Here is a 56,270-nt window from a genome sequence, read left to right on the forward strand (position 1 = left end):
GTTGGTGGGTGGGGCACCGGCCGAATTAATAACGACGAAACAAGCTCTACCAGCAGACTACGGCAGCCTCGCGTGCGGCTGCACCACGACGCCAACCCCACCCAGCGACCTCATCCTCGGGCTCGTCCCGAGGATCTAAGCACGCCGCCGCGAGTGCAACGGTTATGGACCGCTCACCGGCGTTAAAATCCATGCACGTCCAGCCCAGACCAACCCTCGGCAGATCCTCGGGACGAGCCCGAGGATGACGTTGGTGGGTGGGGTATCGCTCCCGTAATAAGCGATCTTGTGACGGACACTCCCCGGCAAGATCACCCTCAACCCGCAGATCGCGCCTCATCGCCAATCCGCTTCGTCTCTCCCGCCCTGACACCAACACGCACATCCGCGGTGGCCGGAACGGCAATCGCCCGCCACTCGCTTTCATGCTTCATGGTCAGGTCAACGGGCACGGTATTTACGGTCATATATCTCTCGCTGTCTGCTGGAATTCAGTTCTTCGTGTCGCCCTTGTCGTCGCTGGTGATCGGCCCCTCGCGCGACAAATCTCCGCCCGTCACATGCGCGGGCACATGAATGTCGTGGTGAACACCTGGCGTCAGCGTCAGGTCCACCTGATGCGGCGGCATCACCTGGGCGGTCTTCATCCGGTTCGGCTTCGCCCGTTTCATGCGGTCGGCCGCTTGCGTGCGCTTGTCGGGAATATGGGTGTCTGGAACGTGGCTGTGGGTCGGCATGGTCGTCCTCTCCCTTATCGTTGCACTCTTCGCTTTACACTGGCTCCGTTTCCCGACCGCGCACCGAGCGCGCCGCGACTGAAGTCGGCGGCCCATCGGCGACACATCTGTCGGGCAACTGAGGACCTAACGACCGGAGCGGCGGATGGTTCCCGATAAAAGCGATCACGCGCCCCAGCCCGATCTTGACTGAGCCGCGAACTTGACTATCTCTGTGGACATCCCGCGGCCTCAGACATCGGCCGGCGGGCAACCTGGTGCCGGGCCCCTCTGGCGAGAGTTTTTACGGCGCTCTCGTGATGTCGGTACCGCCTGCAGATAAGCCGGCGGATTTTCATTCGATGAAAAAGCACACCATGCCTCATGCGCATGCCCGTTGTGGTATGTCGCATTCTCTTTGCGTATCCACGCCCTTGAACACCGCGATCAGTGGGGAGGTTCGCTCATGAGCACCCCCACCAAGACGAAATCGACACTCAGCTACTTCACCTGGTCCTTCATCGTCACCGCCGTCGGCCTTGCGCTAGGCGCTGCCCTTGGCTGGCAGACGACCGGCACGATCGGCGGCATGGCGACCGTCTTCTTCATTTGTACGGTGCTTGCCGTGCTCGAGATCTCGCTCTCCTTCGACAACGCCATCGTCAACGCCAACAAGCTGAAGGAGATGACGCCGGAATGGCAGCATCGCTTTCTGACCTGGGGCATCGTCATTGCCGTCTTCGGCATGCGCATCGTCTTCCCGCTGGCGATCGTCGCCATCGCAGCCCAGATCGGCCCCTGGGAAGCCCTGGTTCTCGCCGCCCGCGAGCCTGCCGAATATGCCCGCATCATGAACGACGCACATCTGCCGATCGCAGCCTTCGGCGGCACCTTCCTGATGATGGTCGGCCTCAACTACTTCTTCAACCACGAGAAGGAGGTGCACTGGATCGCGGGCCTCGAACGCATGATGGCCCGCTCGGCCACCATCAAGGGCATCGAGATCGCCTTCGTGCTGGCCCTCATCCTCGTCTTCTCCTCCTTCCTGCCGGAAGAAGAAGCCAGCACCTTCGTCCATAGCGCCATCTATGGCCTTCTGACCTTCCTCGCGGTCGAGGTGGTGGGCGGCCTGCTGGATGCCTCGCAAAAGACGATGAGCGCTGCTGCCAAGGGTGGCCTCGGCGCCTTCATCTATCTCGAGGTGCTCGATGCCAGCTTCTCCTTCGACGGCGTCATCGGCGCCTTCGCGCTGACGCAGAATCTCTTCGTCATCGCCATCGGTCTCGGCATCGGCGCCATGTATGTGCGCTCCATGACGATCATGCTGGTGGAAAAGGGAACGCTCGCCGAATACCGCTATCTCGAGCACGGCGCCTTCTACGCCATCCTGATCCTCTCGGTGATCATGTACGTGCAGACGCTGTATCATATACCCGAAGTCATCACCGGGCTGGGCGGCGCAACCCTGATCGGCATCTCGCTCTGGTCCTCCATCCGCTACAACAGGAAGGAACAGGCCGAAGAGCAGGCGCATGGCGAGACGCATGCGCAAAAGGAACAGCAGGTTCAGCCTCAGACCTGAGCTGAGCGCTCCTGACGACTGGCACGCGGCGACCTCGTCCTCACCCCTCATCCCGGCCTTGTGCCGGGATCCAGCAGCGTCGCGTCCGCGACGCTAGGAGGAGAATGCGGCGGCGGCTCATTCGCCTCCAACGTCAGACAAAAACAAAGCCCGCGACCGAGAGGTGGCGGGCTGTTTCATTTCAGGCGGCCAAAGACCGCATCTTGATTCCAGGCTTAGTGATTGATGCGGCCGAACAGGCTCGGATCGATCCCAAGCTTGTTGAGATCGCGTTCCCGGGGGCGGCGGCCGGACTGGACGGCGGCGCTGGCGGCATTCGCGGCACCGATCATCGCAAAGGCGCGGCCAAGCAAGCCATCACGAATGGACTGACGGAAGGACATTGTCTTTCTTTCTCTAGCATATGATTGACTGCTTACATATGGGCGCGCGAGGCGGGAACCACAACCGCCGGGATTTCAACCCAGCCATGCGGGAATGGGCGGGGTGGGCGTCGATAGCTCCTAGAAGCGAGACCGAGCGTGTGGCCCCCTCACCCTACCCTCTCCCCGAGGGGAGAGGCGAAGAGACCGCAGAGGGTGCCGCTTTTCCCTTCTCCCCAGCGGGGGTCCGAAGGACGGGTCGAGACCGGTGGCTCGACCCTGGGGTGGCCCAAAGGGCGGATGAGGGGGCTCCGGGCGCGGAGGCCCGCGCTACTTCAAGAGCCCGTCAACGACCAGCATCATGACAAAGGAGCAGACAGATAGCCCAATGCTGCATGTCATCACCAGTCGCAGCCGCTTGAACCGACTGTCGATAAAGAACGGCGTTAAACGTGAAAATTGCCTTCCCTTCCGCTCTCCCCAGCGAAGGCCTCTCTCCTCCTGAAGCGAAAACATCGATTTGGTACGCCAGAGTATGACTGCATTGGTGATGAAGCCGCCGACAAAGCCGAGCATGAAAAGCGACATCAGAACATATTTGGCAGCTTGCACAACTGCGGTTGGCTCTTCTGCGTGCATGACAACACCACCTCAACGGTTTCTCAATTCATCTGAACGATATGATCGCCGCGATCAGCAATACCCATGGCAACAAGCCCACCGATCCCGCCATCGAGGACTCGCAGAGGACAGAGCCATCCGGGCCGCGCTTGAAACCAAGCCAGTTAAATCCGCCCTCGCCTGATGAGACACTCTGGACACGGATTTTACCCAGCGATGCAAGCGGCAACAGCGTTCTGGCTGTGGTGTAGCCTATGACTTCCAATAGAAAATCGACAACAAGCAAGTCCACCTCCCCCGATCGCACGAAAAACGCGCCGCGATATTCTGATCATGTAGGGAGCATGTTATAAAACTTTAAGTCGCAATCAGAAAACGTGCAAGCACCGCACTCGTCTTGCCGGGTCAATAAGGAAGCCAAATGTCGATAAACGAACAGCAGGTCGAATGGGGCCCCTGTTGCCTTTGCGGCAAGGGCATTGAGCCCACGTTTCCCGACCCGCTGCGCCTGACCGCTGAAACCGCCGATGGCAACTGGCAGGCTTGGTTTGCGCATGCCGCTTGCTTCAAAAGCAGGCTGGTCGATCCACCTGACGCGCCGCCCGGATTTTTTGCTCCGGCATATTTCTAGATAGCCTTGCCGTTGCCTCTGGCGGCGACGAAACCTCTCCCCCATGGACTTCCCCCGCCCCCGCCATACCTACCCCTCCCGGAGGTAACCCATGGCCGAAGTCCTGCTCTTCCATCACGCCCAGGGGCTGACGCCTGGCATCCATATCTTCGCCGATCACCTGCGCGATGCAGGCCATGTCGTCCATACGCCCGATCTCTTCGATGGCCATGTCTTTTCAAGCATCGATGAAGGCATGGCCTATATCCAGGCGACCGGGTTTGACGCGCTGCGCGAGCGCGGCGTCAGGCTGGCGGACGACCTGCCGGCCGAGCTCGTCTATGCCGGCTTCTCCTTCGGTGTCGTGCCGGCGCAGCAGCTGGCGCAGACGCGGCCCGGCGCACGCGGCGCGCTTCTGTTCCACGCCTGCCTGCCGATATCAGGCGAGTGGTCCTTCGGCCCGTGGCCTGAGGGTGTGCCAGTGCAGATCCATGCCATGGATGCCGATCCGATCTTCATGCGCGAGGGCGATATCGATGCCGCCCGCGAGATCCTGGAGCACGTGAAGGACGCGAGCCTCTTCCTCTACCCCGGCGACCAGCATTATTTCGCCGACAGTTCGCTCCCCTCCTGGGATTCCGACGCCGCCGAAGTGCTCACCCGCCGCGTCCTCGATTTCCTCAGACACGTCAACGGCGCCGGCGATGGGCTACCGTAAACAGAAACGGCCGGCGGATGTCTCCATCGCCGGCCGTGAAAGATAGGGGTTTGGGCAGTCTTTTTCTTTGTCTGAAGGCGCCTCAGTCTTCGCTGGCCGCCATCTGTGTCAGCACATCGCCGCGTCCGCGCAGGCGAAGGATGAGCGGCAGGATCAGCGCCAAGACCGCGAGGCCGAGCAGCACGGCGGCGATCGGCGACTGCACGAGCGTCGTCACATCGCCCTGGCTGATGGCGAGCGCCCGGCGCAGCTGCTGCTCCGCCAGCGGTCCGAGGATCAGACCGACGATGACGGGCGCGATCGGATAGTCGAAGACGCGCATGACATAGGCGATCAGCCCGAACACCAAAAGCATGCCGAGTTCGAACACCGAGGGATTGGCGCCGATCGTACCCAGCGTCGCAAAGACCAGGATGCCGGCATAGAGCCAGGGTTTCGGGATCGTCAGCAGCCGCACCCACAGCCCGACCAGCGGCAGGTTGAGGACGAGCAGCATCAGGTTGGCGATGAGCAGCGAGGCGATCAGGCCCCAGACGAGCTGCGGATTGGTGGCAAACAACAGCGGCCCCGGTTGCAGGCCATATTGCTGGAAGCCGGCCAGCATGATCGCGGCCGTTGCCGAAGTCGGCAGGCCGAGCGTCAAGAGCGGCACCAGCGTGCCGGCGGCGGACGCGTTGTTGGCGGCTTCCGGGCCGGCGACGCCTTCGATCGCGCCATTGCCGAATTCTTCCGGATGCTTGGAGAGCTTCTTTTCGGTCGCATATGAGAGGAACGTGCCGATCTCGGCGCCGCCGGCCGGCATGGCGCCGATCGGGAAGCCGATGACGGTGCCGCGCAGCCACGCCTTCCAGGAGCGTGCCCAGTCCTGCGCCGTCATCCAGACCGAACCCTTGATCGCCTCGATCTTGTCGGGCGCGGATGCGCCCTGTGCTGCGATGAACAGCGTCTCGCCAATCGCAAACATCGCCACCGCCATCGTCGTCACCTCGATGCCGTCGAGGAGATCCGGAACGCCGAAGGACAGCCGGTTCTGGCCGGTCAGCTGGTCGATGCCGACAAGCGACAGCGCAAGACCGATGAACAGCGAGGTGAGGCCGCGAAGCGACGAATTGCCGAAAGCCGAGGACACGGTGACGAAGGCGAGGATCATCAGCGCGAAATATTCACGCGGACCGAAGACGAGGGCGATCTTGACGATCAGCGGCGCGATGAAGGCAAGCGCCAGCGTGGCGATGAGGCCGGCGACGAAGGAGCCGATCGCCGCGGTGGCGAGAGCCGGCCCGCCGCGTCCGGCGCGCGCCATCTTGTTGCCCTCGAGTGCCGTGACGATCGAGGCGCTTTCGCCGGGCGTGTTCAGGAGGATCGATGTCGTGGAGCCGCCATACATGCCGCCGTAATAGATGCCGGCGAACATGATCAACGAGCCGGTCGCGTCGAGCTGGTAGGTGACGGGCAGAAGAAGCGCCACTGTTGTGGCCGGGCCGATGCCGGGCAGCACGCCGACCATGGTGCCGAGCGTGACGCCGATCAGTGCATAGAGCAGGTTCATCGGCTCCATCGCCGAGACCAGGCCCTGTAGAAGAAATTCGAATGTGCTCATGATGCTACTCTCAGGGCTCCCGTCAATGGATCAGGTGTTCCAGCGGTCCCGCCGGAAGCGAAAGCTGAAGCACAACGGCAAAAAGCCAGTAGATGCCGAGACAGATGACGATGCCGACAGGAATGCTGATCCAGATCCTGCGGGCGCCGAAGCCGGCGGCGGCAAGACCGAACAGGGCGCCGGTGGCGATCGAAAAGCCGAGCGGCCGGATCAGCACCATCTGCACGACGAGACCGGCAACGACCCAGACCACCGGGCCGAATTCCTGGCGCTCGCGCTCGGGGAAATCGCGACGGAACGCGGCAAAGACGGTCCAGATCCCCAGGCCGACGAGGACGTAGGCGATCCAGTGCGGCACCGTCGCCGGCCCGACCTGCGAATAGCCCGTCGTCTCGTTGAGGCGCGCCACGTCGAAGAAGATGACGGCCGCCATGGCGACCAGCACGGCGGCAATAACAAGCGCCGCCCAATCAGGGCGGCGCTGTTGCGATGTCACTTGGTTTTCGGGGTTCATTTAACCAGTCCGATGTCTTTCAGGATCGTTTCCGTCGCGGAAATGTCCTGCGCGAGCTGTGCTTCGAATTCCGGACCGGAGAGATAGGTGTCCATCCAGCCCTTGGTCTTCAGGTTGTCCTGCCAGGTCTTCGACTTGGCGAGCTTCTCGACATCGTCGGTCACGGCCTTCTTCTGCTCGTCGGTAAGACCGGGAGCGGCGGCCACCATGCGCCAGTTCTGCAGCACGACGTCGAAGCCGGATTCCTTCAGCGTCGGCGCGTCGATGCCTTCAACCTTCTTGTCGGCAGAGATGGCGAGCAGGCGCAGTGCACCGGCCTTGATCTGGCCTTCGAACTCGCCATAGGACGAAACGCCGGCCGTCACCTGACCGCCGAGGATGGCGGCCAGAGCCTCACCACCGCCGGAAAACGCGATGTAGTTGATCTTGGTCGGATCGGCACCAGCCGCCTTGGCGAGCAGGCCGACGAGAATGTGGTCCGTGCCGCCGGCAGAACCGCCGCCCCAGGAAACCGCACCCGGATTTTCCTTCAGCTTGGCGACGAGATCGGCGACCGTCTTGATATCGGAATTCGCCGGCACGACGATGGCCTCGTATTCGCCGGTCAGGCGGGCGATCGGGGTAACGTCCTTGAGGGTCACCGGCGACTTGTTGGTCAGGATGGCGCCAACCATGACATAGCCGCCAACGAGAAGGGCGTTCGGATTGCCCTTCTGCTGGCTGGCGAACTGGGCGATGCCGATCGTGCCGCCGGCGCCCGGAACGTTCATGACCTGAACCTTGCCGGAAATCTTCTCGCTCTGCAGCGAGGTCTGCATGGTGCGGGCCGTCTGGTCCCAGCCGCCGCCGGGGGCCGCAGGCGCCATGATCGAATACTCGGCGGCATAGGCCGGCAGCGCGATGGCGGCCGCGAAAATGCTGGTCAGGAAAATATGCTTCAAGAGACTGTCCTCCATGAGCGCGGTCTGTGACCACGCGTTGTTCTCGATCGGATCGGGAAGGACAGCGCACATGGATGCGAAAAGGCATCCGAAATATCTGGCGAAACTCCTCCCGAAACTTCCCCTATCCGCCTCCACGGAGTTGAAGTTCGACAAAAGGGACCACAACAAGCTGTCATTTAGCTGACACCCCGCGCTTATCCAGTCAGGACGGACACTTTTTTGCCGCAATTCGAATTCTTGGCCGAAGCAGCGGATTTTTGATCCACGGTGGGAACCCTTGTCGCCCTTCGACGTTAGACGAAAGTAATAGGGGAATTTGCGCCATGAGCACGCACATCGACATCAACCAGATCAATGACGACCGCCAGAATGACCGCTTGCGGGAAGTGTGGAGCGTCGCCGATTTTTCGCGCCGTCACCGGCTGGAAAAGGAAGAGGAGCAGCGCCTTTTCAAGCTGTTCGGCTCCTTCGCGACCAAGCAGGAACTGCTCTCGAACGCCCAGCGCCCTTGCCGCTTCCGCTGAAAAGCGGAGCGTCGCGCAAATAGGTCAAAACACCCATCCCCGGTGAATACCGCGGGCACTCTATCGAGCGGCCCGCCCATACGGCATCATCGCGATGCCGAGGCTGACTTAGTTTCACATCAGACAAATGAGAATTTAGAAAACCGCCCGGCGGCTTACGACGCCAGCGGCATCAGGAAGCGCGGCGAGATCAGCGATTTGCCGAAGCGGATCGCGGCCGCATAATCCAGCGCTTCCGATACCTTCTCCGGCCAATGCGGCTTGGAGACCACGCCGACAGCACTGCGGCTGTTGCGCACCATCTCGGGATTGCCGGTAACGAAGACGACGGTCACGCCATGCTCGCTGGAAAGACGCTCGGCGATCGCGGGGCCGGTCACGCCATCGGCGAGCTGAACATCCACCAGCGCCACTTCTGCCTGCTCGGCAAGCTCCAGCGCTTCGTCCAGCGTTCGGGCCGGGCCGATGACGGTGTGACCGAGATCCTCGACGATGGATTCGAGATCGAGCGCGATCAACAATTCGTCTTCGACAATAAGAATATTCATGCGGTAGTGCCCATATCTGTGGAATGCATGCCAGCCTGAAACTCGAAAACGCGTGACGACGCGATTGGTTCCCGACCTTTCCAATTTCCTAATATGGAGCCCGAGGGTTAAAAGAATAGTAGCCGCGCCATACCAATTTTGGGCTTTAAATGTTCAATACAAATGCTGCATTTCCTGGGAAAACCGACGAAATCGGGCGAAAATATACTTATGCAACCCATCCGATATAAATGCACCAAAACAACACGCTCAGCGCTCATGCGGCCCTGATCTAGCATCTACTGCGTGCGCAGCACCTCGTTCCAATGCGCGATCAGCCGCGCCCGCTTCACCTGGTCGAGATAGACCATCAGGCCGGGGCTCACAGGCACGGGCCTCAGCTGCGCCCCGAGCAGCGCCTGCATGGTGTTGGCGGTGTTTTCGCCTGTTACTTCGGGGCTGACGGCGGGGATCTGCAGCTCGCGCGCCATGATCGTCTGCCCCTCCTTCGACATGAAGAAGGAGAGGTAGCGCCGCCCAAGCTCCGGATTTGCCGCAGCCTGCGGCACCAGCCCGATCCGGGACATCACGACCGTATAGTCCTTCGGCAACACGATGCCGACCTCTGGATGGCGCTTGGCCCAATCGGCGGCGTAGGAGCCCAGAATATTGTAGCCGAGCACGAAGCGCCCGTCCGACACACGCTCCAGGATCGCCGAGCTCGTCGAATAAAGCTTCACTCCCGCCGCCCCCATGGCGCCGATGACCGACCAGATATCGCCGAACTGCTCCTGGTCACGCGCCATGAACAGGAAGCCGACGCCGGAGCGCTCGATGTCATAGGTGCCGATCCGCCCGTGCACCGCATCGCCCTTGCGCTTCAGATAATCGACGAACTCGGCGCGCGAGCTCGGCGGCTCCTCATTGACGAAGCTCGGCTTGTGATAGACGAAGACGGCGGGCTCGAAGGTCAGCGCATAGGCCGTGTTGCGCCAGTTCGCCCATTTCGGCCAGATCCCGCTCATCGGCAGGTTGCTTGGCTGCGCATAGCCGTCGTTGGAAAGCTTCACCTGCAGGTCCATGGCCGACGAAAAGGCGAAATCCGCCGTCGGCTTCCCCGCGTCCGTCTCCTGCACGATGCGATCGTAGATCTCCCCCGTCAGCATGTCCTCGTAGGTGACGGCAACGTCGGGGTTCGCCTCCTGAAATCCGCGGATCATCGGCTGCGCCAGCGGCTCGTCGAGCGACGAATAGACGACGAGCACGGGTGCCCCGGCATTGCCCGACACAGCCGGATAGAAAATCGGCTCCGCCAGGGCCAGGCCCGGACAGAGCAACATCAACGCAAGTAGTGGCAGTCTCCTCATGCGATGAGAATGCATGACTGCTCGATCAGGCACAAGGGAGCAGCGCCCGCGCTATCCGGCGGCGCGTGATGCTGCACATGCTCCATGCCCGTCCAAAGGCGTAACCGTGGCGCGCGACAATCAGCGCCAAAGACGTTAGACTTCCCGCGACCCAGTTGCCCTATCACCCGGAGGCCGCATTGGAGCGACGACTGACAGCCATTCTCGCCGCCGATGTCGTCGGTTATTCCAGGCTGATGGGCATCGACGAGGCTGGCACGCTGAAGGCCTTCAACCGTCACCGCGTCGAGCTGATCGAGCCGGCGATCCTCGAATATGGCGGCCGGGTGGTGAAGCTGCTCGGCGATGGCCTGCTGGTGGAATTCGGCAGCGTCGTCAACGCGGTCGCCTGTGCTGTCGAAATCCAGCGCGGCGTAGCACTCGGCAATGCCGAGGTGCCCGAGGACCGCCGCATCCGCTTTCGCATCGGCGTCAATCTCGGCGATGTCATCGTCGAGGGCGGCGATATCTTCGGCGACGGCGTCAATGTCGCCGCTCGTCTCGAGGCCGTCGCGGACCCCGGCGGCATCGCCGTCTCCTCCTCGGTCCGCGACCATGTCGGCGCCCGTCTCGACCTGCGTTTCGAGGATCGCGGCCGTCAGACGCTGAAGAACATCGAGCAGAAAGTCCACGTCTACGCCGTGCTCGTCGATCTCCCTGATCAGAGCACGGGCGTGGCCTCCGAAACGCCCGTCGCCGGCACACGCTCCATCGTCGTGCTGCCCTTCACCAACATGAGCGGCGATCCGGATCAGGAGTATTTCTCCGACGGCCTGACGGAAGACATCATCACCGATCTCTCGAAGATCTCGGGCCTGCTGGTCACCCCGCGCAACACCACCTTCGCCTACAAGGGCCGCGCGATGAAGATCGGCCAGATCGCCTGCGAGCTTTCGGTGCGCTATGTGCTGCAGGGCAGCGTGCGCACATCCGGCGGCCGCGTGCGCATCAGCGCCCAGATGATCGACGCCTGCAACGAGGATCACCTCTGGGCCGACCGCTACGACCGCGACCTCACCGACATCTTCGCCATCCAGGACGAGATCGCCCATGCGATCGTCGGCCAGCTGAAGGTCAAGATGCGCCCGGAGGAAGTGCGTGCGCTGGAAAGCGACCCCACCACCAATGTCGAGGCCTACACCTACTATCTGCGCGGCCGCAAATTCGCCCGCACCATGACCATGTCCTATCTGATCATGGCGAGGCGGATGTTCTACAAGGCGGTCGAGCTCGATCCGAACTATGCCCGCGCCTATGCCGGCATCGCCGATTGCGACAGCGCGCTCTACATCTGGTACGCCGCCGAGCTGCCGATCGACGAGATCCTCGAGATGACATCAAAGGCACTGGCGCTCGACCCCAATCTCGCCGAAGCCCACGCCGCCCGCGCCATCGCGCTGCATCACGCCGCCCGCGATGGAGAGGCAGACATCTATTTCGCCAAGGCGCTGGCGCTCGACCCCAATCTCTTCGAGGCCAATTTCCACTTCGCCCACCGCCTCTTCAAGCGCGGCCAGTTCGAGGACGCGATCATCTATTTCGAGCGCTCCGCCAGCCTCTACGGCGATGACTACGTCTCCCCGGTCCTGCTCGCCGCCGCCTTCCGCTCGCTCGGACTTCCCGAGGATGGCCGCAAATGGGCGGCCGAAGGGGCGGTCCGCGCCGAACGCGCCGCCGAGCAGAACCCCGGCAACTCCGCCCCCGTCCACCGCGCGGCGCTTGCCTACGCGCAGATCGGCGACACCAGGCGCGCCATCTCCTGGATCAACCGCGCGCTCGCCATGGACCCGCACGACGTCATCACCCGCTACAACGCCGTCTGCGTCCACGCTTTGCTCGGAGAAACCGAGCGCGCCGTCGAGCATATGCAGCAATTGCTGCCCAACAGCTCCTCCTACCAGATCGGCTGGTTCGAAAACGATTCAGACCTCGACAACATCCGCTCCGACCCGCGCTTCATTGAGCTGATGGCCGCGATCGCTCAGCAGTGAAGCCTTAAAAAGCGCATCGTGACATCGCCAGCGCCGCCCTGTAGTCTCCGGCGAGATCGAGGGGAGGATCCGTGCGCATTCTACTGGTGGAGGACAATATCGCGCTGGCTGACGGGCTGTCGGCCATTCTGCGCGGCACCGGCCATGCCGTCGATGTCGTGAACGACGGCGCATCCGCCAATGCGGTGACGGCGGCCGAGAGCTTCGACCTCGTGGTGCTCGATCTCAACCTACCCGAGATGGACGGCCTCGACGTGCTGCGCGCCATGCGCGCCCGCCAGAACCAGGCCGCGGTCTTGATCCTCACCGCGCGCGGCACCCCGGAAGAGCGCGTCAAGGGCCTCGACCTCGGCGCCGACGACTACCTGATCAAGCCCTTCGACATCTCTGAATTCGAGGCCCGCGTGCGCGTCCTCCTGCGCCGCCAGGCCGGCCTGCATTCGGCGACCGTGAGCTTCGGCGGCCTGTCGCTGGATCTGAACTCCCGCGCCTTCTTCTCAGGCGGCACGCCGCTCGATATCCCCGCCCGCGAGCTCGGCCTGCTCGAAATCCTCTTCATGCGCGCCGGCAAGGTGGTTTCGAAGGAAGCGATCATCCAGTCGCTCACCGCATTCGACGACGACATCTCCGCCAACGCCATCGAGCAATATGTCAGCCGCCTCAGAAAACGCCTCGCCCCACACGGCCTGACGGTAAAAACCGCGCGCGGGATCGGCTACTACCTCGACAAGCTGCCCGAGCCCGCACCCGATATGACCGCTCCCGAGGCCTCATGACGTCGGCCTATTCGCTTCGCCGTCGCCTCCTCTTCTGGCTGCTGATCTCCACCGCCGTCATCGGTATCGTGGCGCTGGCCGACACCTATCGCGAGGCCGTGCAGACCTCCAACATCGTCTCCGACCGCGTTCTCGCCGGTTCGGCGCTGGCAATCGCCGAGCGCGTCGTGGTGGCCGAGGATGGCTCGCTGCAGGTCGACATCCCCTATGTGGCGCTGGAAATGCTGACATCGGCGGCGCAGGACCGCGTCTTCTACCGCGTCGACGGCCCGCCCGGCCAGTTCATCACCGGCTACCAGGCGCTCCCCGTCATCACGGAGACCAAGGGCGAAGGTGCTGCCTTCGCCGACGATCGCTTCCGCAACGAGCCGATCCGTGTCGCCACCCTCAACCGATCGGCCTCGACGGGCATCCGCTCGGTACCCTTCACCGTCACCGTTGCCGAAACCACCATCGCCCGCCGCCAGCTCGCCCGCGCCATCCTGCTACGCTCGGCGCTGCGCCTCTCCGTCATGATCCTCGGCGCCGCCGTCATCGTCTGGATCTCGGTCACGGTAGCGCTGCGCCCGCTCTACAAGCTGCGCGACGCGATCGGCGAACGCAGCCCCGACGACCTGCACCCGATCGAGCAATCCGTGCCCAGCGAAGTCCAGCCGCTGGTCGATACCGTCAACGGTTTCATGATCCGGCTCGAGCAGGCGCTCGACGCACTGCGCAACTTCACCGGCAATGCCAGCCACCAGCTGCGCACCCCGCTCGCCATCATCCGCACGCAACTTGCGCTTTCCGCCCGCGCCACCTCGCTCGCCGATGCCCAGGCCGTGGCGCTGAAGGGCGACCAGGCAGTCGCTCACGCCGAACGCGTGCTCGCCCAGCTGCTCCTGATGGCGAAGATCGACGCCGCCACCTCGCGCGAGGCGCTGACGGCCATCGACCTCACCGCCATCGCCCAGGAGATAACCGGCGAACTCATCCCCACAGCATCGGCCGCCGGCATCGATCTCGGCTTCGAGGGTGACAAACAAGAGATGATCCGCGCCGAACCGCTCCTGATCGGCGAACTCCTGCGCAACCTCGCCGGCAACGCCATCGCCTATGCCGGCCACGGCGCCGAAGTCACCGTCCGCATTCGTGGTCTCGACGATGCCGTGCTGCTCGAAGTCGAAGACAACGGCCCCGGTATCCCGCCCGACCAACTCGCCGCCGTCCGCCGCCGCTTCTCCCGCGCCGACCAATCCGGCGCCCCCGGCGCTGGCTTGGGCTTGCCGATCGTCGAGGAGATTTGCGGGTTGTTCAATGCCAGGCTCGAGCTAGTTCCCGGTGGTGATGGACGAGGGTTGAAGGCAGTGGTGATGTTTCCGCGGGGCTGACGCAGCCTCCCTCCCGGTTACTCTGCAGCGTCGAACGACACGCCGCTCGTCAGCGCCACGGTCAGCGCCATCATCATCCGCCGGATCAACGGCTCCAAGTCCACGCCCGCCTTCATCGCGGCTTCGACATGGGCGGGATGGACATAAACAGTCACGGCGTCGCGAACGACTTCGGCGGCAGCGCCGATATCGTCAACCGTGAATTCCTTGCGCCGCACGCCGTCTTCGATGATCGCGGCGAGGAGCCGTGTCATCGCCGCCGCATAGCTCCGCACGAGTTCCGGCCGCTCATCAACGATCCGCCGGTAGAGTTGGTAGACCTCGAAATCATCGACGAAGTTCTCGCGCTTGCGGCGATGCAGCGCAAGCACCAGGCCCAAAAGCCGCTCGGCCGCCGGCGCCGTGGACGCGACGAAGCTCTCCGCCAGCGCCTCCTCGTCCTTCATCGCAGCAGCGACGATTGCGTCGAAGACCTCGGCCTTGGAGCGGAAATGCCGGTAGATCGTGGTGTGCGAGGTGCCCAAAGCCTTGGCAATGTCGACGATATTCGTCTTCACATGCCCGTGGCGTCTGATCTGCGCGGCAGCCACATCCAAGATCTTCGTCGTTGTCAGGCCGTCGTCGGCCATATTCGTTTCCTTGCTCATGGCTCTCCATAACCCAGTTGCCGTCGCATTTCCACAACGAACAAATTTCATATTTTGTTCGTTGAATTTTGTTCGAGCATGATTTACATCATCTTCAGGAAACAGGAGCTGCAACATGGCAGACATCGAAATCAAAAGACGCATTGCCTTCGTAACTGGCGGGTCCGGCTTCGTCGGCGGAAGGCTGATCCGGGCACTGGTCGCCCGAGGCTGGGACGTGCGCGCCCTGGCGCGAAGCAACGCAAGCATGGCCGCCGTTGCGGCACTCGGCGCCACGCCGGTCTCAGGCGATATCGGCAACCGCGAAGCCCTGTCGGCGGGTCTCGAAGGCTGCGACGTCGTCTTCCACGCCGCCGCCATGTTCAAGCTCTGGGGCACGCGTCGCGAGTTTGACGCCGTCAATGTCGACGGCATGGACAATCTGATCGCCGCAGCGGTCGCCGCTTCCTCGGTGCGCAAGCTGATCTACGTCAGCGCCGCGGCGGTCGTCATGGGCGACCCCGTCGACTTGGTCGAGATCGACGAGACCGCGCCGACGCAGCAGCGCGGCTTCGCGCCCTACAGCAGTTCAAAGGCCGAAGCAGAAGCGCGCCTGCTGGCCGCCAACAATCGCCGTCCGGGCTTTGAAACGATGGCGATCCGCCCGCCGATGATCTGGGGCAAGGACATGCCCATGCTGGAGCAGATGGCAGCCACCGTCCGCAAGGGGCAATGGCAATGGGTGGGTGGCGGCACGCAGGCCATGTCCACCTGTCACGTCGAAAACCTCGTTGAAGCGCTGCTGCTAGCGGCCGATAGCGGGCGTGGCGGGCAGGCCTATTTCGTCGCCGATGACGAAAAGGGCACATTGAAGAGCGTGCTGAGCGCGCTTTTGGCCACGCAGGGCGTCACGGCGAAGGATAAATCCGTCTCCTTTGCAATGGCCTGGCGGCTGTCCACCGTGATGGAAACGATCTGGCGGTTGCTGCATCTCGGCGGCGAGCCGCCGCTCACCCGCCAGATGCTGCAATTGATCGGCAAACCCTTCACGCTGCGCACCGACAAGGCTCAGCGTCATCTCGGTTATGAGCCGCGCTTGACCTGGCAGGAGGGGATCGATGCCATGTCGCGCTCCTGAGGAGAAAAAGCGGGTTCCGCCCAGTGGGTGACATGACCGGCTTCGGCGGATAACGCCGTAAGCCGGTTCCCCTTCCGCCTTGCATTCTCTCGCTGCATTGCACACACTGCACCCGGGAACAGCAAATGCCGTACAACGATACGGCCGCGGATAAGGCAGTCCATGTCGATCAAAGCCAGCATCTATCACCTGACGCATTACAAATACGACAAGCCGGTCCGCCTCGGGCCCCAGATCATCCGCCTCAAGCCCGCGTCGCATTCCAAGACGCGGGTGATCAGCCATTCGCTGAAGGTTTCGCCGGCGAACCATTTCGTGAACCTGCAGCAGGATCCCTACGGCAACTATCTGGCCCGCTACGTCTTCCCCGACCCGGTGACCGAGTTCAAGATCGAGGTCGATCTCGTCGCCGACATGACGGTCTATAACCCCTTCGATTTCTTCATCGAGGAGAGCGCCGAAATGTGGCCCTTCTCCTATCCCGAAGAGATCAGGGACGACCTGAAGATCTATATGCAGCCGCAGCCGGTGGAGCCGGCACTGGCAGCCTATCTCGCCGGCATCGACCGCACGCCGATGCGTACCACCGATTTCATCGTCGGCCTCAATGCCCGGCTGAAGAACGACGTCGAATACGTCATCCGCATGGAGCCCGGCGTGCAGTCGCCGCAGGAGACGCTGAAGCTGGCGCTCGGCTCCTGTCGCGACAGTAGCTGGCTGCTGGTCGAAATCCTCCGCAATCTCGGCTTCGCCGCCCGCTTCGTCTCCGGCTATCTTATCCAGCTGACGCCGGATCTGAAGGCGCTCGACGGCCCCTCCGGCACCGAGGTCGATTTCACCGATCTGCATGCCTGGGCGGAAGTCTACATCCCCGGCGCCGGCTGGATCGGCCTCGACCCGACCTCGGGCCTCCTGACCGGCGAAAGCCACATCCCGCTTGCCGCCACCCCGCACTATAGCAACGCCGCCCCGATATCAGGTGCGCTCTACGGCCACGCCAACACCGAATTCGCCTTCGACATGAAGGTGACGCGCGTGGCCGAACATCCGCGCATCACCAAGCCCTTCTCCGACGACAGCTGGGACGAACTCAACGCCCTCGGCGCCAAGGTCGACAATATCCTGCAGGCCGAGGATGTCCGCCTCACCATGGGCGGCGAGCCGACCTTCGTCTCGATCGACGATTTCGAATCCGCCGAATGGAACACCGAGGCCGTCGGCCCGACCAAGCGCGAAAAGGCCGATATCCTGATCCGCAAGCTGCGCGAACGCTTCGCCCCCGGCGGCTTCCTGCATTACGGCCAGGGCAAATGGTATCCCGGCGAAAGCCTGCCGCGCTGGACCTTCTCGCTCTACTGGCGCAAGGACGGCAAGCCGATCTGGCGCAATCCTGATCTCATCGCCGGCGAAGGCAAGGACACAGGTGTCGCGGCCGATGACGCCGCCAACCTGCTCGGCGCCATCGCCCGCGAACTGGCGATCGACACCGACATGGTGCTGCCGGCCTATGAGGACCCGGCCGAATGGATCCTCAAGGAAGGCAGCCTCCCTGACAATGTCGATCCCTCCAATTCCAAGCTGAAGGACCCGGAAGAGCGCAACCGCATCGCCCGTGTCTTCGAGCGTGGCCTGACGACACCGACAGGCTACATCCTCCCCGTTCAGGCCTGGAACGCTAAGGCGTCCGGCCAGCGCTGGATGAGCGAGCGGTGGAAGACCCGTCGCGGCAAGATCTTCCTCGTCCCCGGCGACAGCCCCGTGGGTTACCGCCTGCCGCTCGGCACGCTCCCCTACGTCCCCCCCGCGCGCTTCCCCTATATTCACCCCGCCGACCCCTCCATTCCCCGCAAGCCGCTCCCCGACGTCTTCGTGCCCTCGGGCCGAGCCATGCCGGAAGCCTCGCGCCATAGCGAAGAGGCCGGGCAGAGCCGCGTCGAGCAGACGCTGGGCGAGATCGGCGGCGCCGTGCGCACCGCGATCTCGGTCGAGCCGCGCGACGGCCGGCTTTGCGTCTTCATGCCGCCGGTCGAGCGCATCGAGGACTATCTCGAGCTGATCGCGGCGGCCGAAAACGCCGCCGCCGAGCTCGGCCTGCCCGTCCATATCGAGGGCTACTCGCCGCCGCAGGACGAGCGCATCAACGTCATCCGCGTCGCCCCCGACCCCGGCGTCATCGAGGTCAACATCCACCCGGCGTCGAACTGGCAGGACTGCGTGGCGATCACCAGCGTTGTCTACGAAGAGGCCCGCCAGTCGCGGCTCGGCGCCGACAAGTTCATGATCGACGGCCGCCACACCGGCACCGGCGGCGGCAACCATGTCGTGGTCGGCGGTGCCAATCCCGGCGACAGCCCGTTTCTCCGCCGTCCCGATCTGTTGAAGAGCCTGGTGCTGCACTGGCAACGCCATCCCTCGCTCTCCTATATGTTCTCAGGCATGTTCATCGGCCCGACCAGCCAGGCGCCGCGCATCGACGAGGCCCGCCACGACAGCCTCTACGAACTGGAAACGGCACTCGCCCAGATCCCCGCGCCCGGAAGGGGCGCAACCCCGTTGCCCTGGATCACCGACCGCCTGTTCCGCAACCTCCTGATCGACGTCACCGGCAACACCCACCGCGCCGAGATCTGTATCGACAAGCTGTTTTCGCCCGACGGGCCGACCGGCCGCCTCGGCCTCGTCGAGTTCCGCGGCTTCGAAATGCCGCCGAACGCGCGCATGTCGCTCGCCCAGCAGCTTCTGGTCCGCGCCCTCATCGCCCGCTTCTGGCAGAACCCGGCCGATGGCCGCTTCGTGCGCTGGGGCACCACGCTGCACGACCGCTTCATGCTGCCCCACTTCGTCTGGCAGGATTTTCAGGACGTGCTGGCCGACCTCAAGCAGAACGGCTTCGACCTCAGCCCGGAATGGTTCAAGGCGCAGCTCGAATTCCGTTTCCCCTTCTGCGGCGAGGTCGAATACGAGGGCTCGAAGCTGGAGCTGCGCCAGGCGCTGGAGCCCTGGAACGTCATGGGCGAGGAAGGCGCGATCGGCGGCACCGTGCGCTATGTCGACAGCTCCGTCGAGCGCTTGCAAGTGCGGCTCGAGACCAGCAATTCGTCCCGCTACACCGTCACCTGCAACGGCCGCACCGTGCCGCTGACGCCGACGGGCACCGCTGGTGTCTCGGTCGCCGGCGTCCGCTTCAAGGCATGGCAGCCGGCGTCGGGATTGCACCCGCTGCTGCCGGTCAACACGCCGCTGACCTTCGACATTTATGATACATGGTCGAAGCGTTCGATCGGCGGCTGCATCTATCATGTTGCCCATCCGGGCGGGCGTAACTATGACACCTTCCCGGTCAATGGTAACGAAGCCGAAGCTAGGCGTCTGGCGCGATTCGAGCCATGGGGGCATACATCGGGCGGCTATATCCCCGCGATCGAGACCGGATCGCCGGAATTCCCGCTGACGCTGGATCTGAGACGGCCGGCAGGCATTTAGACGCATTAGACTAGGGGTCCATGGGCAAGAAACCGGCAAGAGAGCTGCGGCAGCAGAAGAGCGAGCGCATCGGCAACGAGGCGGTGCTCGGCTATCGCCCGCCGCCTGGCGTCGCCGACGAGATGGTCGACCAGAACGGCGCGATCCGTCCGGTCTGGCAGCGCTTCATGGCGCATCTGAGCGGCATGCCGGAAAAGGACCTGACCGAGCGCTTCGCCCGCGCCGACCGCTATCTCCGCGATGCCGGCGTCTTCTACCGCGCCTATGGCAGCACCGGCAGCGCCGAGCGCTCGTGGCCGCTATCCCCCATCCCGGTGCTGATCGACGAGCGCGAATGGGAGAGCCTGTCGGAAGGCCTCGTCCAGCGCGCTGATCTGCTCGAAGCGATCGTCGCCGATATCTATGGCGACAACAGGCTGGTCGAGGATGGCGTGCTGCCGCCGGCGCTGATTGCCTCCAATCCGGAGTTCCAGCGCCCGCTCGTCGGCGTCAAGCCGGCCGGCGGCCACTATCTGCATTTCTGCGCCTTCGAGGTCGGACGCGGTCCCGACGGCAACTGGTGGGTCCTGGCCGACCGCACCCAGGCCCCATCAGGCGCCGGCTTCGCGCTGGAGAACCGGGTGGCGACCACCCGCGCCTTCTCCGACATCTACGCGGAAACCCCGGTGCATCGTCTCGCCTCCTTCTTCGGCGCATTCCGCGATGCACTGCAGGGCATGAAGCACAGCGGCGACGACCGCATCGCCGTGCTCACCCCCGGCCCCGCCAACGAGACCTATTACGAACACGCCTATATCGCCCGCTATCTCGGCTTCATGCTGCTCGAGGGCGAGGACCTGACTGTCGTCAACGGCAAGGTGATGGTGCGCACCGTCTCCGGCCTGAAGCCGATCACCGTGCTCTGGCGCCGCCTCGATTCCGCCTATGCCGATCCGCTTGAGCTCAACCAGACCTCGCACATCGGCACGCCGGGCCTCGTGGAAGCGCTGCGCGCCGAAAGCGTCACCATCGTCAATGCGCTCGGAAGCGGCATCATCGAAACGCGCGCACTGCTCGCCTTCATGCCCACCATCTGCCGCCGCCTCTTTGGCCAGGAGCTGAAGATGCCGTCCATCGCCACATGGTGGTGCGGCCAGAAGAGCGAACGCGACCATGTCGCCCAGAACATCGAGAAGATGGTAATCGGCCCGGCCTATTCGCGCGCGCCCTTCTTCGACGACAACGGCGAATCCGTGCTCGGCTCGGCCCTGCGCGCCACCGCCCGCGATTCCATCGGCGATTGGCTGAATACCGACGGCCCCAAGCTCGTCGGCCAGGAAGCCGTGACGCTCTCGACCACGCCGAGCTGGGTGAACGGCAAGCTGGTGCCGCGGCCGATGTCGCTGCGCGTCTTCGCCGCCCGCACAAAGAACGGCTGGCAGATCATGCCCGGCGGTTTCGCCCGCATCGGCGCCGGCGACGACGTGGCAGCAATCGCCATGCAATCGGGTGGCGCCGCCGCCGACGTCTGGATCGTCAGTGACAAGCCCGTCGAGCGCCACACGCTGCTGCCGACGGAGGCGAGCTTCACCCGCAACATGCCGGGCAGCCTGCCCAGCCGCGCCGCCGACAATCTCTTCTGGCTCGGCCGCTATATCGAGCGCGCCGAAGGGGCGCTGCGCATCCTGCGCGCCTGGCACGCCCGCTTCGCCGAGGCCGCCGACCCTAGCCAGCCGCTGCTGGCCGATGTCAGCGCCTATCTCGCCGCCGTCGATATCGACACCGAGGACGCGGTGCCCGACACGCTGCTGCGCAACATCGACAGCGCCGTCTATTCGGCAAGCAACATCCGCGACCGCTTCTCGCCGGATGGCTGGCTGGCATTGACCGATCTCGCCAAGACCGCCCGCCGCTTCCACGCGACAGTATCGCCGGGCGACGACGCGAGCCATGCGATGACGATCCTGTTGCGCAAGCTCGCGGGCTTCGCCGGTCTCGTGCATGAAAACATGTACCGCTTCACCGGCTGGCGCTTCCTGTCGCTCGGCCGCCATATCGAGCGCGCGCTGCACATGACCCGCCTGCTCGGCCACATGGCTGGCCCCGAAGCGCCCGATGGCGCGCTGGACATGCTGCTCGAGATCGGCGACAGCGTCATGACCCACCGCCGCCGCTACAACGTCAACACCGCGCGGCTGACCGTCACAGACCTGCTTGCGCTCGACGGGCTCAACCCGCGCTCGATCCTCTTCCAGATGAACGAGATCCTGCGCGAGGTCGAACAGCTGCCGAATGCGCTGAACAACGGCCAGATGTCGCCCTTCTACCGCGAATCCATGCGCCTGCGCTCCGGCCTCGCCGTCATGACGCCCGAGACGATGACCGACGACGTCTATCGCAGCCTCGAACGCGAGCTCGAGAACCTCTCCGATCTCCTCGCGCAAACCTATCTGGGGTGATTACGTGCTCTACGATCTGTCGCTGCACATGGGCTATAGCTACGATTGGCCGGCCTCCGGCGCCCGCCACATCATGCGCCTCCTGCCGCTCTCGCTACCCGATCGCCAGCGCTTGATCGCGGGCTCCATCAAGGTCTCTCCGACGCCGGACGAGCAGTCGAATTTCACCGATTTCTTCGAGCACCCCGCGACCTCCTTCATGGTCCGCGCGCCGCACGAGAAGCTCGACATCCGCATGCACGCCCGCGTTCAGGTCGAGAGCCACTCGATCACGGCCGATTTCTCGCCCGTGCTCGCCGATCTGCCGGAGGAGATCGCAGGCGTCTGGTCGCTGAAGCCGGGCTCCCCGCATCATTTCCTAGGCAACAGCCCGCGCCTGATCGAAACGCCCATCATTTCGGACTACGCCCAAGGCGTCGTCCAGCCCCGGCTGACCGTGCTCGAAATCGCGACAGCACTCTGCGCCGCGATCCACAAGGACTTCACATACGATGCCGAGGCGACCAACGTCGACACCACGCCGACCGAGGCCTTCCGGCTGAAGCGCGGCGTCTGCCAGGATTTCAGCCATGTGATGATCCAGGCGCTGCGCAGCCTCGGCATACCCGCGGGCTACGTCTCCGGCTTCCTGCGCACCATCCCGCCGCCGGGCAAGGAGCGGCTGGAAGGCGCCGACGCCATGCATGCCTGGGTCCGCGTCTGGTGCGGCGAGACCACCGGCTGGGTGGAACTCGACCCCACCAACAACATCCCCGCCGGCACCGACCACATCGTCGTCGGCTACGGCCGCGACTACTCCGACGTCGCCCCCGTCATCGGCGTGCTGAAGAGCTATGGCGGCCAGCGCGCCGTGCAGGCGGTGGATGTCATTCCGGTTAAGTAGTGCCTGTGAAGTACGGCCGATGAAGCAGGGCCGGAGGCCGACATCGAACGAAAGCGCACGAGAAAGCGACAAATCGATAAAATTAGATCAGACTCATAAAGCTGAGCTAAATGAAGATGGTCCAAGGATATTCGCATACTTTGCAAAACCATCTCGGTGAACATGATGCGCGCCTTGTCCCTGCTGAAGACCACTATCTCCCGCTTCTCGAACGACCGTGGCGGCAACTTCGCCATGGTGACGGCGTTGATTGCCACCCCGCTGCTTCTGGCGGGCGGCGCTGCGATCGATTTTTCCAATGCGTCCGCGCAAAGGACAAATCTGCAGGAAATTGCCGACGCGACCGCGCTCGAAGGCGGCAAGATCTTCGACGGTACCAATCTTGCCGCAGCCACCACCACGGCCCAGGCCTTCCTGAAGGGCTACTCCGCGCAGATGCCGAGCAATGTCAAATCGAGCATGACCGCCGATGGACGGACGTTCAAGGTTGCCTTGAGCGCAGCGGTCGATACCTCGCTGATGAAGATCGCCAATTACAACTCGATCCCGATCAGTGCCGACGCAGCAGCAATCGCACCGATGAAGCCGCAAAAAATCACGCTGACACCGACCAATGCGCAAGGCTTTTGGTACAAGGTCGTCTCGATCATCGTCGTGCGCCCGGACACGACCGCTGAGGTCGTACTCGGCACTTATACCTATCAACCGACAACGCAGACTAATAGCGGCCAGGGTACGAAGGTCATGAGCCCCTCTGGAGCAATCGATCTCGGCAAATATACCAAGCTGGTTCTGAAGATGGACATCAAGACCGACGGCTGCCCGCTCGGCGCCTATGCGACGGTCAACAGCAAGAAAGACGTCACCTGCAACGTTATCGACCCCAAGGATAAGAACAAGAGCCAATACTCCGGCTACTTCTCCTACAACAACACACTCAGAACCGACAATCCGGACACCAGCAACTACCTGTTTGTCGACGGCAAGCAGATGCCCCAGGGCATCAACTTCCCGCTGGAAAAATACTTCGGTTGCGCGAAGCCGCAAAGTCACGCTTGGGAAGACGGCGGTGGTTGGGATCGTCAGGACATCTTCTACACCATCTCGTCGGATTGCACTGCTACCGACAGCAACTACGTTCGCCTGACGCAGTAACATCGATTTCATCGCTCGAAAAAGCCGCCCCGAACCAATCCGGGGCGGCTTTTTTGTTGTCGTGAAACGTCGGGGACGGCCACGTCGCATGACGCAATGATGATGCATGAAAGCAACAGCGTCGGACGCAATTTGGCGGAAAGGCGAGCCCCGCCCGAATTCGTGTTGGAAAGCAACATTTCGTTAAAATTGAAGCAACCCCGTAAAAACAACCTCAACATGTTGGGCGCATCACTGCCACATTCTTAAAAGCAACTATTCGGGTGAGCATGATGAACACCTTACTATTTATGATGAATGGCATTTCCCGGCTGATATCCAATCGGGACGGAAATTTCGCGATCACGACGGCGTTCGTTATCCCGGTCCTGTTCGGCGCGGGAAGCCTCGCTGTCGATGTAGCCAGTGCGGCCATGTCGAAGCGGCAATTGCAGGAAGCGGCCGATTCCGCCGCGCTCGCCACGGCATCGGCGCTGGCCGACGGCAAGATCGATACCTCAGGGGCTGCCGCCTTCGCCAAGGATTTCATCGCCGGCCAGATGGCGAACTATCTTTCCGACACCACGGAGCTGAAGGACGCCACGACCGCCACGGCGACGAAGTCGACCTCGGGCGCCGCGACCAGCTACAGCGTCAGCATTTCGTCGAACTACACGATGCAGTTCAGCGGCCTAGCCCAGGTCGCGGGTTTCAAGACAACGAAGATCGGGGTATCGAGCCAGACGGCCGGCGGCTATTCCGAGACGCAGGGCTCCGTCTCCATGTTCCTCGCGCTGGATAAGTCCGGCTCGATGGACTACGCGACATCGACGGTCAACGCCGAGCAGTCGACCAAGACCACTCAATATACATACACCGAAACATATACCTATGAGTGTGGCACCCAAAGGAGGCCGAAAACCTGCACGGGAACACGACAGGCCACCGGCACGAAAACGGAAACAAACTACTACTCGAAGATCGAAGCGCTCAAGCTTGCCGTTGCCAGCTTGATGGGGCAGCTGAACACCGCCGATCCATCACACATCTATGCCCGCACGGGCGCGGTGTCCTATGACATCAATACCTATGCGGAAAGCAAGCTTGCCTGGGGCACAGCCGCCGCAAAAGACTACGTCGACGCGCTTGAAGCCGACGGGGGCACCAACTCGAGCGGCGCCGTCAATGTCGCCTTCACATCGCTAACGGCCAAGAACGCGGCCGGCAACGACAACGAAGACGCAACGCACATGGCGAAGACGAAACAGCTGCCGAAGAAATACATCGTCTTCATGACCGATGGCGACAACAACAACGACAAGTGGGGCGGCCGTTCATACGACACGAACACCAAGAAGACCTGCGATGACGCCAAGGCCAAGAGCATCGAGATCTACACCGTCGCCTTCATGGCCCCCACGACCGGCCAGGCCCTGCTGAAATATTGCGCGACCGACGCCTCGCATTACTTCCAGGCCGAAAGCATGGCCGACCTCCTGGCCGCCTTCAAGAAGATCGGCGCCAAGGCCGCCAACCAGACCACGCGCCTGATCAACTGATCGCCCCATCCCACAAAACAAAAAAGCCGCTCCGGAACAAACCGGAGCGGCTTTTCGTTGTTGTGTAATCCGGTCTATCAAAATCAGAAAGCCGATAAAAATCAAGTTCTTTCCGTCGTCCACGGGTGCCCCGCGTCAATTTTTCCGTTTGCCGGTTTTCCCTTGTTGCAAGTGCGTAGTAACGGTGCATAAACTGCATCGCTAGTGCGTGAGTAAATCGATTGAAGTACGTATAACCTACTGAAACCAAAACAGAATTGGCGAGCCCTGACGATGACCACCGTTTCGAAGCCCACCATCCCCTCTCCCGCACCGCGCAGTTCCAAGCCGGAAATTCTCGCAGAAGAAATCATCGAGCGCCTGACCTATCGCATCGGCAAGGATGCCAAGGTCGCCAAGCCGCATGACTGGCTGACGGCAACCATCCTCGTCATCCGCGACCGCATCATCGACAAGTGGATGGAGAGCACCCGCAAGGTCTACGCCACGGGCGCCAAGCGCGTTTACTATCTATCTCTCGAATTCCTCATCGGCCGCCTGATGCGCGATGCCGTGTCCAACCTCGGCCTGATGGAAGAGGTACGTGACGCGCTCGCTTCGCTCGGCGTCGATGTGTCAGTCATCGCTGGCCTTGAGCCGGACGCAGCGCTCGGCAATGGCGGTCTCGGCCGTCTCGCCGCCTGCTTCATGGAGAGCATGGCGACCGTCGACGTGCCCGCCTATGGCTACGGCATCCGCTATGTCCACGGCCTGTTCCGCCAGCAGATGGCCGATGGCTGGCAGGTCGAGCTGCCGGAAAGCTGGCTCGCCCACGGCAACCCGTGGGAATTCGAACGCCGCGAAAGCGCCTATGAAATCGGCTTCGGCGGCTCGGTCGATGTCGCCAACGGCGCCGATGGCGAACCACGCTATGTCTGGAAGCCCGCCGAGCGCGTCATCGCCGCCGCCTTCGACACGCCCGTCGTCGGCTGGCGCGGCAAGCGCGTCAACACGCTGCGCCTCTGGTCGGCCCAGCCGATCGACCCGATCCTGCTCGATGCCTTCAACGCCGGCGACCATATCGGCGCGCTGCGCGAGAGCAACAAGGCTGAAAGCCTGACCCGCGTTCTCTACCCGGCCGACGCGACGCCTGCCGGTCAGGAGCTGCGCCTGCGCCAGGAATTCTTCTTCTCGTCCGCCTCGCTGCAGGACATCCTGCGCCGCCATCTGCAGCAGTACGACGATTTCACCTCGCTGCCCGACAAGGTGGCGATCCAGCTGAACGACACCCATCCGGCCGTCTCCATCGCCGAACTGATGCGCCTGCTCTGCGACGTGCACGGGCTGGAGTTCGATCAGGCTTGGGACATCACCCGCGGCACCATCGCCTACACCAACCACACGCTTCTGCCCGAGGCGCTGGAAAGCTGGCCGGTGCCGTTGTTCGAGCGTCTCCTGCCGCGCCACATGCAAATCATCTACGCGATCAACGCCAAGGTTCTGCTCGAGGCCCGCAAGACCAAGAACTTCTCCGACACCGAGATCCGCTCGATCTCGCTGATCGAGGAAGGCGGCAGCCGCCGGGTGCGCATGGGCAACCTCGCCTTTGTCGGCTCGCATTCGATCAACGGCGTCTCGGCGCTCCACACCGACCTGATGAAGGTCACCGTCTTCGCCGACCTGCACAAGCTCTATCCCGACCGCATCAACAACAAGACCAACGGCATCACCCCGCGCCGCTGGCTGCAGCAGTGCAATCCGGGTCTGACGGGCCTGATCCGCGAGGCGATCGGCGACGATTTCCTCGACGACGCCGAAAAGCTGCGCGCGCTGGACAAGTTCGCCACCGACAGCGCCTTCCAGGAGAAGTTCGCGGCAGTCAAGCGCAACAACAAGGTGGCGCTCGCCAATCTGGTTGCATCGCGCATGGGCGTGAAGATCGATCCGTCGGCGATGTTCGACATCCAGATCAAGCGCATTCATGAATACAAGCGCCAGCTCCTGAATGTCATCGAGGCGGTCGCGCTCTACGACCAGATCCGCTCGCGTCCCGAGCTCGACTGGGTGCCGCGCGTAAAGCTCTTCGCCGGCAAGGCGGCGCCGAGCTATCACAACGCCAAGCTGATCATCAAGCTGATCAACGACGTTGCCCGCACCATCAACAACGACCCGGCCGTGCGCGGCCTGCTCAAGGTCGTCTTCGTGCCGAACTACAACGTCTCTCTGGCCGAAGTCATGGTTCCGGCCGCCGATCTCTCCGAGCAGATCTCGACCGCCGGCATGGAAGCGTCGGGCACCGGCAACATGAAGTTCGGCCTCAACGGCGCGCTCACCATCGGCACGCTCGATGGCGCCAATGTCGAAATGCGCGACAATGTCGGCGAGGACAACATCAAGATCTTCGGCCTGCGCGCCGATGAGGTCGCCAACCTGCGCACCGACGGCCACAACCCGCGTGCCATCATCGAAGGCTCGCACGAGCTGGCTCAAGCGCTCTCGGCCATCGGCTCCGGCGTCTTCTCGCCGGATGATCGCAACCGCTATTCCGAGCTGATCGAGGGCATCTATTCGCACGATTGGTTCATGGTCGCCGCCGACTTCGATGCCTACGCCCAGGCCCAGCGCGAAGTCGACGAACTCTGGAACGACAAGGCCGCCTGGAGCGAAAAGACCATCCGCAACACCGCCCGCATGGGCTGGTTCTCGTCGGACCGCACGATCCGGCAGTATGCCAAGGAAATCTGGAGAGCCGGATGAAAACGCCGAAGGCGACCCCCGAAGACAAGCGTCCCTGGGAAATTTCGGCAGATGAAATAGCGGCAATCCTTGCTGGCGCGCATTCCAATCCGTTTGCCGTTCTGGGCGTCCACAAATCGGGCAGCGTTTACGTTGCCCGATGCTTCATTCCCGGCGCCGAAGAGGTCACCGCGATGTCGCTCGACGGCACCGCGATCGGCGATCTGGCGCTCCAGCATCCCGATGGCTTCTTCGCCGGCACCATCTCGGTCAACAAGCAGGTGCCGGTGCGCTATCGCGCCCGCCGTGGCGACGCCGAATGGGCCGTCACCGACCCCTACAGCTTCGGCCCCGTTCTCGGACCGATGGACGATTACTACGCCCGAGAAGGCTCGGATCTGCGCCTCTTCGACAAGATGGGCGCGCACTGGATCAAGCACGAGGGCGCGCAGGGCATCCACTTCGCCGTCTGGGCGCCGAACGCGCAGCGCGTCTCCGTCGTCGGCGATTTCAACAATTGGGATGGCCGCCGCCATGTCATGCGTTTGCGCGCCGGCGCCGGCATCTGGGAAATCTTCGCCCCCGATGTGCCGACAGGCGTCGCCTACAAGTTCGAGATCCGTGGCCAGGACGGCGTGCTCTTGCCGCTCAAGGCAGACCCCTTCGCCCGCCGCAGCGAGCTGCGCCCGAAGAACGCCTCGGTGACCACGCCTGAGCTGTTGCAGGAGTGGGAGGACGAAGCCCACCTCAAGCACTGGAGCGAGATCGACAAGCGCCGTCAGCCGATCTCCATCTACGAGGTGCATGCCGGCTCCTGGCAGCGCCGCGACGATGGCACGTTCCTCTCCTGGGACGAGCTCGCCGCCCGCCTGATCCCCTACTGCGTCGACATGGGCTTCACCCATATCGAGTTCCTGCCGATCACCGAGCACCCCTATGATCCGTCCTGGGGTTACCAGACGACGGGCCTCTATGCCCCCACCGCCCGCTTCGGCGAGCCGGAGGGCTTCGCCCGCTTCGTCAACGGCGCCCACAAGGTCGGCATCGGCGTCATCCTCGACTGGGTGCCGGCGCATTTCCCGACCGACGCGCATGGCCTCGGCTGGTTCGACGGCACCGCACTTTACGAGCACGAGGACCCGCGCAAGGGCTTCCACCCCGACTGGAACACGGCGATCTACAATTTCGGCCGCACCGAGGTCGTGTCCTATCTCGTCAACAACGCGCTCTACTGGTCCGAGAAGTTCCATCTCGACGGCCTGCGCGTCGATGCCGTCGCCTCGATGCTCTACCTCGATTACTCCCGCAAGCACGGCGAGTGGATCCCCAACGAATATGGCGGCAACGAAAATCTCGAGGCCGTCCGCTTCCTGCAGAACATGAACACCCGCATCTACGCCGAACACCCCGGCGTCATGACCATCGCCGAGGAATCGACGTCATGGCCCAAGGTATCGCAGCCGGTGCATGAAGGCGGCCTCGGCTTCGGCTTCAAGTGGAACATGGGCTTCATGCACGACACGCTGAGCTACATGAGCCGCGAGCCTATCCATCGCAAGCACCACCACAACGAACTGACCTTCGGCCTGCTCTACGCCTACTCGGAGAACTTCGTACTGCCGCTCTCCCACGATGAAGTGGTGCACGGCAAGGGCTCGCTGATCGCCAAGATGCCCGGCGACGACTGGCAGAAGTTCGCCAACCTGCGCGCCTATTACGCGCTGATGTGGGGCTACCCTGGCAAGAAGCTTCTCTTCATGGGCCAGGAATTCGCCCAGTGGAGCGAATGGAACGAGGCCGGCTCGCTCGACTGGAACCTGCTTCAGTACCGCATGCACGAGGGCATGCGCCGCCTGGTGCGCGACCTCAACTTCACCTACCGCAGCAAGCCGGCCCTGCACGCCCGCGACTGCGAGGGCGAAGGCTTCGAATGGCTGGTTGCCGACGACCACGAGAACTCGGTCTTCGCCTGGCTGCGCAAGTCGCCAGGTGAAAAGCCGGTCGCCGTCATCTGCAACATGACGCCTGTATACCGCGAGAACTACGCCGTCAGGCTGCCCACCGAAGGCCGCTGGCGCGAAATCCTGAATACCGATGCCGACATCTATGGCGGCAGCGGCAAAGGCAATGGCGGTCGTGTCCAGGCGGTCAACGCCGGCGGCACCGTCGTTGCATCACTGACCTTGCCGCCGCTGGCGGTTATCATGCTTGAACCTGAGACTTGAGACTGGTGGGAGGAAGACAATGGTAGAAAAACGCATTCAGCCACTTGCCCGCGATGCAATGGCCTATGTTCTCGCCGGCGGCCGGGGGAGCCGTCTGAAGGAACTCACCGACCGACGCGCCAAGCCCGCGGTCTATTTCGGCGGCAAGTCGCGCATCATCGATTTCGCGCTGTCCAACGCGCTGAACTCGGGTATCCGCCGCATCGGCGTCGCCACGCAATACAAGGCGCACTCGCTGATCCGCCACATGCAGCGCGGCTGGAACTTCTTCCGCCCCGAGCGCAACGAGAGCTTCGACATCCTGCCGGCCTCCCAGCGCGTCTCCGAGACGCAGTGGTATGAAGGCACCGCCGACGCGGTCTATCAGAACATCGACATCATCCAGGACTACGGCGTCGAATACATGGTCATCCTCGCCGGCGACCATGTCTACAAGATGGACTACGAATACATGCTGCAGCAGCATGTCGACAGTGGCGCCGACGTCACCATCGGCTGCCTGGAAGTGCCACGCATGGAAGCCGTGGGCTTCGGCGTCGTGCATGTCGATGAGACCGACCGCATCATCGATTTCGTCGAAAAGCCCGCCGATCCGCCGGCCATCCCCGGCAAGCCGGACAGCGCCTTCGCGTCGATGGGCATCTACGTATTCCGCACCAAGTTCCTGATCGAGGAACTGCGCCGCGACGCCGCCGATCCGAATTCCAGCCGCGACTTCGGCAAGGACATCATCCCCTATATCGTCAAGAACGGAAAAGCCGTCGCCCACCGCTTCGCCAATTCCTGCGTGCGCTCCGATTTCGAGCGCGAGCCCTACTGGCGCGACGTCGGAACCATCGATGCCTACTGGCAGGCCAATATTGACCTGACAGCGATCGTTCCCGAACTCGACATCTACGACAAGTCCTGGCCGATCTGGACCTATGCCGAGATTTCGCCGCCAGCGAAGTTCGTCCACGACGACGAGAACCGCCGCGGCTCGGCGACCTCCTCGGTAATCGCCGGCGATTGCATCATCTCCGGTGCCACGCTCAACAACAGCCTGCTCTTCACCGGTGTGCGCGCCAACTCCTACTCGAAGCTTGAGGGCGCCGTCGTGCTCCCGAGCGTAAAGATCGGCCGCCACGCGCAGCTGACGAATGTCGTGATCGACCATGGCGTCGTCATTCCGGAAGGTCTTGTTGTCGGCGACGACCCGGTTCTCGACGCCAAGCGTTTCCGCCGCTCCGAGGGCGGGATCTGCCTCATCACGCAGCCGATGATCGACAAGCTGGATATGTAAGCGATGAAAGTTCTTTCGGTTTCGTCCGAAGTCTTCCCATTGATAAAGACAGGGGGCCTGGCCGATGTGGCCGGCGCCCTGCCGATCGCGCTGAAGCGCTTCGGCATCGAAACCAAGACGCTGATGCCCGGCTACCCCGCGGTGATGAAGGTCATTCGCGACCCGGTCGTCCGCATGCGTTTCGACGATCTCTTGGGCGAACCCGCAACGGTGCTGGAGGTCAATCACGAGGGGCTCGATATCCTCGTCCTCGACGCGCCAGCCTATTACGACCGCTCCGGCGGCCCCTATCTGGACGCGACAGGCAAGGACTACCACGACAACTGGCGCCGCTTTGCCGCACTCTCGCTTGCCGGCGCCGAAATCGCCGCCGGCCTGATGCCCGGCTGGCGCCCCGACGTCGTCCATGCGCATGATTGGCAGGCGGCGATGACGCCCGTCTACATGCGCTTCTATCCGACGCCCGAGCTCCCCAGCATCCTCACCATCCACAACATCGCCTTTCAGGGCCAGTTCAGCGCCGAGATCTTCTCCGGCCTGCGCCTTCCCCCGCAGGCCTTCTCGGTGGAAGCGCTGGAATATTACGGCAATATCGGCTTCCTCAAGGGTGGCCTGAAGACCGCGCACGCGATCACCACCGTCAGCCCGTCCTATGCCGGCGAAATCCTGACCTCCGAATTCGGCATGGGCCTTGAGGGCGTCATCGCCAGCCGCATCGAGGCGCTGCATGGCATCGTCAACGGCATCGACCACGAGGTCTGGGACCCCGCCACCGACGCCGTGCTGCAAACGCATTACACCGGCGCGACGTTGAAGAACCGCGCCGCCAACCGCGCCGCCGTACAGGAATTCTTCGGCCTGCACGACGACAACGCGCCGATCTTCTGCATCATCAGCCGCCTCACCTGGCAAAAGGGCATGGACCTGATCGCCGCCTGCGCCGATGAGATCGTCGCCATGGGCGGCAAGCTTGCCATTCTGGGCTCCGGCGATCCGGCGCTCGAGGGCTCGCTGCTCGCCGCCTCCGCCCGCCATCCCGGCCGCATCGGCGTCTCGATCGGCTATAACGAGCCGATGTCGCACCTGATGCAGGCCGGCTCCGACGCCATCATCATCCCCTCGCGCTTCGAGCCCTGCGGCCTGACACAGCTCTATGGCCTGCGCTATGGTTGCGTGCCGATCGTCGCCCACACGGGCGGCCTTGCCGATACCGTCATCGATGCCAATCACGCCGCACTTGCAGCCAAAGTGGCAACCGGGATACAATTCTCTCCGGTGACCGCTTCCGGTCTGTTGCAGGCAATCCGCCGTGCGCTACATCTCTATACCGATCAAAAGGTCTGGACCCAATTGCAAAAGCAGGGCATGAAATCGGATGTTTCGTGGGAGAAAAGCGCCGAGCGCTATGCTGCCCTCTATTCAAGCCTCGCCCCGAAAGGCAAGTGACAGAAAATGAACAAGTCCGTATCCACCACCCCCTATCAGGATCAGAAGCCCGGCACGTCGGGACTGCGTAAAAAGGTCCCGGTATTCCAGCAGCCGAACTACGCGGAAAACTTCATCCAGTCGATTTTCGATTCGCTGGAAGGATTTCAGGGCAAGACCCTCGTCATCGGCGGCGACGGACGCTACTACAACAAGGAAGTCATTCAGAAGGCGATCAAGATGGCCGCCGCCAATGGCTTCGGCAAAGTCATCGTCGGCAAGGGCGGCATTCTCTCGACGCCGGCTGCCTCGCACGTGATCCGCAAGTACAAGGCCTTCGGCGGCATCATTCTCTCCGCCAGCCATAATCCCGGCGGCCCGACCGAAGACTTCGGCATCAAGTACAACATCAGCAATGGCGGCCCGGCGCCGGAGAAGATCACCGACGCGATCTATGCGCGCACCAAGGTGATCGACACCTACAAGATCGCCGACTTCCCCGACGTCAATCTCGACCGCATCGGCAAAGACGAGCTGCCCGGCGGCATGCTGCTTTCGGTGCTGGACTCGGTCGAGGACTACACGGCGCTGATGGAAGAGCTGTTCGACTTCGGCGCCATCCGCAACCTGATCAGCCTCGGCTTCCGCATCGCCTTCGATGCGATGAGCGCCGTCACCGGCCCATACGCCAAGGAAATCTTCGAAAACCGCCTCGGCGCCCCGTCCGGCTCGGTCCGCAACTTCATGCCGCTACCCGATTTCGGCGGCCACCATCCGGACCCGAACCCCGTTCACTGCAAGGAACTCTACGACGAGATGATGGGCGACGACGCCCCTGATTTCGGCGCGGCATCCGACGGCGACGGCGACCGCAACCTGATCATCGGCCGCGGCATCTTCGTGACGCCTTCGGACAGCCTGGCGATCATCGCCGCCAACGCCAATCTCGCCCCCGGCTATTCCGGCGGCCTGACAGGCATCGCCCGCTCCATGCCGACCTCGGGTGCGGCCGACCGCGTCGCCGAAAAGCGTGGGATCGGCATGTACGAAACGCCGACCGGCTGGAAGTTCTTCGGCAACCTGCTCGACGCCAACATGGCGACGATCTGTGGCGAGGAAAGCGCCGGCACCGGCTCCAACCACGTGCGCGAAAAGGACGGCCTCTGGGCGGTCCTGATGTGGCTGAACATTCTGGCCGTGCGCGGCGAGAGCGTTCAGGACATCGTCACCCAGCACTGGCAGACCTACGGCCGCAACTACTATTCGCGCCACGACTATGAAGGCGTCGACACCGAAGCCGCCAACGGCCTAGTGGACAATCTGCGCGCCCAGCTATCCAGCCTGCCCGGCAAGACTTTCGGCCCGCTGAAGGTCGAAAAGGCCGACGATTTCGCCTATCACGATCCGGTCGACAAGTCGGTGAGCGAGCATCAGGGCATCCGCATCATGTTCGAAGGCGGCTCCCGCGTGGTCTTTCGCCTGTCGGGCACCGGCACCTCGGGCGCCACGCTGCGCGTCTACATCGAGCGCTACGAGCCCGATTCCAGCCGCCACAACATCGAGACCCAGGAAGCGCTGGCCGACCTCATCGCCGCCGCCGAAACCATCGCCGACATCAAGTCCCGCACCGGCCGCGACGCCCCTTCGGTGATTACCTGAGATAGTCTCTACATGCCCGATCGGGAGCAGCGGATGCCTCTACCCCCCTCTGCCCTGCCGGGCATCTCCCCCACAAGGGGGGAGATCGGCTGGAAGCACCGATCGGTATCCTTCCTCGAACTTAGCGTTTCCGCCAAGCCCACGTTGCGGGCTGGGCGAGCGCTAGCCGCTTGCGATCTCCCCACCTGTGGGGGAGATGCCCGGCAGGGCAGAGGGGGGTAACACCGCATGCCGACCCCTCTATTTGCCCAAAACCACGGCGCAACCCTAGCTGCTAACTTCCACCTCTTGCCTCCTACCGTGCAGCCCCCTCATCCGGCTGCCGCCACCTTCTCCCCGTTGGGGAGAAGAGACCCGGAGCGGGCCGCTCGCTTCACCTTCCCTTCTCCCCAACGGGGGTCCGAAGGACGGGTCGAGACCAGTGGCTCGACCCCGGTCGGTGGCCCGAAGGGTCGGATGAGGGGGCCACACCGCACCACATCAACCCTATTAAACCCATCCACATCACCCGCATTCCCGGAACAAGGACCTAGCACCCCATGCCCTTCGCTTCCGGCGTAACCCTCACCGCCACAGGCGCAACCTTCGTCGTCCGCTCAAGCGAGGCCACGCAACTCCACCTCTGCCTCTTCGACCAGACCGGCCGCGAAACAGACCGCCTGCCGATGGCCCGAGGCGAAGACGACCTCCACCATCTCTTCGTCGAGGGTATCGCCCCCGGCACCCGCTACGGCTACCGCGCCGAAGGCACCTACGCCCCCGACGACGGCCTCTGGTTCGACCCCGCCAAACTCCTGGTCGACCCCTGCGCTAGAGAAATCGACCGCCCCTTCCGCTACGATCCGCTGCTCTCGAAATTCGGCGCCGACACGCAACACCTCGTGCCCCGCGCGATCGTCACCCGCGACGTCGCCGTCAACCCCGCGGCTCCAGTCTTCCGCCCCGGCGGATTCATCTACGAAGTCGCGGTCCGCCCCTTCACCATGCTGCACCCGGATGTGCCGGAAGCACAGCGCGGCACCATCGCGGCCCTCGCCCACCCCTCGATCATCGCCCACCTCAAGCGCATCGGCGTCGACGCGATCGAGCTCATGCCGATTACCGCCTGGATCGACGAGCGCCACCTTCCCCCGCTCGGCCTGACCAACGGCTGGGGCTACAACCCCGTCGCCTTCATGGCGCTCGACCCGCGCCTCGCCCCCGGCGGCATGACAGAGCTGCGCGACACCGTCGCCAAGCTCCACGCTGAAGGCATCGGCGTCATCCTTGACCTGGTCTTCAACCACACCGGCGAAAGCGACCGCTTCGGCCCGACGCTCTCCATGCGCGGCCTCGACAACCGCTCCATGTTACGCCACGTCCCCGGCCAACCCGGGACTCTCGTCAACGACACCGGCACCGGCAACACGGTGGCCTGCGACCATCCCTATGTCCGCCAGTTGATCGTCGACACACTCCGCCATTTCGTGGCTAACGCCGGCATCGACGGCTTCCGCTTCGATCTCGCGCCGATCATCGGCCGCACCGCTTCAGGCTTCGAAGCGCACGGCGAAACGCTGAAGGCGATGCTGGACGACGAGGTTCTGCGCGACCGCATCATGATCGCCGAACCCTGGGACATCGGCCCCGGCGGCTATCAACTCGGCAACTTCCCCGCCCCCTTCCTCGAATGGAACGACCGCGCCCGCGACGACCTCCGATGCTACTGGCGCGGCGACCACTACAAAACCGGCGCGCTGGCCTCGGCACTATCAGGCTCTTCCGACATCTTCGCCCGCGATGGCGCCACCGCCACCCGCAGCGTCAACTTCCTCGCGGCCCATGACGGCTTCACGCTGCACGACCTCGTCTCCTACGCCGGCAAGCACAACGAGGCCAACGGCGAGGACAATCGCGACGGCCACAACGAGAACCACTCCTGGAACAACGGCGCTGAGGGCGAGACCGACGACCCCGTAATCATCGCGCGCCGCCGCGCCGACCTGAAGGCCCTCATCTCCACGCTCTTTGCGACGCGCGGCACCGTGATGCTGACGGCAGGCGACGAAGGCGGCCGCAGCCAGCGCGGCAACAACAACGCCTATTGCCAGGACAACGCCATCACCTGGGTCGACTGGGCAGCACTCGACGAAGATCTGATCGCCCACACCGCCTTCGTCTCGGGCCTACGCAAGCGCTTCAGCGTCTTCTCGCAGTTCTCCTTCTTCAAGGGCAACGGCGACGTCACCTGGATCGCACCCTCGGGCCAACAGATGGCCGTGTCGGATTGGGAAACGCCTGATTTCGCCACCCTCGGCATGATCCTTGAAACCGACGACGCAAACACCGGCAAACAGATCAGGCTGGCGGTGCTTTTCAACCGCGCCCAATCCGAACAGACGTTTTCGCTGCCCGCCGATGCGACATGGCGCCGGGTTGACCAGGATGAAGGCTCCGCGCCGCAAACACAGGCACGCGTCCCGGCACGATCGGTTTCTTTCTTCCTGGGAAATTGACGCGCCCGTAAGTTGCATTAATATCCTTATCGTAATCGTCACGAACCCATTGTAAGTCTTTTCGAAGCAGCTTTTTTCAAGAGGAATTGATGGTCAAGGAAATCTCGCTCGCTGATGTCCGCGGGCTGGTCGGCACGGAAACCGGCCTTTCGGACTGGATCGTCGTCGATCAGACGATGATCAATGCCTTCGCCGACGCCACCCACGATCATCAGTTCATCCATGTCGATCCGGTCCGCGCCGCCGACAGCCCCTTCGGCGGCACGATCGCCCATGGTTTCCTGACGCTCTCGCTGCTGTCCGCGATGAACTACAACTGCCTGCCCAAGGTGCGCGAGCAGACGATGGGCATCAATTACGGCTTCGACACCGTCCGCTTCGTAGCCCCCGTCAAATCCGGCGCCCGCATCCGCGGCCGCTTCATCCTCGCCGAAGCCCGCTTCCGCGGCGGCGGCATGCTGATGACCACCTACGACGTCACCATCGAGATCGAAAACGAACGCAAGCCGGCGCTGACGGCACGCTGGACGACCATCATCCAGTTCGACCCGAAGGATCGGCCGGAGGACCACTAGGCGGGGCCAGATATAGCGCGCGGAGGGCGGCGATGAGCTTGGTTGAAAATGAACAGATCAAGCTCCTGGCCAACGCCTTGGACCGGGCATCCACCGCCTGCTTCACGGTCGGCATCGTCACCCCGATCGCCGGCGTGCTTTATGGCATCGGCAATTTCATTCAAACACCCAGCCTGTGGCTCGTCTGCTATCTTGCAGGTTGGCTTTTGATTGCTGCGATATTACATTCTCTGGCGAGACGAACGCTGAAGGGATTGAAGCCATGAACACTGGCGCCTTGCTGTTCATATCATTCGGCCTGCCGGCTATTATCGGCATCCTCGCCTATGCCGCTGTTCTTTGGCACGAGCGCGAGTGGCGCAAGCATCGCGATCAGCCGGGCGAGTAGATCACCCCTAGCGAGCGCGCAATAAAAACACACCCAAAAGTTGGCGTCGCTTTCATAACGCGGATCGACTATACTGAGCACATGGCAAAATCCTCGGCACAATCGGCTGTTATCGTTCGCGACGCAAAGACCGGGAAAACCGTCACTGTGCGTGGTGCCGGCGCTTTGAAGGATAGCGACCTGAAGATTCGCAAGGACGTCGATCTGACCAAGCCGATCTCATCGCAAGCCTTGAAAGATCGGCGAAAGTAGAGGCCAACAATATTGCCGGGAGTTCTGCTCGACACGCACGCGCTCTACTGGCTGGTCAGCGGAACTCACCCACTCTCCGATGAAGCTCTCGTCGCGATTGGCAAGGGCCAGGAGGCTCGCAGCCTCTACGTCTCGCCGATCACGGCGTGGGAGCTCTCGCTTGCAGTGCGAAAGCCGAACAATGCGCCTGACATAGGCGGCGCCGGCATTGCCAACTGGTTTCGAGACGCCGTGCGTGAAACCGCCGCAAGGGTGGTTTCAATCAACCAGAAAATTGCGATAGAGGCGGCGGATGTGGTCATGACCACAGGACACAAGGACCCCGGCGATTGCTATCTGATAGCAACGGCGCGGGTGAGAAGGATGCCAATCGTCTCACGCGACAAGGTGATGCTAGCGATGGCATCGACTGGCTACGTCGACGTTATAAATTGCTGATGCGGCTGGCGTCGCCTGTCGGTACTCAGGGCTTTGGGCAGAACCAAAACCAAATCGGGGACGGCGCGCTGGCACCGTCCCCGATCTTCATAAACGCAATCGAGCGGGTGCCTAATGCCCAGCATCCTCGGCGCCCTCGGCGAGCAGGCCGAAGACGAAATCCGCGAAGGAGCGCCAGCATTCCACCCGGAACGTATCCTCCTCGGTGCGGAAGAGCACGATCTCGGCCTTGCCGAACAGCGTGCGCGAGCAGGCGCCGACGGGGAAGGCTTCGAGCGAGAGGTCCTGCGGGCAGCCCGTGGAGATCGTCGTTTCGGCGCCAGGGCCGGAGACGATGATCGCGACATTGCGGTGCGAGACGTCGGTCGCCGAATGCACGACGCCCACGTCCTTCAGCGCGCCCATCATGTCGGCGCCGCTCTCGTCGATGACCAACCATTCGTCAGGCCCGAGCCAGAGTGCTGCGCGGCCGCCCTTGCGGCCAGAGGTCTTCGGCGCGTCGGGAATGGTGACGCCGAGCGCCGACGAGAGAGCCGAAAGCGCTTCCGCCGGAGCGCGCAGCGCGACGCGCGTGGCGTGAGGTGCTGCCGTCAGCCGTACGCTGGCGGAGCCGCCCTGCTTGCCCGTGAGAACGGATGTGCGAACTGCCGTATCAGCCATTGATGCGGCCTCCTTCCTTGTCAAAGAACACCATATCCGTCACCTCGACCGCGATCGTCTTGTCGGGCATCGGCACGTAGAGCGTCTCGCCCATGCGCTTGCGGCCACCGGCGACCAGCGCGAACGCGATCGACTTTCCGAGGTTTTCCGACCAGTAGGAGGACGTGACGTGACCCAGCATCGTCATCGGCTTCGGCTCGTTGGGGTTGGCGACGACCTGCGCGCCCTCTTCGAGCACCAGCGTCGGATCCTTGGTGACGAGGCCGACCAGCTGCTTGCGGCCTTCCTTGACGAGATCCGGCCGCTTCAGGCCGCGAATGCCGACGAAGTCGGTCTTCTTCTTCGACACAGCCCAGTTGAGGCCGGCATCATCAGGGGTCACGGTACCATCCGTGTCCTGGCCGACGATGATATAGCCCTTCTCGGCGCGAAGAACGTGCATCGTCTCGGTGCCGTAGACGCAGGCGCCGAGCGGCTCGGCATTGGCCCAGACGGCTTCGAGAACCGACTGGCCGTAATCGGCAGGCACGTTGATTTCAAAGCCGGTTTCGCCGGTGAACGACACGCGGAAGAGACGGGCCGGAACGCCCATGACCGTGCACTCGGCAACGCTCATATGCGGGAAGGCTTCGTTGGAGATATCGACGCCTTCGACCAGCGGCGCGATGATCTCGCGCGCCTTCGGACCCTGCACGGCGATGACCGCCCACTGCTCGGTCACAGACGTCAGCCACACCTTCAGATGCGGGAACTCGGTCTGCAGATAGTCTTCCATGTGGTTCAACACGCGCGGCGCGCCGCCCGTCGTCGTCGTCACGTGGAAGCGATCGTCGGCCAGACGCCCGACGACACCGTCGTCATAAACGAAGCCGTCGTCGCGGGTCATGATGCCGTAGCGGCACTTGCCCGGCTTCAGCGTGTCCCAGGCGTTGGTGTACATCAGGTTCATGAACTCGGCGGCGTCAGGCCCGACGACCTCGATCTTGCCGAGCGTCGAGGCATCGAACACGCCGGCCACATCGCGCGCCGTCTTGCATTCGCGCGCGACCGCCTGGTGCATGGTTTCGCCGGCGCGCGGATAGAACCACGCGCGCTTCCAGTTGCCGACATCCTCGAACACCGCGCCCTGGGCTTCTTCCCACTGGTGCAGCGGCGTCTTGCGCGTCGGGTCGAACAGCTCGCCACGCGAATGCGCGATCAGCGTGCCGTAGGTCACCGGCGTGTAGGGCGCGCGGAAGGTGGTGAGGCCGACCTGCGGGATCTCCTTGCCCAGCATCTCGGCGGCGATCGCCAGGCCGTGCATGTTGGAGAGCTTGCCCTGGTCGGACGCCATGCCGTTCGTCGTGAAGCGCTTGATGTGCTCGATCGAGTGCATCCCTTCGCGCACGGCAAGGCGGATATCCTTGGCGCAGACGTCGTGCTGGAAATCGATGAAGGCCTTGGCGCTGGTCTCGGGGCCCGCCCCTTCGGCCGCACCGATCATCCCACCGGTCCACTGATGCGCCTGCTCGGCCGAGATGCTGATCTTGCCAGCAGACGCCTTGCCGGCAGCCTGCGCCATCAGCTCGCCGGCTGCCAGCGATTCCTCGATCGTGCGCTGCAGGTCGTCGGTGCCGTTGCAGGCGCCGACGGAGAGGCAATCCTGGGCATAGGTGCCGGGCAGGAAGCGCTGCGTCTCCGGCTCGAACTTCACCTTGCCACGCGACTGCGAGAACAGGTGCACGGATGGCGTCCAGCCGGCCGAAACCAGCAGAGCATCGACCACGATCTTGCGCGGCGAGCCGCCGCCGTTGCGGGCAACCGTCATCGACGAGACGCGCAGCTTGCCGGAGGTGTTGACGACCGACTGGCCAGCGAGAACATCGATGCCGAGCGAGCGGGCCTCGGCCAGAACCGCGGCACCCGGCGTCTGCCGGCAATCGACGATCGCCGCGATCTCGACGCCGGCGCGCTTCAGGTCGAAGGCCGCCTCATAGGCCGAGTCATGCGCCGTATAGACGCCGACCTTCTGGCCGACGGCAACGCCGTACTGGTTGAGATACATGCGCGCGGCCGATGCCAGCATGATGCCCGGACGGTCGTTGTTCGGGAACACCATGTGGCGCTCGATGGCGCCGTTGGCGAGGATGACGCGCTTGGCGCGCAGCTGCCACAGACGCTCGCGCGGCAGGTGGCGGCTCGGGTTGGCGACATGGTCGGTCACGCGCTCGGCGAGGCCGACGAAATTGTGGTTGTAATAGCCGAAAGCCGTGGTGCGGGTCAGAACCTGCACATTGTCCATCGCCTTCAGAGCCGCAACCGTCTTCTGTGCCCACTCGTAGCCGGAAAGGCCGTCGATCGTCACACCGCTATCGTAGCGTAGCGCCCCGCCGACATCGGCCTGTTCGTCGCAGAGGATGACCTTGGCGCCGGTCTGCGCCGCAGCCAGTGCAGCCGAAAGACCGGCCACGCCGGCGCCGACGACGAGCACGTCGCAATGCGCGTAACGGCCGGCATAGTGATCGGGATCGGCTTCCTTCGGCGCAACGCCGAGGCCGGCCGCGCGGCGGATGATCGGCTCGTAGAGGCTCTTCCAGGCGGCCTTCGGCCACATGAAGGTCTTGTAGTAGAAGCCGGCCGCGAAGAACGGCGAAAGCAGGTTGTTGATGCCGCCGATATCGAAGGAAAGCGACGGGAAGCGGTTCTGCGATTCGACGATCATGCCGTCGAACACTTCCTGCACCGTGGCGCGCACGTTCGGCTGCTTGCGGGCGGCGTCGCGCGACACGTCGATCAGCGCGTTCGGCTCCTCAGCTCCTGCAGACAGAATCCCGCGCGGGCGGTGATACTTGAACGAGCGACCGACCAGATGGATGTTGTTGGCAATCAGCGCCGAGGCGACGGTGTCGCCCTCGAGCGCCGTATAGGTCTTGCCGTCGAAGGTGAAGCGCGCGGTCTTGGCGGGCGTCAGGCGGCCCTTGCCTGATATACGGTTCGCAGCGCTCATTTCGCTTCTCCTTCGAGCTGCTCATAGGTCTCGACGGGAGCATGGGGCGCAGCCGCAGCACCGATATCGGGCTTCGGCTCGCCGGCCTTGTACGTCATGATGAACTTGTCGCTGATCGTGTCGCGCGCCGCATTGAAGAAGCGGCCGCATCCGTGCTGGTGGCGCCAGCGCTCGAAGATCAGCCCCTTCGGGTTGTCGCGCAGGAAGAAGAACTCCTCGAACTGTTCATCGGAGATCTCGGCGATGTTGGTCGGGCGGGCGATATGCGCATCGCCGGCGCCGCGGAATTCGAGCTCGGAGCGCTCTTCCTGACAGTATGGGCAATAGATAAGAAGCATGATGTCCTCGTGTCAGTGCGCGACGGCTGCGGCGGCGGCTTCGTCGATCAGACGGCCGGTGCGGAAGCGGTCCAGCGTCAGGCCGGCATTGAACTTGTGCGCCTCGTCGCGGGCAATGAGGTGCGCGAAGAGATTGGCCGAGCCCGGCGTCGCCTTGAAGCCGCCGGTGCCCCAGCCGCAATTGACGTAGAGCCCCGGAACCGGCGTCTTCGACTGGATGGCCGAGCGATCCGGCGTGTTGTCGACGATACCGCCCCACTGGCGCATCATCTTGACGCGGCGGAACATCGGGAAGAGCTCGCAGATGGCATCGAGCGTATGCGTGATGATCTGCAGGCCGCCGGTCTGGCTGTAGGAATTGTACTGGTCGGTGCCGGCGCCGATGACGAGCTCGCCCTTGTCGGACTGCGAGATATAGGCATGCACCGTGTTGGACATGACCACGCAGGGGAAGATCGGCTTCAAGGGTTCCGATACCAGCGCCTGCAGCGGGCTCGATTGCAGCGGCACGCGCACATCGGCCATCTTCATGACCGTGGTCGTGTGGCCGGCGGCCGAAACGCCGACCTTCTTGGCGCCGATGAAGCCGCGCGATGTCTCGACACCGGTGACGCGACCGTCAGGGCCGCGGCGGATGCCGGTCACTTCGCAATTCTGGATGATGTGGACGCCGCGATCGGACGCAGCACGCGCATAGCCCCAGGCAACCGCATCGTGGCGCGCCGTGCCGCCGCGACGCTGCAGGGCCGCACCGTTGATCGGATAGCGGGCGCTGGCAGAGATATCGAGCGGCGGACAATAAGCCTTGGCCTGCTCCGGCGTCAGCCATTCATTGTCGATGCCGTAGAGACGGTTGGCATGGATATGACGCTTGAAGGACTGCTGGTCATGCACATTGTGCGACAGCATCATCACGCCGCGCGGAGAGTACATGACATTGTAGTTGAGATCCTGCGAGAGGTTCTCCCAGAGCTTCATCGAATGCTCGTAGATGTGCATGCTCTCTTCATAGAGATAGTTCGAGCGGATGATGGTCGTGTTACGGCCGGTATTGCCGCCGCCGAGCCAGCCTTTTTCGAGCACCGCGACATTGGTGATGCCGTGCTCCTTGGCCAGATAATAGGCCGCGCCCAGGCCATGTCCGCCGCCACCGATGATGATGACGTCGTATTCGGCGCGCGGCTCCGGCGAAGTCCATTGCTTGTCCCAGCCCTTGTGCCCCCTGAGAGCCTCACGTGCCACGGCAAAAACCGAATATCTGCGCATCCGCCTTGATCTCCTTGCGGGGAAAATCCCCTGTCGTCGGCCATACAAATCGCAAATCCAAATGCGGCACAACGTTTCTTTTGCGACGCCGGAAGGCTTTTGTTTTGACACGGTGAAAGATTGCGCCGGATGCGGCGGAAGTGAGGCTGCGACATTTCCGCCGGCCGCGCGAAATGGCCTACACGAAATCGCCGGAGGAAATCCCAATGTCGTGATCACGTCCCGCCCGACCTTGATCGGCTTTGAAAGCGCGTGCTAGTCGCCCCGCATGGCAAAGCTACTACCCCCGATGGGCCTCGCCCTATTCAAGCCGGCCCTCGCCCTTTTCACGATCTGCGCCCTCTCGACCAACGCGCTGGCGCTCGACAGCAGAACGATCTCCCAGATCAAGAAGCTCATGCCGGTCGATCAACTCGACCAGCGTTGCGACATCGAGGCGATGGATCGTCTTCAGGCCGACAAGGTCATTTCCTACACCTTCTCGCACCCCAAGCGCACGGCGGTGCATGTCGATGCGGATGGCGCGGTATTTCGGCGCAACGGCAACTGGTACCGCCTCTCCTACGCCTGCACGACCAGCCCCGACCACCTCTCGATCGTCGCCTTCACCTTCAAGCGCGGCACAATCATCGCCCACAAGGACTGGACACGGTACTACCTCTATCCGTAAGCGGCGGCTTTACCCACAGCTGGGCTGCAGCGCCAATCGCGGCTCCGGAGCGCTTCCAGCAGGCGCAAATCCGACCTTGCTGCCTCGGTTGGGAGCACGAGTACGGCCGGGGTCGATGATGCCAAATCAGCCGAGATATCTAAGGCCTGCATAAGGCGGGGCGCCGATCGGTCTGCGCTGGTTTCGGTTATTGCGGCTATCGAGAAATCGTCGACTTTACAGGTTGCAAAATGCAGGAAAACAAGTTTTGCTTTCATAAGAAGTTTGCGACATCACCATGTGAGTTATTCGCTCTATCGCGATCACAATCGACTGGAGGAAACGACGATGAACGATCGGCGAGAAAACAGCCCGTTTGATGGCCCTCAAATGCAGGGAGCGCGTTACCAGCATGCCGATATGTCAGGCGCCAGCTTCGATGGCGTAAATCTCGCAGACGCTCGATTTTACGCCGTTCTGACGAACGCGAAGTTCATCGACACCAATTTGTGCCAAGCGGATTTTGACGATGTGAACCTGGCAGGAGCGCGCTTCGATAACGTCAATCTGTCTGGAGCCGCTGTCACGAATGCAAACCTATCACGATTGACCATAAGCGACGTCACATTGGCACATTCAGACATAAGAGATGCCGATTTGACCGGAATGCGGATTAACGGAATTCTCGTCACCGATCTATTCGAGGCCTATGAAAAGGCGAGAAGTTGAGGTTCGATCATAGCTCCCGAATGTTTGAAAGGGTGGCTCCTGTGTGGTCGGCAAGATAGTCGTTCCACCAAACAAGGTCAGCGCCCGGAGCCCCCTGATCCCCGGTGCAGCAAGCTGCACCTGACCTGCCGGCATCTTCTCCCCGCTGGGGAGAAGGGAAAAGCGGCACCCTCTGAGCCATCTTCCCCAGGTGCAAACGTCCATTTCAGGTCGCAAGCGGATAAGACACTTGCGTCTTCCTCAGCAAGACTGCCGTGTCCTTCCGAACACCGACATCGGCCACTCCATCAGTTGCAATCACCGCCCCCTCGCCTAGCTTTCCCTGTAGATCACGCCCCACAACCGTGCGGCATGACGAGAAAGGGAGGCAAGGCATGTGCCGGAACATCAAACCCCTGTTCAATTTCGACCCGCCGGCAACGGACGCGGAAATCCATGATGCGGCGCTCCAGTTCGTGCGCAAGCTGAGCGGCACCAACAAGCCGTCGAAACGCAACGAGGAAGCCTTCGAGGCCGCCGTTTCGTCGATCGCCGCCTGCGCCCGCGAACTGCTGGACACGCTGGAGACCTCGCAGCCGCCGCGTGATCGCGAGGAGGTGGCCGCCAAGGCGCGGGCGAAATCGGCACTCCGGTTCGCGTGAAGGAGGCACGACGCATGGCGGTCAAGCGTATGGACAATGTCGGCATCGTCGTCGACGACCTCGACGAGACGATCGATTTCTTCCGCGAACTCGGCCTCGAACTCGAGGGCCGCACCATGGTCGAAGGAGAGTGGGCCGGGCGCATCACCGGGCTCGGCGATCAGCAAGTCGAGATCGCCATGATGCGCACGCCGGATGGCCACAGCCGCCTCGAACTCTCCCGCTTCATCTCGCCCGAAATCATCGCCGATCACCGCGACGCCCCCGTCAACGCGCTCGGCTATCTCCGCGTCATGTTCGCCGTTGAAGACATCGACGACACGCTCGAACGGCTCGGCAAACGCGGCGCCCGGCTCGAAGGCGAGCTGGTGCAATACAAGGATGCCTATCGGCTCTGCTACATCAGGGGTCCGGGCGGGCTTTTGATCGGCCTTGCGCAGGAACTGGACTGAGGGCATCGATATCGGCGAAGAGCCGTCGCCACACCGCCTCAAGCCGGCCGCTCCCCCTCACTCTCCCGGCATCCACCGCACCTCCGAAACCTCGCGCGCCACATCCGCAATCAGCGAGCGCAGCCAGCGATGGGCGGGGTCGTTGCGGTGGCGGACGTGCCAGGCGAGATCGACTGGGAAGCTGCCGAGATCGACGGGCGCCGGCACGATCTTCAGCCTGGGGTCGGCGGCCAGGTGCCGGCAGATCAGCCGCGGCAGTGTCGCGCAATAATCGGTGACCGCGATCATCTCCGGCACGGCGAGGAAATGCGTCACCGACACCGCCACCTCGCGCCGTAGCCCCCGCTGCTCCAGCGCCTGGAACAGCCCGACGCGCAAGCGGCCATGGGGCACGACGTTCACATGCCGCATCCGCTCGTACTGCTCCTTCGACAGGCTGCCCGAAATCTCTGGATGATCGGCCCTGATCACGCAGGCGAGCCCCTCGTCCATCAGATGCTGCACCACCAGATTGTCCGGCGGCTCGACGATGCGGCCGAGCACCATCGCCGTCGTGCCAGACATGACGCCGGTCTCGATCAGGTCGTTGCCATAGGGCGTCAGCCGAAGCCTGATCCCCGGCGCCGTCTCGCGCAACCTCGCGACGATGGCAGGCATCAGCACATATTCGACATAGCTGTTGGGCGCGATGGTGAAGGATAGATCGGCCTCTGCGGGATCGAACTCCTGTTGCCCCAGCACTGCCCCGTCGATCGCCGCCAGCGCGGTGGCGATGACAGGCGCCAGCTCCAGCGCCATCTGCGTCGGCTGCATGCCATAGCGCTCGCGCACGAACAGCGGATCGCGCATGACGACGCGCAGCCGAGACAGCGCATTGGAGAGCGCCGGCTGGGTAATGCCCAGGCGGTCGGCGGCGCGCGTGACATTGCGCTCTTCCATCAGGGTCACGAAGACAGGCAGCAGATTGAGGTCGTATCGCATACAGTTATAATGCCGCATGAATATCTAGGATCAAACAAATAAATTTCTGAAATACCGCTGCTGAGCGCATGATCCCGTCATCGAAGGCCAGCAGAGTTCAGGCCAAACAAGGAGAACGATCATGAGTGAGAACATCAAGGGTAAAGTCGTACTCATCACCGGTGGCAGCACCGGCCTCGGCGCTGAAACCGCGCGCCATCTGGGAGCAAACGGCGCCCGGGTCGCGATCGCCGCCCGCCGCAAGGACAAGCTGGATGACGTCGTCGCCGAAATCACCAAGGCCGGCGGCGAGGCCCGCGCCTACCAGCTTGACGTCGTCGACAAGAACCAGGTCAAGCAGGTCACCGACGCCGTGATCGCCGATTTCGGCACGCTGGATGTGCTGATCAACAATGCCGGCATCATGCCGATCCGTCCGATGGCCGAGGTCAACACCGAGGAATGGGACGCGATGATCGACGTCAACATCAAGGGCACGCTCTATGGCATCGCCGCCGCCCTACCCTTTTTCCTGGAAAAGAGCCGCGGCCACATCATCAACCTGAGCTCGGTTGCCGGCATCAAGGTCTTCGCGCCGGGCGGTACCGTCTATTCCGGCACCAAGTTCGCCGTCCGCGCCATCTCCGACGGCCTGCGCCAGGAAGTCGGCTCCAAGGTTCGCGTCACCTCGATCGAGCCCGGCGCCGTCGACAGCGAGCTCAAGCATAACACCACGGGCACCGCGCAATCGACCGTGCTCGATTTCTACAAGATCGCCATTCCGGCAAGCGCGGTGGCCCGCGCCATCGCCTATGCCATCGCCCAGCCCGACGATGTCGATATCAACGAGATCGTCCTGCGCCCGACCGCCCAGGAATTCTGATCGATATCGATGTTATGATGCCGCGGCTCGCTTCTCCTTAAACAGAGAGGCGAGCCGTTTCCGTTTCTCAATTCGTCAGCCGGCTCGTCGACTTGGTCGTCGCCTCGCCGATCGAGCTGAACGCGGCCGTCAGCGCGTCCATCGTGTTCGGTTCGTAATAGTTGGCCTCGGCGGAGGCGCAGAATTTTAAGAGCGCCTTGCCCTTGTCCGGCGCCATGAAGGCCACCGTATAGATCTTGATGCCGGCCGCCTTGGCGTTGGTGCATTCGTCGCGCACCGATTGGTCGAGCTTGCTCACCCAACTGCCGGTATCCCCGGTCATGTCGCCGTCGGTCATCAAGATGATGATGCGGTCGGAATTGGTGTTGTCCCTCTTTTTCTGCTCGACGCTTTCCGTGTCGGTGCCATATTGGTTCTTGGCGATGTTGGCGTTCGCCGCCTTCATCGCCGCCGTGGCGTCCGTACCATTGTTCTTTTCGATCGTTATGCCGCTTACGTGACCCCGGGCGCTCGTCGTGCCCCAGGCCATCGGCGATTGTCCCTTGATGCTGCTGGTATAGGAAATCGCGCCGCTGCGCACATACCGAGCGTTCGGATCGTACTTGTCGAGCGAATCGAACAGCTTGCCCGCAGCAATCTTCAGTGCGTCGATCTTGCTGTAATAGGCAGGCTGCGTGCCGATGCAGATGCCGAGCAGGTAGATCGCGCACTTCGTGCCGTTCTGCGTTGTCGTATCCTCGGACATCGAGGTCGATGCATCGAGAAGCACCTCGATCGAGATTCCGTTCTTCGTCGTTCCCGTGCCGCTTGTGCTCTTGCTGGCGGCCGACACGGTTCTCGTATTGCCGGCGATGAGCGCGCTAAGCGGCGTCAACGTCACCGGCATCGAGGCGGCCACGCCCACGACGAAACTTTTTCCGGACGAAGTGGTCGTCGTCGTGATCGAGACCGTGCCTGCATTCTTCGCGGCCGTAGCGGCGGTACTACCCGCAATGCTGGCCACCTGGCCGGAGAGAAAATCGAGCCCCAGCGTCTTTCCTGACGTCTCGTCGGCGGTTCCCTTCATAAGCGCGGTCGAGACGGCAAGTGCCGACGCATCCGTCGCTTCCTGCAACTGGCGCTGCGACAAAGAGAGGTTCGCGGTATCGACCGCCAGCCCCGCCACACCGACCAGTATAGGCAACACGAGCGCGGTGGTGATGCCGAAGTTTCCATCCCGGCGCCTCAGGAGACGCTTTATGTCTTGAACGTACAGCATGCTCGAAAACGAGCACGCGGCGCAAAAGTGCCAGCGCACGTTGAATCGCACTTAACCGGAGGTAAGCCTATCGGGAAGTTCGGGTCATTTTAGAACAGAGGAATAAACCACGGATCGGCGACACGGACCCAATGGGCCAGATGCCAATGTGCACAGTCAACCGATTGTCGGGAGGAACGACGCGTACCCGATCGGGGGCTCCGAGATCAGGAGGACGCGGTCTTGGACGTTGCCCGCTTTTTCTTGACGGGTTCGGCCTCAGGCGGGGCCTCGGCAGCGCGTTGCAGGCGGAGAGCCTTGAGCTTCTCCGTCTTCAATTCGCGAGCCGCGGCCTCGGCTGAAATGATCGCACGGGCCGTCGTGTCGGTCACGACAGCCTTATCGCGAGACGAGAGCTTGGCCTGGTTGAAGAATTCATCATCTGAAGTCATCTGCGCTCTCTACATCTAAGCGTTGGGCCAGCCTTTAGCGGGCCGGACGCACAGCCTTCTTCGGTGCAGGAAGCAGGCCTTCGCGCTGCAGCTTCTTGCGGGTCAGCTTGCGCTGGCGGCGAACGGCTTCTGCCTTTTCGCGCACGCGCTTTTCCGACGGCTTTTCATAGGCGCTGCGCGCCTTGAATTCGCGGAAGAGACCTTCGCGCTGCATCTTCTTCTTCAGGACGCGGAGCGCCTGGTCGACATTGTTATCCCTGACGAGAACCTGCAAATTGTATTCCTTTCTTGCGGCAACGAATTGCCGGTTTGTGACGAGCCGAAAACTGTTTCCCGCCCTTGGCGCCATAAGCGAGGCCGGGATGTCTTGACGGCAATCGTCGCGGTTTCGTGTCTGGCATCGAGGATGCCGGCTAAGTGGTGCCGAAATCGCCGCCGGCAATTTCAACAATCGAGACCCAGGGCCCCGAAACGGTCTGAACTGCTGCGCCGGAGGATCGAAATCCTGAGGCGACCGGCAAAAAGCCGATCCTCGCAGCGATACCAATGATCACTTCCAATGCGAGGCATTTCCCGACAATTGCGTGCCGGGCATGATCGATTTTGAGAGGAGATCTGACGGAGCGATTGGGCTCTTTGACAAAGGTCACAAGCAATAGTCGATGGCGCAATTATAGTGCAAACGACAGCCGATGCAAGGAACGAACCGGAATTAGCCGCCAAGCCCTGCCGCCACGGGGCTTTCGGGCACCGCATGGGGCACTTGTGGCGCGATGCGAGGGGGAAAATACCTTTTGCGCCAATGCGAGCCTGGATTGCAGGGTTTTTTCGGCTGAAACCCGCTGATCCATATGGACTTCGGCCAAGTGATCTGCTATCCCGCACACCAATCGCGAGGCGCTGCCGCGCGGAATGAACATTTTTTGCCTCTGTCATTGGGATGACCCAGGCATCAACCGAACCAAAGGAACGTGATTCTCGTGCAGGTACTCGTCCGCGACAACAATGTTGACCAGGCTCTCCGCGCTCTCAAGAAGAAAATGCAGCGCGAAGGCATTTTCCGCGAAATGAAGATGCGCGACTACTACGAAAAGCCTTCGGAAAAGCGCGCTCGCGAAAAGGCTGAAGCTGTTCGTCGCGTTCGCAAGCTGGCCCGCAAGCGCCTTCAGCGCGAAGGCGGAGTTGCTGCACGCTAAGGCGTTCCCGTCGTTATTTCGACGTTTTCAGATGCATGTTGGCGGGGGCGATCTGGTCGCCACCGCCTTTTTTGTTTGCTGCTTCGCCTGCCCGTCTCAAGACCGGCCGGCCGTAATGGGGAAAACGAGCCCGCATGGCTGATACGATGTTGAATGCCCGATCCTTGCGTTCGTCGACGAAAATGACCGCCCTGCCCGTGCTGGCGCTGGTCGCCGCTCTCGGCCTCGCCGGCTGCACCACGAACAGCACCTCCGATGCCGTCATCCGCATCGACAAGGCCCAGGGCTCGCAGGAAAACATCGCATCGCTGACCTCGGTCATCAACGCCAACCCGCGCGATCCCGAAGGCTACAACGTCCGCGGCTCCGCCTATGGTCGCGGCGGCGATTTCCGCGCGGCGCTGAACGATTTCAACACCGCCCTGCAGATCAATCCGAAGTTCTACCAGGCCTACGCCAACCGCGCGCTCGTCTACCGCAACATGGGCCAGCAGCAGCAGGCGATCCAGGATTACAATTCGGCACTGCAGATCAACCCGAACTACGACGTGGCTCTGATCGGCCGCGGCAACGTCTACCGCACCGCCGGCCAGGACGATGCCGCCTTCAACGATTTCAACAAGGCGATCCAGAACGGCACCACCGACGGCCGCGCCTACCACAATCGCGGCCTGATCTTCCAGAAGCGCAACGACCAGGCCAAGGCGATCGACGATTTCTCCAAGGCGATCTCGCTCTCGCCGAACTCGCCGGAGCCCTATAACGGCCGCGGCATTTCCTACATCGCGCTGAATGACGACGACAACGCCTTCGCGGACTTCAACCACGCGATCGAGCTGAACGGCAACATCGCGGAGAGCTGGGCGAACCAGGCGCTGGTCTACGAGCGCCGCGGCGACAAGCAGAAGGCCGCCCGCTCCTATCGCCACGCGATCGGCCTCAGCCCGAAGTACCAGCCTGCCAAGGACGGCCTCGCCCGCGTAAGCGCCGCCGGCTGATCCGGCCTAATCAGCGAAGGATAAAGACGACGATGGCTGCCAAACCGCATGTGATCGTCGTCGGCGCCGGCATCATCGGCGCCTCCATCGCCTGGCATCTGGCCCGCGACGGCGCAAGGGTCACTGTTGTCGCCGAGGATAATGGCGGCGTCGCCACCCCCTGCTCCTTCGCATGGATCAACGCCAGCTGGGGCAATCCCGAATTCTACTATCGCTTCCGCCGCCGCTCGATGGCCGAGTGGAAGAGATTGGCCGGAGAACTGCCCGGCCTGCCGCTCGAATGGTGCGGCAGCCTCTCATGGGACCTGCCGCCGGAGCGGCTGGACGCCTTCATCGCCGAGCACGGCGCCTGGGGCTACGGCATCGAACGCATCGATGGCGATGCGATCCGTAAGCGCGAACCTCATCTCGCCAATTATCCCGACCACGCCGTGGTCGTTGCCGAGGAAGGCGCCGTCGTGCCTGTCGCCACCGCCCGCATGATGCTCGCCGATGCCAAGACGCGCGGCGCGACCGTCATCGACGCCGCCGTGCGCGGGCTGTTGCGCACCGGCGAGCGCATCTCCGGCGTGGTGACGTCGGCAGGCGTGATGGAGGCTGATCATGTCGTCCTCGCATCCGGCGCCGGCACCGCACCCTTGACCGCAAGCATCGGCATCACGCTGCCGATCGAAACGCCCGCCGGCCTCATCGTCCATTCCCGCCCGCATGCAAGGCTCTTGAACGGCCTCGTCATGGCGCCGGAGCTGCACATGCGCCAGACATCAGAGGGCCGCATCATCGCCGGCAGCGATTTCGGCGGCGGTCAGCCGGGCGAGGACCAGCATGCGACGGCGCAAGCCCTGTTCGCCAAGGTGAAGGCAGCACTTGCCGACAGCCAGTCGCTCGCCATGGACTTCTTCACCGTCGGCTACCGCCCGACGCCGAAGGACGGTTTCCCTATGATCGGCGATGTCTGCGACGGCCTCTATATCGCCGTCATGCACTCCGGCGTGACGCTGGCGCCACTGGCTGGCCTGCTCGCCTCCAGCGAGATTTTGCAGGGCGAGAGCGATCCGATGCTCGCGCCGTTCCGGCCCACCCGCTTCCTCTGACAACGCAAGCAGCGCTGACCGACAAATGCCCTCGGCTATGTTTTAGTATGTTGCAAGCGATCCCCCCTGCCCCTAACATGCGACACGTTCGATAGCAGGCTATCGGGAATGTGATAGCGCGTTGAGGGCGGATATCGTGATTGAAGTCTCTGCTGTTACCTGTTGGAAACTTGTGTCCGCGGCCGCTCTCTCACGCGTCAGGCGGTGCCAGTGCCGATGAAGCGTAGCCTGCGTTTCTTCCCCAAGGCTTCGATCGGTACATACCTGATCGCGATGGCTGTTGCCGTGGCGCTCCCCATTTTCGCGCTGGTGGCGCTGTTGCTCGGCCAGCTGGAAGACAGCCAGCGTTCGATCCTGAAGCGCGAGACCGCGCAGGACGCGACCGCTCTAGCCCGCACTGTCGACCGCCAGCTGCAGGACATGGCGACCACGCTGCGGCTGCTCTCGACCTCGCCAGAACTCGAGCACGACGATTTCGCCGCCTTCCATAACCGCACAGAAACCGCGATGCGTGGCGACACGCTCTACGTGCTGGCGGTGGACAAATCGGGCCAGCTCCTTCTCAACACCCGCGTCGATTACGGCACGCCACTCGGCAAGGTGGCCAATCTGCCATCGGTCGAATCGGTCATCCGCTCCGGCCGCATCGAGGCATCCGATGTCTTCATGGGCCGCACCAGCGGCGAATGGGTCTACAATGTCGCCATGCCCGTCAAGATCGGCGACGTCGCGGCCCTGATCGTCACCCAGAACGCCAAGGACCTCGCCAAGATGGTCTCGACGGAGGGCCTGTCGTCCGACTGGTCGGCCGCTATCCTTGATCAGAGCGGCCATGTCGTCGCCTCCGCCGGCGCCACCAACCTCGCCTTCGGCCAGCCTTTCGACCCGCGCATTCTGCCTCAGCTGATCAATTCGAGCGGCGTCTACGAGGATAGCGTCATCATGCCAAAGGCTCTGCTCGGCTATGCGCAGATCCCCGGCTGGTCTTGGAAGGCCGTGGTCTGGGGACCGGTCGCCACCGCCCAGGCCTCGATCCTCACGACATGGCGCTTCCTGATCATCGGCGGCATCGCGCTGTTTCTGGTCGCCATCTTCGGCGCCTATATCGTCGCCCGCCAGGTCCGCACCACCATCCGAGCCATCGCCGACATGGCAAACCGCATGGGCGAAGGCCACATCGTCGCGCCGATCGAAACCAGCGTGATCGAGGCAAACCGCGTCGCCGTGGCCCTCTCCAACGCCTCCTTCGACCGCAGCCAGACGGAAGACCGGCTGCATTTCGTCATGAACGAGCTCGTCCACCGCACCAAGAACCTGCTTGCGCTCGCCCAGGCGATGATGCGCCAGATCGCCCGGCAGGCAAGCTCGGTCGAGGAATACCAGGCAGCCGTCGCCGATCGTCTGGAGGGGCTGGCGCGCTCCATCCAGCTTCTGACCAGCGAACAATGGGCCGGCGCGTCGCTACGCCGCGTCATCGACATCCATCTCGAAGCCTTCCCCCACGCCCTGCAGCAGATCGAGGTGACGGGCACCGATTTCATGCTGAAGCCCGAAGCCGTGCAGAACCTAGGCCTCACCCTGCATGAGCTCGCCACCAATTCGATCAAGTACGGCGCGCTCTCCGTCCCCCAGGGCCGCGTCCGGCTCTACTGGCAGAGCATCCAGGAAGACGAGCACACCGAGGAGATGCTCCGCGTCGTCTGGGACGAGCGAAACGGCCCGCCTGTGACAGCACCCGAGCGCTCCGGCTTCGGCACGACCGTCATCAAGAACCACGCCGCCGCCGCCTTCAGCGGCAGCGTCCATGTCGACTTCCGCCCGGAAGGCCTGCGCTGGGAACTGACGGCGCCGCGCCGCGTGCTGCAGCGCGACTGAGACGATCGACTGCCTGATATGCGCGCACGAACGAAATCCGGGTAGTCACCCACCCGGATCGATCATTTCAAATTATCTGGATAAGCTCGTTAGCCGCGCTTAGCGCAGCAGCACGAGGCCGGCGATGAAGACGATCAGCAGCACCACGATGCCGCCGAGCAGGCCGGCGCCTGCGAAGAAGCCGGCGGTCATGCCGAGCAGCAGCGCAACGAGGAACAGCGTGCCGAACTTCGCGGCCACCAGGAACATGTTGTAGGTCTGCTCGTGCGCTGGATAGTCCATCGGCGCGCCGACTTCGGCGGGTCCGGTATTGTGCTCGGCCATGCTTGTCATCTCCCTGAAACCCCGGCCCGCAATATGATGCGGCCGCATGCCTTTCTCATCCACGCGCTCCCACGCGCAAATGTCCCGCTAGAGGAATTACACAAAGCCCGGAAAAGCGCAATGCATGAGAATGCCGCAGGCGAGCGGCCGTCTCATGCATTGCTGATCGCCGCTCAAAGCGGCAGATCGGTTCCGAGATCGCCCTCGGGCATGAAGCGCGCCGTGGGAATGATGTTGAGCGGCGGCATGCCCCCGACGGGATCGCGCGAGAACATCATCCGCTGCTCGCTGGCGCTGGAGATGAAGAACGGATAGCGCGTCAAGAGCTTGCGGCCGACCTCGATCACATTGGTCGCCATCAGCGTCAGCTCGAAGCCGTAGGTCTCTGTCATCCGGTTGGCGACGACGGTATCGGCGTAAAAGACGCGCTTGTAGAAAGCCGCATGCGCGGGGCGCACATGCTGCATCACGCGGTCGGCCCTGAAGTGTGCGGCCGCCACGATGTTCGGCCGCAGCGTCAGGTAAGGCAGCCACGGCAACTCGGTGCTGAGCTC

General features: G+C 63.0%; 54 protein-coding genes (1 of these 54 running past the window's edge). 32 read left to right on the forward strand and 22 right to left on the reverse strand.

Translation table 11 applies throughout. The features are described 5' to 3' along the window. Positions 1-317 precede the first annotated feature (317 nt). Positions 318-467, reverse strand: coding sequence for a hypothetical protein (locus ACODTZ_RS32285; RefSeq protein ID WP_489030925.1), 150 nt, complete (start codon positions 465-467; stop codon positions 318-320). A gap of 24 nt (positions 468-491) precedes the next feature. Further along, the gene (locus ACODTZ_RS32290; RefSeq protein WP_489030927.1) at positions 492-737 is read right to left on the reverse strand and encodes a hypothetical protein; all 246 of its coding nucleotides are present in this window, start codon (positions 735-737) and stop codon (positions 492-494) included. Positions 738-1,182: 445 nt separating this feature from the next. On the opposite strand from ACODTZ_RS32290, the gene ACODTZ_RS32295 reads away from it, so the two are divergent. Further along, entirely contained in the window at positions 1,183-2,298 is a 1,116-nt protein-coding gene (locus tag ACODTZ_RS32295; protein WP_489030929.1) for a DUF475 domain-containing protein, read from the forward strand. A gap of 215 nt (positions 2,299-2,513) precedes the next feature. Here ACODTZ_RS32295 and ACODTZ_RS32300 read toward each other — a convergent pair whose 3' ends face one another. The 3 genes from ACODTZ_RS32300 to ACODTZ_RS32310 form a co-directional block, all read right to left on the reverse strand. Beyond that, entirely contained in the window at positions 2,514-2,681 is a 168-nt protein-coding gene (locus ACODTZ_RS32300) for a hypothetical protein (protein WP_018899785.1), read from the reverse strand. Between the two features lie 309 nt (positions 2,682-2,990). Beyond that, positions 2,991-3,299 carry a hypothetical protein gene (locus ACODTZ_RS32305; RefSeq protein WP_489030931.1) on the reverse strand — a complete coding sequence of 103 codons (309 nt, stop codon included), beginning with the start codon at positions 3,297-3,299 and terminating at the stop codon, positions 2,991-2,993. 28 nt (positions 3,300-3,327) lie between these two features. Then, complete coding sequence (locus ACODTZ_RS32310) at positions 3,328-3,567, reverse strand: hypothetical protein (protein ID WP_489030933.1); 240 nt, start codon at positions 3,565-3,567, stop codon at positions 3,328-3,330. Positions 3,568-3,702: 135 nt separating this feature from the next. Here ACODTZ_RS32310 and ACODTZ_RS32315 point away from each other — a divergent pair, with 135 nt between their 5' ends. Both ACODTZ_RS32315 and ACODTZ_RS32320 read left to right on the forward strand, forming a co-directional pair. After that, entirely contained in the window at positions 3,703-3,912 is a 210-nt protein-coding gene (locus ACODTZ_RS32315) for a hypothetical protein (RefSeq protein ID WP_489030935.1), read from the forward strand. A gap of 91 nt (positions 3,913-4,003) precedes the next feature. After that, positions 4,004-4,609, forward strand: coding sequence for a dienelactone hydrolase family protein (locus tag ACODTZ_RS32320; protein WP_489030937.1), 606 nt, complete (start codon positions 4,004-4,006; stop codon positions 4,607-4,609). Positions 4,610-4,691: 82 nt separating this feature from the next. Here ACODTZ_RS32320 and ACODTZ_RS32325 read toward each other — a convergent pair whose 3' ends face one another. The 3 genes from ACODTZ_RS32325 to ACODTZ_RS32335 are packed head-to-tail and all read right to left on the reverse strand — an operon-like array spanning position 4,692 to position 7,679. Next, positions 4,692-6,209: a tripartite tricarboxylate transporter permease gene (locus ACODTZ_RS32325; RefSeq protein ID WP_489030939.1), complete on the reverse strand. Its 1,518-nt coding sequence runs from the start codon at positions 6,207-6,209 to the stop codon at positions 4,692-4,694. A gap of 22 nt (positions 6,210-6,231) precedes the next feature. Continuing rightward, a complete protein-coding gene (locus tag ACODTZ_RS32330) occupies positions 6,232-6,723 on the reverse strand; it encodes a tripartite tricarboxylate transporter TctB family protein (protein WP_489030941.1) in 492 nt (163 codons plus the stop codon). Further along, positions 6,720-7,679, reverse strand: coding sequence for a Bug family tripartite tricarboxylate transporter substrate binding protein (locus ACODTZ_RS32335; RefSeq protein ID WP_489030997.1), 960 nt, complete (start codon positions 7,677-7,679; stop codon positions 6,720-6,722). The genes ACODTZ_RS32330 and ACODTZ_RS32335 overlap by 4 nt, the downstream gene beginning before the upstream one ends. Before the next feature lie 311 nt (positions 7,680-7,990). Between ACODTZ_RS32335 and ACODTZ_RS32340 the strand changes: the two genes are divergently transcribed. Further along, a complete protein-coding gene (locus ACODTZ_RS32340) occupies positions 7,991-8,191 on the forward strand; it encodes a hypothetical protein (protein WP_112942864.1) in 201 nt (66 codons plus the stop codon). A 155-nt stretch (positions 8,192-8,346) separates the two neighbouring features. Here ACODTZ_RS32340 and ACODTZ_RS32345 read toward each other — a convergent pair whose 3' ends face one another. Together ACODTZ_RS32345 and ACODTZ_RS32350 are read right to left on the reverse strand one after the other, a co-directional pair. Next, positions 8,347-8,823 carry a response regulator gene (locus tag ACODTZ_RS32345; protein ID WP_489030943.1) on the reverse strand — a complete coding sequence of 159 codons (477 nt, stop codon included), beginning with the start codon at positions 8,821-8,823 and terminating at the stop codon, positions 8,347-8,349. A gap of 194 nt (positions 8,824-9,017) precedes the next feature. Then, on the reverse strand, positions 9,018-10,085 hold the full coding sequence (locus ACODTZ_RS32350; protein WP_489030945.1) for an ABC transporter substrate-binding protein: 1,068 nt from the start codon (positions 10,083-10,085) through the stop codon (positions 9,018-9,020). A 179-nt stretch (positions 10,086-10,264) separates the two neighbouring features. On the opposite strand from ACODTZ_RS32350, the gene ACODTZ_RS32355 reads away from it, so the two are divergent. From ACODTZ_RS32355 to ACODTZ_RS32365, 3 genes are all read left to right on the forward strand, one after another. Beyond that, positions 10,265-12,115 carry a TPR end-of-group domain-containing protein gene (locus tag ACODTZ_RS32355; RefSeq protein WP_489030947.1) on the forward strand — a complete coding sequence of 617 codons (1,851 nt, stop codon included), beginning with the start codon at positions 10,265-10,267 and terminating at the stop codon, positions 12,113-12,115. A gap of 71 nt (positions 12,116-12,186) precedes the next feature. Then, positions 12,187-12,891, forward strand: coding sequence for a response regulator (locus ACODTZ_RS32360; protein ID WP_489030949.1), 705 nt, complete (start codon positions 12,187-12,189; stop codon positions 12,889-12,891). After that, positions 12,888-14,261, forward strand: a complete 1,374-nt coding sequence (locus tag ACODTZ_RS32365; RefSeq protein ID WP_489030950.1) for a sensor histidine kinase — start codon at positions 12,888-12,890, stop codon at positions 14,259-14,261. Before ACODTZ_RS32360 ends, ACODTZ_RS32365 begins: the two co-directional genes overlap by 4 nt. Positions 14,262-14,278: 17 nt before the next feature. On the opposite strand, the gene ACODTZ_RS32370 is transcribed toward ACODTZ_RS32365, so the two are convergent. Then, positions 14,279-14,908, reverse strand: a complete 630-nt coding sequence (locus tag ACODTZ_RS32370) for a TetR/AcrR family transcriptional regulator (RefSeq protein ID WP_489030952.1) — start codon at positions 14,906-14,908, stop codon at positions 14,279-14,281. Positions 14,909-15,023: 115 nt separating this feature from the next. Here ACODTZ_RS32370 and ACODTZ_RS32375 point away from each other — a divergent pair, with 115 nt between their 5' ends. The 16 genes from ACODTZ_RS32375 to ACODTZ_RS32450 all read left to right on the forward strand — a co-directional run bounded on the left by ACODTZ_RS32375 (position 15,024) and on the right by ACODTZ_RS32450 (position 38,976). Continuing rightward, positions 15,024-16,025, forward strand: coding sequence for an NAD-dependent epimerase/dehydratase family protein (locus ACODTZ_RS32375; RefSeq protein WP_489030954.1), 1,002 nt, complete (start codon positions 15,024-15,026; stop codon positions 16,023-16,025). Positions 16,026-16,187: 162 nt separating this feature from the next. Continuing rightward, positions 16,188-19,508, forward strand: coding sequence for a transglutaminase family protein (locus tag ACODTZ_RS32380; RefSeq protein WP_489030956.1), 3,321 nt, complete (start codon positions 16,188-16,190; stop codon positions 19,506-19,508). 20 nt (positions 19,509-19,528) lie between these two features. Next, on the forward strand, positions 19,529-21,946 hold the full coding sequence (locus tag ACODTZ_RS32385) for a circularly permuted type 2 ATP-grasp protein (protein WP_209235580.1): 2,418 nt from the start codon (positions 19,529-19,531) through the stop codon (positions 21,944-21,946). Positions 21,947-21,950: 4 nt separating this feature from the next. Continuing rightward, positions 21,951-22,829 (forward strand): transglutaminase family protein, encoded by an 879-nt coding sequence (locus tag ACODTZ_RS32390; protein ID WP_489030958.1) that lies wholly within the window; start codon positions 21,951-21,953, stop codon positions 22,827-22,829. 165 nt (positions 22,830-22,994) lie between these two features. Further along, positions 22,995-23,984 (forward strand): TadE/TadG family type IV pilus assembly protein, encoded by a 990-nt coding sequence (locus tag ACODTZ_RS32395; RefSeq protein ID WP_247750411.1) that lies wholly within the window; start codon positions 22,995-22,997, stop codon positions 23,982-23,984. Between the two features lie 272 nt (positions 23,985-24,256). Then, positions 24,257-25,522: a pilus assembly protein TadG-related protein gene (locus ACODTZ_RS32400; RefSeq protein WP_047509597.1), complete on the forward strand. Its 1,266-nt coding sequence runs from the start codon at positions 24,257-24,259 to the stop codon at positions 25,520-25,522. A 273-nt stretch (positions 25,523-25,795) separates the two neighbouring features. Further along, positions 25,796-28,258 carry a glycogen/starch/alpha-glucan phosphorylase gene (locus ACODTZ_RS32405; protein ID WP_489030961.1) on the forward strand — a complete coding sequence of 821 codons (2,463 nt, stop codon included), beginning with the start codon at positions 25,796-25,798 and terminating at the stop codon, positions 28,256-28,258. Next, on the forward strand, positions 28,255-30,462 hold the full coding sequence (gene glgB, locus ACODTZ_RS32410; protein WP_489030963.1) for a 1,4-alpha-glucan branching protein GlgB: 2,208 nt from the start codon (positions 28,255-28,257) through the stop codon (positions 30,460-30,462). The genes ACODTZ_RS32405 and glgB overlap by 4 nt, the downstream gene beginning before the upstream one ends. A gap of 19 nt (positions 30,463-30,481) precedes the next feature. Then, the gene (glgC, locus tag ACODTZ_RS32415; RefSeq protein WP_018899809.1) at positions 30,482-31,744 is read left to right on the forward strand and encodes a glucose-1-phosphate adenylyltransferase; all 1,263 of its coding nucleotides are present in this window, start codon (positions 30,482-30,484) and stop codon (positions 31,742-31,744) included. A gap of 3 nt (positions 31,745-31,747) precedes the next feature. After that, positions 31,748-33,190, forward strand: coding sequence for a glycogen synthase GlgA (gene glgA / locus ACODTZ_RS32420; protein WP_047509604.1), 1,443 nt, complete (start codon positions 31,748-31,750; stop codon positions 33,188-33,190). Between the two features lie 6 nt (positions 33,191-33,196). Continuing rightward, entirely contained in the window at positions 33,197-34,828 is a 1,632-nt protein-coding gene (locus ACODTZ_RS32425; RefSeq protein ID WP_111563428.1) for an alpha-D-glucose phosphate-specific phosphoglucomutase, read from the forward strand. Between the two features lie 539 nt (positions 34,829-35,367). Further along, positions 35,368-37,323 (forward strand): glycogen debranching protein GlgX, encoded by a 1,956-nt coding sequence (glgX, locus tag ACODTZ_RS32430; RefSeq protein ID WP_489030965.1) that lies wholly within the window; start codon positions 35,368-35,370, stop codon positions 37,321-37,323. A gap of 89 nt (positions 37,324-37,412) precedes the next feature. Then, a complete protein-coding gene (locus tag ACODTZ_RS32435; RefSeq protein WP_111563430.1) occupies positions 37,413-37,898 on the forward strand; it encodes a MaoC family dehydratase in 486 nt (161 codons plus the stop codon). Between the two features lie 32 nt (positions 37,899-37,930). Further along, the gene (locus ACODTZ_RS32440; RefSeq protein ID WP_113197877.1) at positions 37,931-38,164 is read left to right on the forward strand and encodes a hypothetical protein; all 234 of its coding nucleotides are present in this window, start codon (positions 37,931-37,933) and stop codon (positions 38,162-38,164) included. Further along, the gene (locus ACODTZ_RS32445; RefSeq protein WP_281393578.1) at positions 38,161-38,286 is read left to right on the forward strand and encodes a hypothetical protein; all 126 of its coding nucleotides are present in this window, start codon (positions 38,161-38,163) and stop codon (positions 38,284-38,286) included. Before ACODTZ_RS32440 ends, ACODTZ_RS32445 begins: the two co-directional genes overlap by 4 nt. Positions 38,287-38,550: 264 nt before the next feature. Further along, the gene (locus ACODTZ_RS32450) at positions 38,551-38,976 is read left to right on the forward strand and encodes a type II toxin-antitoxin system VapC family toxin (RefSeq protein WP_489030968.1); all 426 of its coding nucleotides are present in this window, start codon (positions 38,551-38,553) and stop codon (positions 38,974-38,976) included. Positions 38,977-39,087: 111 nt separating this feature from the next. On the opposite strand, the gene ACODTZ_RS32455 is transcribed toward ACODTZ_RS32450, so the two are convergent. Genes ACODTZ_RS32455 through ACODTZ_RS32470 form a run of 4 tightly spaced genes read right to left on the reverse strand, consistent with a single transcriptional unit; the run spans position 39,088 to position 44,226 of the window. Beyond that, entirely contained in the window at positions 39,088-39,636 is a 549-nt protein-coding gene (locus tag ACODTZ_RS32455) for a sarcosine oxidase subunit gamma (RefSeq protein WP_489030970.1), read from the reverse strand. Beyond that, complete coding sequence (locus ACODTZ_RS32460) at positions 39,629-42,622, reverse strand: sarcosine oxidase subunit alpha (RefSeq protein WP_489030972.1); 2,994 nt, start codon at positions 42,620-42,622, stop codon at positions 39,629-39,631. Before ACODTZ_RS32460 ends, ACODTZ_RS32455 begins: the two co-directional genes overlap by 8 nt. Then, positions 42,619-42,960, reverse strand: a complete 342-nt coding sequence (locus tag ACODTZ_RS32465; protein ID WP_016557053.1) for a sarcosine oxidase subunit delta — start codon at positions 42,958-42,960, stop codon at positions 42,619-42,621. Before ACODTZ_RS32465 ends, ACODTZ_RS32460 begins: the two co-directional genes overlap by 4 nt. Before the next feature lie 12 nt (positions 42,961-42,972). Beyond that, positions 42,973-44,226, reverse strand: coding sequence for a sarcosine oxidase subunit beta family protein (locus tag ACODTZ_RS32470; RefSeq protein WP_016557052.1), 1,254 nt, complete (start codon positions 44,224-44,226; stop codon positions 42,973-42,975). A 268-nt stretch (positions 44,227-44,494) separates the two neighbouring features. Here ACODTZ_RS32470 and ACODTZ_RS32475 point away from each other — a divergent pair, with 268 nt between their 5' ends. The 4 genes from ACODTZ_RS32475 (at position 44,495) to ACODTZ_RS32490 (ending at position 46,697) form a co-directional block, all read left to right on the forward strand. Continuing rightward, positions 44,495-44,896, forward strand: a complete 402-nt coding sequence (locus tag ACODTZ_RS32475) for a DUF930 domain-containing protein (protein WP_489030975.1) — start codon at positions 44,495-44,497, stop codon at positions 44,894-44,896. A 327-nt stretch (positions 44,897-45,223) separates the two neighbouring features. Beyond that, positions 45,224-45,604: a pentapeptide repeat-containing protein gene (locus ACODTZ_RS32480; protein ID WP_489030977.1), complete on the forward strand. Its 381-nt coding sequence runs from the start codon at positions 45,224-45,226 to the stop codon at positions 45,602-45,604. A 374-nt stretch (positions 45,605-45,978) separates the two neighbouring features. Next, a complete protein-coding gene (locus ACODTZ_RS32485) occupies positions 45,979-46,245 on the forward strand; it encodes a DUF2277 domain-containing protein (protein ID WP_047509622.1) in 267 nt (88 codons plus the stop codon). Positions 46,246-46,259: 14 nt separating this feature from the next. Further along, the gene (locus ACODTZ_RS32490; RefSeq protein ID WP_111563435.1) at positions 46,260-46,697 is read left to right on the forward strand and encodes a VOC family protein; all 438 of its coding nucleotides are present in this window, start codon (positions 46,260-46,262) and stop codon (positions 46,695-46,697) included. Between the two features lie 57 nt (positions 46,698-46,754). Here the strand turns inward: ACODTZ_RS32490 and ACODTZ_RS32495 are convergent, their stop codons facing one another. After that, a complete protein-coding gene (locus tag ACODTZ_RS32495) occupies positions 46,755-47,678 on the reverse strand; it encodes a LysR family transcriptional regulator (protein WP_489030980.1) in 924 nt (307 codons plus the stop codon). Between the two features lie 121 nt (positions 47,679-47,799). On the opposite strand from ACODTZ_RS32495, the gene ACODTZ_RS32500 reads away from it, so the two are divergent. After that, positions 47,800-48,540, forward strand: a complete 741-nt coding sequence (locus tag ACODTZ_RS32500; RefSeq protein ID WP_489030982.1) for an SDR family oxidoreductase — start codon at positions 47,800-47,802, stop codon at positions 48,538-48,540. Between the two features lie 67 nt (positions 48,541-48,607). Here ACODTZ_RS32500 and ACODTZ_RS32505 read toward each other — a convergent pair whose 3' ends face one another. From ACODTZ_RS32505 to ACODTZ_RS32520, 4 genes are all read right to left on the reverse strand, one after another. Continuing rightward, positions 48,608-49,798: a TadE/TadG family type IV pilus assembly protein gene (locus tag ACODTZ_RS32505; protein WP_489030984.1), complete on the reverse strand. Its 1,191-nt coding sequence runs from the start codon at positions 49,796-49,798 to the stop codon at positions 48,608-48,610. A 206-nt stretch (positions 49,799-50,004) separates the two neighbouring features. After that, positions 50,005-50,229 (reverse strand): hypothetical protein, encoded by a 225-nt coding sequence (locus ACODTZ_RS32510; protein ID WP_047509628.1) that lies wholly within the window; start codon positions 50,227-50,229, stop codon positions 50,005-50,007. Positions 50,230-50,263: 34 nt separating this feature from the next. After that, positions 50,264-50,503: a 30S ribosomal protein S21 gene (gene rpsU / locus ACODTZ_RS32515; protein ID WP_018899825.1), complete on the reverse strand. Its 240-nt coding sequence runs from the start codon at positions 50,501-50,503 to the stop codon at positions 50,264-50,266. Positions 50,504-50,642: 139 nt separating this feature from the next. After that, positions 50,643-50,789 carry a hypothetical protein gene (locus ACODTZ_RS32520; protein WP_018899826.1) on the reverse strand — a complete coding sequence of 49 codons (147 nt, stop codon included), beginning with the start codon at positions 50,787-50,789 and terminating at the stop codon, positions 50,643-50,645. Between the two features lie 420 nt (positions 50,790-51,209). On the opposite strand from ACODTZ_RS32520, the gene rpsU (ACODTZ_RS32525) reads away from it, so the two are divergent. The 4 genes from rpsU (ACODTZ_RS32525) to ACODTZ_RS32540 all read left to right on the forward strand — a co-directional run bounded on the left by rpsU (ACODTZ_RS32525) (position 51,210) and on the right by ACODTZ_RS32540 (position 55,392). Continuing rightward, a complete protein-coding gene (gene rpsU, locus ACODTZ_RS32525; RefSeq protein WP_018899827.1) occupies positions 51,210-51,425 on the forward strand; it encodes a 30S ribosomal protein S21 in 216 nt (71 codons plus the stop codon). Positions 51,426-51,559: 134 nt separating this feature from the next. Continuing rightward, positions 51,560-52,423: a tetratricopeptide repeat protein gene (locus ACODTZ_RS32530; RefSeq protein WP_018899828.1), complete on the forward strand. Its 864-nt coding sequence runs from the start codon at positions 51,560-51,562 to the stop codon at positions 52,421-52,423. Positions 52,424-52,455: 32 nt separating this feature from the next. Further along, a complete protein-coding gene (locus ACODTZ_RS32535) occupies positions 52,456-53,517 on the forward strand; it encodes an NAD(P)/FAD-dependent oxidoreductase (protein WP_489030987.1) in 1,062 nt (353 codons plus the stop codon). 216 nt (positions 53,518-53,733) lie between these two features. Continuing rightward, a complete protein-coding gene (locus ACODTZ_RS32540; protein WP_489030999.1) occupies positions 53,734-55,392 on the forward strand; it encodes a sensor histidine kinase in 1,659 nt (552 codons plus the stop codon). 99 nt (positions 55,393-55,491) lie between these two features. Here ACODTZ_RS32540 and ACODTZ_RS32545 read toward each other — a convergent pair whose 3' ends face one another. Together ACODTZ_RS32545 and ACODTZ_RS32550 are read right to left on the reverse strand one after the other, a co-directional pair. Beyond that, positions 55,492-55,716 (reverse strand): aa3-type cytochrome c oxidase subunit IV, encoded by a 225-nt coding sequence (locus tag ACODTZ_RS32545; RefSeq protein ID WP_047509634.1) that lies wholly within the window; start codon positions 55,714-55,716, stop codon positions 55,492-55,494. A 173-nt stretch (positions 55,717-55,889) separates the two neighbouring features. Continuing rightward, positions 55,890-56,270, reverse strand: partial view of an N-acyl amino acid synthase FeeM domain-containing protein gene (locus ACODTZ_RS32550; RefSeq protein WP_047509636.1) — the 3' portion only. 372 nt of this gene lie beyond the right edge of the window; 381 of the gene's 753 nt are visible here — the last part of the coding sequence; the start codon falls outside the window, past its right edge; it ends in the stop codon at positions 55,890-55,892.

This window comes from Rhizobium sp. FG113 (assembly GCF_057809895.1).

What these genes read in the sequence shown, in the direction of transcription:
- ACODTZ_RS32315 (WP_489030935.1), top strand. Translation starts at nt 3,703, where the DNA reads ATGTCGATAAACGAACAGCAGGTCGAATGGGGCCCCTGTTGCCTTTGC.
- ACODTZ_RS32540 (WP_489030999.1), top strand. Translation starts at nt 53,734, where the DNA reads ATGAAGCGTAGCCTGCGTTTCTTCCCCAAGGCTTCGATCGGTACATAC.
- ACODTZ_RS32485 (WP_047509622.1), top strand. Translation starts at nt 45,979, where the DNA reads ATGTGCCGGAACATCAAACCCCTGTTCAATTTCGACCCGCCGGCAACG.
- ACODTZ_RS32480 (WP_489030977.1), top strand. Translation starts at nt 45,224, where the DNA reads ATGAACGATCGGCGAGAAAACAGCCCGTTTGATGGCCCTCAAATGCAG.
- ACODTZ_RS32365 (WP_489030950.1), top strand. Translation starts at nt 12,888, where the DNA reads ATGACGTCGGCCTATTCGCTTCGCCGTCGCCTCCTCTTCTGGCTGCTG.
- ACODTZ_RS32340 (WP_112942864.1), top strand. Translation starts at nt 7,991, where the DNA reads ATGAGCACGCACATCGACATCAACCAGATCAATGACGACCGCCAGAAT.
- ACODTZ_RS32320 (WP_489030937.1), top strand. Translation starts at nt 4,004, where the DNA reads ATGGCCGAAGTCCTGCTCTTCCATCACGCCCAGGGGCTGACGCCTGGC.
- ACODTZ_RS32395 (WP_247750411.1), top strand. Translation starts at nt 22,995, where the DNA reads ATGCGCGCCTTGTCCCTGCTGAAGACCACTATCTCCCGCTTCTCGAAC.
- glgX (WP_489030965.1), top strand. Translation starts at nt 35,368, where the DNA reads ATGCCCTTCGCTTCCGGCGTAACCCTCACCGCCACAGGCGCAACCTTC.
- ACODTZ_RS32400 (WP_047509597.1), top strand. Translation starts at nt 24,257, where the DNA reads ATGAACACCTTACTATTTATGATGAATGGCATTTCCCGGCTGATATCC.
- ACODTZ_RS32445 (WP_281393578.1), top strand. Translation starts at nt 38,161, where the DNA reads ATGAACACTGGCGCCTTGCTGTTCATATCATTCGGCCTGCCGGCTATT.
- ACODTZ_RS32405 (WP_489030961.1), top strand. Translation starts at nt 25,796, where the DNA reads ATGACCACCGTTTCGAAGCCCACCATCCCCTCTCCCGCACCGCGCAGT.
- ACODTZ_RS32300 (WP_018899785.1), bottom strand. Translation starts at nt 2,681, where the DNA reads ATGTCCTTCCGTCAGTCCATTCGTGATGGCTTGCTTGGCCGCGCCTTT.
- ACODTZ_RS32435 (WP_111563430.1), top strand. Translation starts at nt 37,413, where the DNA reads ATGGTCAAGGAAATCTCGCTCGCTGATGTCCGCGGGCTGGTCGGCACG.
- ACODTZ_RS32510 (WP_047509628.1), bottom strand. Translation starts at nt 50,229, where the DNA reads ATGACTTCAGATGATGAATTCTTCAACCAGGCCAAGCTCTCGTCTCGC.
- ACODTZ_RS32350 (WP_489030945.1), bottom strand. Translation starts at nt 10,085, where the DNA reads ATGAGGAGACTGCCACTACTTGCGTTGATGTTGCTCTGTCCGGGCCTG.
- ACODTZ_RS32330 (WP_489030941.1), bottom strand. Translation starts at nt 6,723, where the DNA reads ATGAACCCCGAAAACCAAGTGACATCGCAACAGCGCCGCCCTGATTGG.
- ACODTZ_RS32495 (WP_489030980.1), bottom strand. Translation starts at nt 47,678, where the DNA reads ATGCGATACGACCTCAATCTGCTGCCTGTCTTCGTGACCCTGATGGAA.
- ACODTZ_RS32295 (WP_489030929.1), top strand. Translation starts at nt 1,183, where the DNA reads ATGAGCACCCCCACCAAGACGAAATCGACACTCAGCTACTTCACCTGG.
- ACODTZ_RS32290 (WP_489030927.1), bottom strand. Translation starts at nt 737, where the DNA reads ATGCCGACCCACAGCCACGTTCCAGACACCCATATTCCCGACAAGCGC.
- ACODTZ_RS32490 (WP_111563435.1), top strand. Translation starts at nt 46,260, where the DNA reads ATGGCGGTCAAGCGTATGGACAATGTCGGCATCGTCGTCGACGACCTC.
- ACODTZ_RS32500 (WP_489030982.1), top strand. Translation starts at nt 47,800, where the DNA reads ATGAGTGAGAACATCAAGGGTAAAGTCGTACTCATCACCGGTGGCAGC.
- ACODTZ_RS32335 (WP_489030997.1), bottom strand. Translation starts at nt 7,679, where the DNA reads ATGGAGGACAGTCTCTTGAAGCATATTTTCCTGACCAGCATTTTCGCG.
- ACODTZ_RS32530 (WP_018899828.1), top strand. Translation starts at nt 51,560, where the DNA reads ATGGCTGATACGATGTTGAATGCCCGATCCTTGCGTTCGTCGACGAAA.
- ACODTZ_RS32370 (WP_489030952.1), bottom strand. Translation starts at nt 14,908, where the DNA reads ATGAGCAAGGAAACGAATATGGCCGACGACGGCCTGACAACGACGAAG.
- glgC (WP_018899809.1), top strand. Translation starts at nt 30,482, where the DNA reads ATGGTAGAAAAACGCATTCAGCCACTTGCCCGCGATGCAATGGCCTAT.
- ACODTZ_RS32460 (WP_489030972.1), bottom strand. Translation starts at nt 42,622, where the DNA reads ATGAGCGCTGCGAACCGTATATCAGGCAAGGGCCGCCTGACGCCCGCC.
- ACODTZ_RS32455 (WP_489030970.1), bottom strand. Translation starts at nt 39,636, where the DNA reads ATGGCTGATACGGCAGTTCGCACATCCGTTCTCACGGGCAAGCAGGGC.
- ACODTZ_RS32375 (WP_489030954.1), top strand. Translation starts at nt 15,024, where the DNA reads ATGGCAGACATCGAAATCAAAAGACGCATTGCCTTCGTAACTGGCGGG.
- ACODTZ_RS32465 (WP_016557053.1), bottom strand. Translation starts at nt 42,960, where the DNA reads ATGCTTCTTATCTATTGCCCATACTGTCAGGAAGAGCGCTCCGAGCTC.
- ACODTZ_RS32545 (WP_047509634.1), bottom strand. Translation starts at nt 55,716, where the DNA reads ATGGCCGAGCACAATACCGGACCCGCCGAAGTCGGCGCGCCGATGGAC.
- glgA (WP_047509604.1), top strand. Translation starts at nt 31,748, where the DNA reads ATGAAAGTTCTTTCGGTTTCGTCCGAAGTCTTCCCATTGATAAAGACA.
- ACODTZ_RS32385 (WP_209235580.1), top strand. Translation starts at nt 19,529, where the DNA reads ATGGGCAAGAAACCGGCAAGAGAGCTGCGGCAGCAGAAGAGCGAGCGC.
- ACODTZ_RS32440 (WP_113197877.1), top strand. Translation starts at nt 37,931, where the DNA reads ATGAGCTTGGTTGAAAATGAACAGATCAAGCTCCTGGCCAACGCCTTG.
- ACODTZ_RS32305 (WP_489030931.1), bottom strand. Translation starts at nt 3,299, where the DNA reads ATGCACGCAGAAGAGCCAACCGCAGTTGTGCAAGCTGCCAAATATGTT.
- ACODTZ_RS32470 (WP_016557052.1), bottom strand. Translation starts at nt 44,226, where the DNA reads ATGCGCAGATATTCGGTTTTTGCCGTGGCACGTGAGGCTCTCAGGGGG.
- ACODTZ_RS32380 (WP_489030956.1), top strand. Translation starts at nt 16,188, where the DNA reads ATGTCGATCAAAGCCAGCATCTATCACCTGACGCATTACAAATACGAC.
- ACODTZ_RS32505 (WP_489030984.1), bottom strand. Translation starts at nt 49,798, where the DNA reads ATGCTGTACGTTCAAGACATAAAGCGTCTCCTGAGGCGCCGGGATGGA.
- ACODTZ_RS32325 (WP_489030939.1), bottom strand. Translation starts at nt 6,209, where the DNA reads ATGAGCACATTCGAATTTCTTCTACAGGGCCTGGTCTCGGCGATGGAG.
- ACODTZ_RS32535 (WP_489030987.1), top strand. Translation starts at nt 52,456, where the DNA reads ATGGCTGCCAAACCGCATGTGATCGTCGTCGGCGCCGGCATCATCGGC.
- glgB (WP_489030963.1), top strand. Translation starts at nt 28,255, where the DNA reads ATGAAAACGCCGAAGGCGACCCCCGAAGACAAGCGTCCCTGGGAAATT.
- ACODTZ_RS32475 (WP_489030975.1), top strand. Translation starts at nt 44,495, where the DNA reads ATGGCAAAGCTACTACCCCCGATGGGCCTCGCCCTATTCAAGCCGGCC.
- ACODTZ_RS32285 (WP_489030925.1), bottom strand. Translation starts at nt 467, where the DNA reads ATGACCGTAAATACCGTGCCCGTTGACCTGACCATGAAGCATGAAAGC.
- ACODTZ_RS32425 (WP_111563428.1), top strand. Translation starts at nt 33,197, where the DNA reads ATGAACAAGTCCGTATCCACCACCCCCTATCAGGATCAGAAGCCCGGC.